Origin of the sequence: Rufibacter ruber (genome assembly GCF_014138425.1) — a bacterium.
Taxonomy (GTDB): domain Bacteria; phylum Bacteroidota; class Bacteroidia; order Cytophagales; family Hymenobacteraceae; genus Nibribacter; species Nibribacter ruber_C.
Map to the genome: position 1 here is coordinate 1 of NZ_JACJIQ010000024.1, position 57,671 is coordinate 57,671.

Genomic DNA, 57,671 nt, shown 5'->3' on the forward strand with positions numbered 1-57,671 from the left:
TCATTCGTACTGAATTGCCTAAGGAAAAAAGGAAGGACTCAAGACTCAGGACTCAGGACCCAGAACTCACTCCAATACTCCCCCTTTGAAGGGGGCGAAGGGGGATGTTGACACAGGAGGGAACGCATTGCTGATCAATTCCCTTCTTGTTGCAGGTTGTTGGTCTCTGCACCATTGCGCTCTTCCGGATTTGCAATCCGGAAGCTAGTACACGGGGATGTGCAACCCCCGTGGCGACACGTTTGATCTGCAGGCGCCGCGGATGGCAAATCCGCAGGCAGCAGGTCCGGGTGTTGACACGTTCTGATCCCCGCATGCGCCATATCTACGGTCAAACGCCTCTTGCTCCCACGCATTCCAGATCACTCCCCTCCCTGGAGGGGAAAGGGTAGGTCGCACGCATGGCTTACTCTTTACAGCTCCCGGCGAAACGTTAGCTAGCCTCAGTTCCTTTAACAATCCGCCACTGCCAATCAGCAATGGATGAAAGCGACTGGAGGACCTGCGGGTGTTTGCGGTTGTACCTGTTTCTGGGCTGTTTTCCCAAAAACAGCCCGGAAACAGGAATCACCTTGTTACGTCCCTCCCAACCAGAACGACTCCATGATGGTGTACACCGGGTGCGGCGAGGCGAGCTGTGATTGCCACAGCGCCAGAGTGTTCACCGGGAAAACCATTTTCTGGTCCGGGGTCACCAAAGGCAGATGGGCAGGAACTGGCAAGTCTTTCCGGAACCGGCACAGGGTGATGTGCGGGATGAACTTTTCCTGTTTGGGCGGCGTGGCCGAAAGCAATTGTGTGAGTTCCCTGCTTAACTGAGTAAAACCCGGGTGAGGTTCAAAGCGGGCCCAGATGAGGCGCGGTGCTGTTCGCTTCGGGACTGGCTCTACCTGCTCTAAGGTCAGGACAAACGGTTCATAGCGTTGCGCCACTTGCGTCAAGGTCTGGCGGATGTGTGCCAAGGCACTCCCTGCTACATTTCCCAGGAAGAAAAGCGTGAGGTGCAGGTTCTCTGTGGGCACCGCCCGTATGCCCGGCTCGTCATACGCCTGCCGCGCCTGCACCAGGTATTCTTTTAAATCTTGGGGCAAAGCCGCCGCTACAAAGAGCCGAAGGGTTTCTTGCATCATGGCCAAAAGGTTAATCGTCCCTTTCCATACGAAAGTTACCCGGTTAGGCAGTACTAGCTCTTATCTCTTTGGGGAAGTCAGCTCCTGTTTTCGGGCTAGTTTTGGAAAAACAGGCCAAAAACGCCCACCGGTATCTAAGGTAAACTCCCCAATGCGCGCCAAGCCTCCTGCCTATTGAAATGTAAACTTCAGCGGCCGGCATCCCCTCTCGTAAAAAGGCAGATTAATACATGCATCTTACTTTACAACAGCATTTTAGTATGGGTAGCTAATTAGAGTTTTTAGGTTCAGGTGATGGCGTAAACGTTTGCTTATGCTTTCAGCTATTTGCACTTCTGTTTCCGGGCTGTTTTTGGAAAAGTAGCCCCAAAACGCAAACACACGCCCTTGGTTGCGTCCTGCCCAAGTCAGACAGGGGCCGTCACCATAGAAACCGGGAAAACGTTCAACAGCCTCATTCGCTAACGATCATTTACCTAGCAAAAGCATCCTTCCACTTTCTGCCTACAGCAGCCTACATGGTTTTCCTGCACCCTGCCCTGAAGCCGGAAGAATTGTAGAGGCCCGGCGGCTGGGCATTTTTTGCAGGGGAAGTGGCAAGGGCAGCGACGCACCTGCAGTAGCATCAGGTGGCGTGGCCCAGCGAGATCTGGTTTACGTTCTTGAGTTCGTTCAGGTCTTTGTAGAAGTCTTTCAGGTTGAGGTTGTCTGGCACGAAGACGTAGAGCTGGAGCTTGGCGTTCTGCTTGTTCTGCGACTGCACCAGGCTGATGTTCTTGGTGGTAATCTTGTACTTCTCCAGAATTGAGAACATTTTGCCCGTCTCAATCTTAACCGACTGGAAACTGATCTTAAGGGTTTTAAGGGAGCCGCTGAGAAAAAACCGCTTCCCAACCTTGTCCAGGATAGCCAGCACAAAGAGCAGCAGCAGCGTTACCAGGGCAGCGGCCCCATACATGCCCACCCCTACACTCAGCCCCACCGCCGCCACCGCCCAGATGGTGGCCGCCGTGGTGAGGCCGTGGGTGTTGGTGCCCAACCGGAAGATGGCCCCCGCCCCCAGAAAACCAATGCCGGAGACTACCTGCGCGGCAATTCGGCCGGGGTCAACGTTGGTGTAGTTGGAGAAGGTCTGCGGAATATAGACCGAGATGAGCATGAGCAAACAGGCCCCCACTGAAATGATGATGTGCGTGCGCAGGCCGGCGTGTTGCCGCCGCGACTCCCGCTCCCAGCCCAACAACCCGCCCAGCACGGTGCTGATCAACAGGCGGGACAGAATAGTCTGAAGGTTGATTTCAGTGGTGGTGAGTAACAGAAAATCCATAGGCGCGTCTTGTGGTTGGGGTGAGTACCTTCCCCTTACTGAAACTTGTGCGAAAAGTTGGCCTTGCGGTAACCAACAGATCAAGCAATTTCCGAACTTTGGGTTTCGGTTTTCACGTCCATGTTTGATATCATTCTTTATACCTTTCTGCTGAGTATTTCCCCCATTGGGGAGGCGAGGGCGGGCATTCCGTATGCCGTTCTGAACGACCTGCACGTGGGCTGGGCGTTTCTGGTGGGGCTGACAGGCAACCTGCTGGTGTTCCCGCTGCTCATGTGGCTCATTGACACCTTCAGCGCCAAGCTGTGGCCTAACCGCCGCTACCGCAAAGGCGTAGTGCATTTCTCGCGCCGGGCCAAGAAAGGCGTGGGGGCCGAAGTGGAGAAATACGGCTTCTGGGGGCTGATGGTCTTTGTGATGATCCCCTTGCCCGGCACCGGCGCGTACATGGGCACCATTGCCGCCTACGTGCTTAAGATTGAGCGCAGAAAAGCATTTCTGGCCACCAGCCTGGGCGTGATTGTTTCCTGCATCATCATGGCGGTGGGCTCCTATTACGGCAACCTGGGCTGGAAGAGTCTCTAGTTTGGCTGCGTCTCTGAAGCTGGTGCCTTTGGCCGCCTAAGCGGTTCACTCTGAATGAGGCCAGAGGAAAGTCATTAGCTGTTGAACCCATCCTACCCCTCTCAGGAGGAGAATTTTCTGTATGGAGGGGGAATGGGATGATAAGGGTGGTTCCACACAATTTATCTCAAGGCTCTCTTTTAGATTTGTATTCCAGGGGCAGTTGTAGGGTCAATTCACTCCCCTCCTTACCACATACCAATTGGGGCAGGTATTTAGAGGTGCAGCGTAGCGATGGCCCATACGTGCCGTGGTGCCCGCGTTTTGGGGCTACTTTTCAAAAAACAGCCCGAAAACAGGAGTACCGCAAAGGCACAAGCAGACGCTTTCACCATAGGTTTTGGCGCGCTTCAGGAATTGTGATCCAGCAGCGGGTACTGAGGTAGTTGCCGTTTCCTATGCACTGCGCCGCCTCCCTTTGCAGCCATGTACCAATCCGGGTTTTCGGCCAGCGGCCGAAAGGAATTTTTCACCACAACTCTCCAGGGTCTACCGCTTCACTTCAAAAAGCGCTTGGAGGCTGCTTTTTTTAGGGTAAGTTTGCCTAGATTCAGACACGTACGCAGGAAACACATCTTCTGTCCCTCCTGAAACCACCCTAATGGTGTAGCCATGATTAACATTCTTTTGCTGCTGGCTGGCTTTCTAGCCCTCATCTTTGGTGCCGACAAACTGGTGGACTCCGCGTCTAGCCTGGCGGCGAAACTGGGTATCCCGAACATTGTCATTGGCCTGACCATTGTAGCGTTTGGCACCTCAGCCCCTGAACTGGTGGTGAACCTCTTTGCCGCCCTCAACAACAATACCGAGATGGTGCTGGGCAACGTGCTGGGGAGTAACATCTTTAACGTGCTGGCCATTCTGGGAGTGAGCTCGGTGATTTATCCGCTGACTGTGAAAACCAATACCACGTGGCTGGAGATCCCGTTGAGTTTGCTGGCGGCGGTGGCGGTGCTCATTATTGCCAATGATGTGTACTTGGACGGCAGCGCCGCCAACGTGATCACCCGCGGCGAGGGATTACTACTGCTGCTGTTCTTCGGGATTTTTCTGGTGTACAACCTCAAGCTCGCCCAGAACAACCCCGGTGATGAACAGACCGAGACGCTGAATTACTCTTACCTCAAGGCTATCCTGTTCATGGCGCTGGGTTTGGCCGGGCTCATCATTGGCGGCCGGTTGATTGTGACCAGCGCCACCAGCATGGCTCAGGCCTTCGGGTTGTCTGAACGGATAATTGGCCTGACGGTGGTATCTGTGGGCACCTCCCTGCCAGAGCTGGCCACGTCAATTGTGGCGGTCCGGAAACGGAACGTAGACATTGCCATTGGGAACGTGGTAGGCTCCAACATCTTCAACATCTTCCTGATTTTGGGCATTTCTACCGTGGTCACTCCCCTTCCGGTCAACGCCAACTCGTTTACAGATATAGCCGTGAACATAGCCGCGGGGCTCCTGCTGTTCCTCTTCATCTTTATTGGCCGCGGGCGGCAGCTGGCCCGGTGGGAAGGCTTGGTTCTGCTGATTTTCTACCTGGCGTATCTGGGTGTATTGATCAACCAGGAGTAAGGCTGCTCCCACCCTGGCCAAGGCAATTGGAGGGAAAGTACCGTTGAGGCCATGTACTTCAGAGGTTTCTGCCTGTTGTTAAGACCGTTCCGCCTCTTAGAACTGGACATAGAAAGAGCGTCTGTTTTCGGGCTGTTTTATGAAAAACAAGCCGAAAACAGACGCTCTCTTTTTTACCCGATAAGTGGCGTGGTTACTTGATGGCCACCGGCACTTCCAGGTTTTCCCACTTTAATGAGAAGCCTTTGTTGGTGATGTCATAGGTTAGGCGCTCATTCATCTGGGCGGCTTTCTTAGGCTTCACGTTCACGGTGAGCATGTTGTTGGCGGGGTCAAAGTTGGCTACTCCGCCCGCTTTGATGCCCCCTTGGCCCGTCTCAGAGTTGAAGATGATTTGCCATTCTTTCTCACCCGGCACCATGAACACGCTGTACGTTCCGGCTTTCAAAGCTTTGCCTTCTACTTTAATGTCTTTGTCGGTGGTGAAGAGCGTGGCCTTATTGGCGCCCGCTCTCCAGGCCTTGCCATACGGCACCAGCTCGCCCCAGATGGTACGGCCTTTTACCCCCGGACTGCTGTACGCAATGGTGATGTTGGCGGCCCCTACTTTCCCGGTAGCCGTTTGCGCCGGACTGGCCTTCGGCTTGGGTGCGTCCTGGGCGAATACCGTTGCTGTCATGGTGAACAAAAACAGGACGGTGAGGAGGAAGATGTTTTTCTTTGGAGTGTTCATAAATTATTATAATTATTAACTATAACAGGTAATTGTAATTATTCAATTAAGTCAAAAAGAAAAAAAATCCAAAAAAAAATTTTATTAAAAATAAAAGAAAGGAAAATTGTCCCTAGACCATGCCATTGGATCAAATATATTCCATTTAGTTTTTGTTAAAATTTTAAAAAGCTCTTCTTTGTTCACTTTATCAAAAAAGTCAGAAGGTGTTAGCGGTTGATCCACAATCCCTGTTTCTTGTTTGAAGACTTCTTCTAAAAATTTCTCTAGGTTTGGTCTATTAGACTCCTTCAACTCTATAAGAAGTGCTATAGTATTCATAAAACGTTTTAAAGCAACCTCTTCATCATCAGAGTTTCCAAAATTAAAGTCTTTTAAAGTTTTTATTATATAATCGTGTAATTCATTTCCTTTAAAAAGAAATATATATTTCATTGATTTTACTGCAATTTCATCCGTAATATTCACTAGATCACAGTCGTCTAGTTGAATAAATATTTTAGAAGTAGAGCGACCAAAAATTCCAAACTGTCTACTATGCATTGGTTCAACAACAAATTCTAACCATTTCTTTTCAGAGTTTTCTTCAACATTGCTCCATCTTAAGTCTACACGTCTTTGGTTATGATCAATTCTAATTACATCAACCATTTTATTCATCAAAGCATAATCATGCATCTTATTATAAGAACTATAACCACACAAAATTTTATCTTTTACATCTATAAGCAAACCTTCATTTCCATAAAGGGACATTACTAAGTTTGAAACTGATTTTGCAGTGGGTATTTCCTTTATCAAACTTTCAGCAGACTTAAACACATGGGAATCAACAGTCCATATGGAATTTAAGTTACGTACATAATTAGGAGAAACAGATTCTCTATTTAATTCAGATTCAACTAATAAAACAGATGTATCTCCCAATGCTTTCATAAGCAATGGTTTTCTTTGAATTTCTCTTTCATCGTTATTAATTAGAGGGCCAAGAATAAAACTAGCTTCATGAGCTGCCCAAGTCAAAGAAAAACCTTGTTCTTTGTATAAATTTTCTATCTCATTTTTAACATGAGTAGCATATAAATAGTAAATTTTTTCAAGTAAGGAATCCTTACCTTCAGACATTTCAAAGTTTGATCTTGCTACATTTGTACTTGGAGCAGATTTTCCTGTGGCATTTGCCACAGAAATTATATTTCTATTATTAAATCCAGGGCTTGAGAATTCAACTCTAACCCCTTCAATACAAACCCCTATTGGATAAAGTGAAGAATTCTTGTTTTTTTCATTCACACCACCTGTCAAAAAAGTCCATTCTCTAAAAAAATCATTATATCTCAAGGCATATGCTAAAGTAATACCTTCATAATCTACTTCTACAACTTTAATTTTTTTACTATCTAACTCATACCCTGCATCTTTTAAATAAGTTTCAAGAGCAACTTTCGGTTGTGAATAGCCTATTGTCTTTTTTATTTCATTTTTCTCCAACGTAATTGTACAAGGCGGAAAAAGGATCCATTTCTTTATATTCTCTTCAATATCTTTCATATCTACATCATGCCTGACTTTTAAAGCAATTGATGTTCCATGATTCCTAAGTTCTTCCTTTAGTTCTTCTTTGCTAAGATGTTGTAACAAATATTTTCCATCAACGTTTCTAACACTCAATTTCTTAGCGTATTCTTCATCACTACTTGAAGTAATTATTTCTATATCATCTGCAATCAAAAAGCATGTTAAAATTCCTATACCAAATCTACTTATAGGAGAGAACTCAGGAAAAGTTTTTTGGAATTCTTCTGACTGGTATCTTGACGATCCAACTTTTAATAAATGCTCAACTATAATTTTTTGAGTCATTCCGGTTCCTGTATCTTCTATTGTAAGAGTTCTTTCACTATCATCCCATTTTACAAAAATATTACCTATATCTAAACCTGTATTATTCTTTAAATCAATTAAATATTGAAGTCTAACTGCATCAATTGAATTTTGAATCAATTCTCTTAAAACAACAGTAGAATCATTGTATAAGGTATGACCTACTAAAAGTTGTAAAATCCTGGATTGATCAAGTTTAAATTCAAAAAGCTTTTTCTCAAAACCTTCTGTCTCAATATTTGATTCATCAATATCTATCCATGGATATGAGTATTTTGAATTCTGTGTCTTTTGGGCTTGAATTACCCATTCACAGTTTCTTTGTAATTGTTTTTTAGCATATGAGAGATAAGAAATTAATCCAAAAAAACCATTAGCGCGATTTGCTTCTTTAAAATATGCTGTAACTTCAATTGTATCTTTAGGTAATAAAGGATCTGGCACTTTATTTTCATCCCTTTTAACCTGAGGCCTTACTGCTTTGACAGCCATTTGCTTATACCATTCCTCTTGACTAAGTGGATCAGAAGGATTAATTAATCTAAATTCAATACTAGGTGTTCTATCAGATGTGATATGTAATAGGTCTGCAGTTCTTAAAATAATTGCACAATAATGTATGTTTACAGACTCTTTATCATCATTACCATATCTATATTCATTTTTATATTTTGTAAAATCATTTAAATCATCCAAATGATGGCTCTCACAAATTAAAGCTAAATCCTTTCTAAACTTATCATCTAAAGGAGAAAGGAGATTATCTATTTCTCCGATTATTTTATCACAGGCGCCTAGTGTATCTGTTTTTCTTCCTAAAATCCAATATTTAATTCTTTCAGCATGTTTGCTCCTTACAAACTCTTGATAAAGAAACTTTGGTTTTATTTCAGAATCCAAGGCTTCTACTTTTTTCATGTAGTCTAACCCGTATAAACCGGAATAAACATTTTTCTCATATTGCAGAAATTCACTTGAAGTACTCCTCTTTTCAAATTCTTCATTTGTAACTAACATTCCTAAATCATGGAAGTAGATTGAGAGAACTAACATTAACCAATCAGCAGGAGTCATAATAGCCTTAGTTTCTTCTGGAATTATCCAGTCTAAACTTTTTAGCATCTTATCTATATGACTTATATCATGTTTTGTATACTCTGAAAAAATACCATTCCTTCCTATCATATTAAGAATCCTAGCTACTTGACTCTTAATATGATTCAACTTTATACCACTAAAGGCTTCTAGATATTCAGATGGCTCTGCATATAATTCAGCAGCTGAAGTTAAAGAGATATCAATTGAATGATTATCTAAAGTTGGAAATACAGTTGATTTTGTGGTTTTCATATTTTAATATGTTTTGTATATTTTTTTAATTATAAACATAATTTTAGTCATATACAAAAAGGCCATGAAAGCTTCGCTCCCACGGCCTTTACTCCTCTCTCCTCTTCCTCCTAATCTCTATTATACAACCAAGTCCACTCCTTCAACTGGTTCTCGGTTTCTTTGGTAATCTGCCCCGGCACTAACCGCCAGCCCCAGTTGCCTTGGCCTTGGCCGGGGGTGTTCATGCGGCCTTGTTCGTCAATGCCCAACACGTCTTGCATGGGCAGAATTGCGGTTTTGGCCACAGAGGCGTAGGCCAGGCGCGCCATCACCCACCAGATGTCGTGCTCGCTCAGTTCACGGCCCACGTAGTGCTCAATCTGCTGGTGGTGCGGTTTGCCTTCCTGGCGGTACCAGCCCAGCGTGGTGTTGTTGTCATGGGTGCCCGTGTAGGCAATGAAGTTGCGGGCATAGTTGTGCGGCATGTAGTCGTTCTGCGGCATTTCGTCGCCCCACGCGAACTGCAGAATTTTCATGCCCGGCAGGTTGAAATCATCGCGCAACTTGAGCACCAGGTCGTTGATTTCGCCCAGGTCTTCGGCTATGAACGGAAGGCTTCCCAGCTCCTTCTCCACGAAGGTGAAGAAATCGGCCCCGGGGCCTAGTTTCCATTCGCCGTTCTTGGCGGTTTCCTCGCCCGCGGGCACTTCCCAGTAATCGGCGAAGGCCCTAAAGTGGTCCAGACGCACCAGGTCATAGAGCTCCATGTTCTTGCGCAGGCGGCCCATCCACCAGTCATAGCCCTGCTCTTTGAGCACGTCCCACTTGAACACGGGCATGCCCCAGAGCTGTCCATCCTCCGAGAAAGAATCGGGTGGTACGCCCGCCACGCCGGTCATGTTGCCTTCCTCGTCCACGGCAAAAATATCGCGGTTCCCCCACACGTCTACGCTGTCATAGCTTATGTAGAACGGCATATCCCCGAACATCTGGATGCCACGGTTGTTGCAGTAAGTGCGCAGGCGCTTCCACTGTTTGTTGAAGATGAACTGCACCCACTTGGTTTTCTCAATGGCCTCGGCATGGTCCTGCACCAGCTGTTCCAGCGCCTCGGGGTCACGTTGCTTGTATTTTTCTTCCCATTGGAACCACGCGCTGCCGCCGTTCTGGTCTTTGAGCAGCACGTACAGCGCGAAGTCATGAAGCCAGCCCGCCTCAGTGCCGCAGTAGTCCACAAACTGCTGTTGCAGCGCCGGGAAATCACCGTTCTTGAACGTTTGCCAGGCCTTCTCCAGCAGCTCGTCTTTCACGCGCTTGGCCTGCTCATAGTCCACGCTGCCCGTCTGCGGAAGGTGGTATTGACTCAGTTCCTCTGCGTTCAGCAGTCCTTCCTTGGCCAGCAGTTCCGGCGAAATGAGCAACGGATTCCCCGCGCGGCTGGAGATGGAGCTGTACGGCGAATAGCCCTGCCCCGCCTCAATGGGGTTGAGCGGCAGCAGCTGCCAATATTTCTGGTTGCTGGCCTGCAGGAAGTTGGCGAAGTTCCGCGCCTCCGGCCCCATATCCCCAATCCCGAACGGTGAGGTTAATGAACTGATGTGCAGCAGAATACCCGCCCCGCGCTCATTCTTGGCTCTAAGCTTGAGCAAGGCCAGCGGGAATATCCCAAACAGGTCGCCCACGCTCAACTCATGCGCGTAGCTGCCGTTGCTGCGCACCAGCGTGTCTTGCCAATCTTTAGGCGCCTCTTTAGGCAGAATGACTTTGGTGTCTTTCCAGTCTATTTGCTCCAGTGTTTCCACGCCCAGCTCTTTCGCTAAAGCGGCTAAATGCAAGGGCACCGCAACAATATACCAGGTGTGCAGGTGTTTACGCGCGAAGGCCAGCACGTGGTCTTTGCTTTCGCCTTCTACTTCCAGCGGCAGATACTCGCCTTTGGCGAAGAGGTCAGCGTTGTTCTTGCGCTCAGTGAACAGGGTGCGGGTGAGCCAGAGTTTAATGCGGGCGTCATAGCGGTTCACCCAGAGGTGTTCCCACAGGTTTTCCAGCTTGCTCAAATCGATGCTGTCCAGTTCCTCCAGCCAGGCCTGCCGCTTCTCATAGTCCACCGCTCTGCGGTTGTCTGGGTCCACCAGGCTGAAGTCCCAGAGTTCGGTGCCCTGGTACACATCGGGCACGCCCGGCGCGGTAAACTTCAATAGCACTTGGCTCAACGAGTTCACAATCCCAAAGTCAGTTGTTTTTGACCTGAATTTCTCAAAACTGCTCCAAAACGGACGGCTCTTGTCCAGCAACTTCACCGCGAAGGCTTTGGCCGCGGACTCGTATTCTTCGTTGGGTGTGGTCCAGTTGGAGTTGACTTTCGCTTCGCGGAGCGCCTTCTGAATGTATTCCTGCACGCGGTTCTCAAAGTCGTCCTCGTCCTGCCCCGGCATGGGGTAAGCGCCCAGCAAGGTCTGGTAGATGAGGTACTCGTCGTTGGCGTCAGGCATATTGTTCTGCTTCAGGTCGGCGTTCAGTTCGCGCCATTCCTGCACGGCGGTGGTCCAGTAGTCGGCTATTTCGGTGAGTACGTTCAGGCGCGCCCGCACGTCTTCGCCGCGTTTGGTGTCATGGGTAGAAGTTCCGTTAATTGACAGCGGCCAATTCTGCTGGCGGTCCTGCATAATCTGGTGGAACTCCTCTGGGCTTACGCCAAACGCCTCCGGCGCATCGCCTACCTCGTTATGCCCGATGAAGCGGTTGTAGGTGTACATGATGGTATCTTCCACCCCTTTGGCCATGAGCGGGCCGCTAAACTGCATGAGCCGCTGGTAAAACCGCTGGGACCGCTGCAGGTACGTGTCATCTTCCCCTTCGGGTGCAGCTCCCAGAATGGCTCTTTCCAAAAGCTCCACCGCACCCGTTAACTCGGGTTTACTCTCTCTTATGCTGTTGAAGATGTTTTGCACCGCCTCGGCTTCCTCGCCGTCCAACGGCATCTGGTTACCATAATACCTGTACACCGGACACTGCACCAGAAACTCACCAATGGCAGCTTTCAGTTGCTCGCCCGTCACGCTGCTCAACACTTCCTCGTCCACCAGGCGCTGCTCCAGGAACAGCTGGTACAAGTTCTCCAGCTCCCCGCCCATGTGGTTATTGAGGATATAGGCTTTCTTCTCATGAATCTGGTCGTGCACGGCCGCGCCCTCGCCTACCAGCTGGTGGTAGAGTTTATCAAAGGCCTCCTGCCCCGGTTTATAGGTAAACAGGTTATTCACGTACGACAAGAAATCATAGCCGGTGTTGCCTTGGATGGGCCACTGCTTGGGCATGGGTTCGCCCGGCTCCAGAATCTTCTCCACGCCAATGTAGGTGCCCTCGCCTACCAGTTCCCGCAGCTGTTGCAAATATCCGGTTGGGTCATAGAGGCCGTCTACGTGGTCAATTCGCAGGCCCTGGAAAACTCCTTCATCTAAGAGCTGCTTGATGTATTGGTGGTAAATATGGAACACCTCTGGGTCCTGTATGTTCAGGCAGATGAGCCCGTTCACAGTGAAGAACCGCCTGAAGTTGATTTGGTAATCGGTTTCCTGCCAGTGGCACAGCTGGTAAATCTGCTGCTCGGCTAGTTGTTGCAGCTTCTCCGGATTTTCATTGAACGCCCGCAAGCTCGCCTCAACAGAGGAGGCCACCGTGTCATTCTTCATCAAAGACACCAGCTGCTGCCGGAATTCTTCCCACTTCAGGAAGAAGCCCTTCGGGTCATCGTCTTTGTGGGCTTCGTCCAGTTTTTCCAGCAACTGTTCAATTGCTTGGTTGGGTTCTCCTTCGCCCCGCAGAAGGACTTCATAAGACTTAGGGTTCAACGGATAGGCGCTGTCATAGTATTTCAATACCAGCCGTTGCTGGACCGCATCAAAGGCCACTTGCAGTTCCTTGTTCTGAATAACCTCCTCCAGCTTGGAGCCTAAAAACGGCACCATTACCCGCCCCTGGTAAAGCGAACTGGTCCAGTTAATGTCAAAGAACTGATGATATAGACTTAGCGGTCCCTTCTCCAGAACATCCATCAAAAACGGGTTGTTGGGGTGGAACGCCATGTGGTTGGGCACAATGTCCTGCAGCCAGCTGATGCCCTGCTCTTTCAAAGAACCAGCCAGCGTTTTCAGCTGTTCCTCGGTGCCAATCTCCGGGTTGATGCGGTGCGGATTGGTGCCGTCATAGCCGTGCGTGCTGCCCGGGGTGGCCGCAAAAATGGGCGAGGCATAAATGGTACTCACCCCCAGTTTCTGTAAATATGGTATGATGCGCTCAAAGGCTTCAAAGGTAAATTCCTTGTGAAACTGCAAGCGGTACGTGGCAACAGGATTGTGCATAGTTCTATTTTGTATTGTCTTTTGATGGAGTGGATCTCAGGATGGAGTCACCCGCTGTACCCCTCACGTAAAGAGGGGCTTATGTGTTTCTGTTTTCGGCCTGTTTTTCAGAAAAGAGGTGGAAAACAGGATTTTAGGTTTATGTGGTGTTGGTACTGAGATGGAAACTCTTCTTTAATTCCTTACACGAGCTACTCTTTTCTTACTCGTGCAGAAACTCCCCTCTTGGGAGGGGAAGGGGTGGGTTCAATCAGGTTGCTACCGCTTCGGCCTGTGCAATTACCCGTAAGCTGAGAGTTTCCTTCTGGCAACCTGCTGTTGGCACAGACACTCGCAGGTCTGGAAGACGCTGCGAGGTCTTTTGAGTAAGAGGCGATGCGGCGGCAGGCGCATTGAACCCACCCCTACCCCTCCGAGGAGGGGAATTATCTGCAATGCGTGCTCTCCTGTGTAAACATCCCCCTGCCCCCTTCAAAGGGGGAGTATCAGCACGATTATTTCAATGTATGTTTTATTTTAACAGTGTGTTTTTAAGCTGTCAGTGTGTTTTTAAGCTGTTTTTCTAAAAACAGGCCGAAAACGCGTCAGTGGGACTCCCCCTCTCAGTTGGAGAGGGGGCTGGGGGGTGAGGTGCTGTACACCGCCAAACTCTCTGGCTGTAGGGTTACTTCTACCCCACCGGCCACAGTGGCTTCGGCGGCTTTGGGGCCTTTCCATTCGGGCGCAGCCGAATCTAGCACCAACTGTAGCTGCTTGGCACCTAACTGCACCGTCACTTGCTGCGGCTCCTGGGAGAAGTTCATGAGGACTACCACCTGCTGGTCTTCATGGGTGCGGCGCAGAACCAATGTCTTTGTAGCCTCATCTGCTTCGGCCTCTACAGCTTTGCGGTCAAGGTTCTTCAGGGCTGGCAGTTCCCGGCGAAGGCGCAGCAGGGTCTGGTAGTACTTAAACAGCGTTTGGTGCGGCTCTTTGCCTATCAAGTCCCATTGCAATTTGGAGTTGTTGAACGTCTCCTCAGCCATGGGGTCTGGAGCCTCGCCTTCGGCGTGGAAGTCGGCGAACTCGGCTTTGCGGCCTTTGCGCACGGCCTCTGCTAAATCCGGGTCGGTGTGGCTCACGAAGTACTGGAACGGATGCGGCTCGGCGTACTCCTCGCCCATCCAGAGCATGGGCAGGTACGGACTTAGAATGACGGCCCCGGCGGCTAGTTTCTGCATTTCAAAGCTTACCAGTTCGCCCAGGCGCTCGCCCAGCATGCGGTTGCCCACGTGGTCATGGTTCTGGGTAAACACCACAAACTGCTTTCCGGGGTTGTTTTCGGCTTTAATACCGAAGGTCTTTTTGCGGTGCTCTGAGAATTGCCCATCGAACACGTAGGCGTCCCGGTAGGCTTTGGCCAGGTGACTGATGCCACTGAAGTCTGAGTAGTAGCCGGTTTGCTCGCCGGTCATGGTCACGCGCAGGGCGTGGTGGAACTCGTCTATCCATTGGCCGTCCATGCCATAGCCCTGTTCTTCCAAGGGGTTGATGAAGCGGGTGTCGTTCAGGTCCAGCTCTACGATCATGTAGTGCGGGCGGCCGGTCTCCTGTAGGAGCTGGTTCACGTGCTGCTTCATCTCCCGCAGAATGTGGTTGGGGCTGAAGTCTTTGATGGCGTGCACGGCGTCCATGCGCACCGCGTCAATGTGGAAGTCACGGAACCACATCAGGAGGTTCTCAGTGAAATAGCGGCGCACGCCGTCGCACCAGGCGTCATCAAAGTTGAGCGCCGGGCCCCAGGGGGTGTTGTATTTGTCAGTGAAGTAGTGGCCGTACACACCCAGGTAATTGCCTTCGGGGCCCAGGTGGTTGTACACCACGTCCAGCACCACCGCCAGCCCTTTGGCGTGGCAGGCGTCTACCAGCTTCTGCAGACCTTTGGGCCCGCCATAGCTGTTCTGCGTAGCGAAGGGAAATACCCCGTCATACCCCCAGTTGCGGTCACCGGGGAACTGCGCCACGGGCATAATCTCAATGGCATTGACGCCCAGCTCCTTCAGGTAATCCAGTTTCTCCTCCAAGCCGGCAAACGTACCGTCTTCTGTGAACGTACCCACGTGCAGTTCATACAGCACATAGTCTTCCAGCGGCAGGTTTTGCCAATTGTCATCCGTCCACTTGAACCTGGCCACGTCTACGGCCTGTGAGGGACCGTGCACACTCTCGGGCTGGGACAACGAAGCCGGGTCTGGGTATTCCTGTTCTTCGTTTATTCTATACTTATAGGTGTCGCCGGGTTTAATTTCACCCGTCACCAAATGCCAGTACCCCAAGTCCTGTTTCTTGAGTGGGATAATGGTGTTGCCCTCATTTAGGGTCAGTTCCACCAGCTCGGCTTTGGGTGCCCAGACCAAGACTTCGGCCTGGCCGCCGGAAGGAAAGCTTACCCCCAGCGTGCGTCTGCCTGTGTTGATGCTATTCATGGGCTGGTGCCTCCTCTGTTTCAGTTTCATGCACATGGTTTTTCAAGACCAGCACTGACCGGCCCTCTACTAAAAACGTATCTCCGGCGTTGTAGACAGTAGGGTTTTCCGGCTCCACTAAATCCCGGAAGGTGTCAATGGTTACCTCCCACTGGCTCCCGTACTTCTCATTGGGCAGGGTAAACTCCAGTGAATCATGGTACGCATTGAAGATGACGTAGAAAGAGTCATCTATTAAAATTTCGCCTTTTGGGCCGCGGGTGTGCACGCCCCGCCCGTTCAGGTAAATGGCCAGCGACTTGGCGTGGTCCTGATCCCAGTGCTCCATAGACATGGTGTCACCGGTGGGTAAAAACCAGGCAATGTCCTCTACCCCCAGCCCTTCAATCTCATGGCCCTTGAACCAGCGCCTGCGGCGGAAAACCGGGTGGTTCTTCCGGAAATGGATCATTTTTCTGGTGAACTCCATCAAAGAAGAGTCTGCCTGCTGCCAGTTAATCCAGGAGATCTCATTGTCCTGGCAGTAGGCGTTGTTGTTGCCCCCCTGGGTACGGCTCATCTCATCACCGGCCACCAGCATGGGCACGCCCTGTGATAAAAACAGAGTGGCTAAAAAATTGCGTTTCTGGCGGTTCCGGAGGTCAATGATCCATTGGTCATCTGTAGGGCCTTCCACGCCGCAGTTCCAGGAGCGGTTGTGGTCATCACCGTCTTTGCTGTCTTCGCCGTTCGCCTCGTTGTGCTTCTCGTTGTAAGACACCAGGTCATGCAGGGTGAACCCGTCATGGGCGGTAATGAAGTTGATGCTGGCGGTTGGCCTCCTGAAGTCATCATAATACAGATCAGATGATCCGGTGAAGCGGTTTGCAAACTCGGCCAGCATGCTTTCCTCGCCGCGCCAGAAGTCGCGCATGCAGTCGCGGTACATGCCGTTCCACTCGGTCCAGCCGGGTGGGAAGTTGCCTACCTGGTAGCCGCCCTCACCCACGTCCCACGGCTCGGCAATGAGCTTCACCTGAGAGATCACCGGGTCCTGGTGAATAATGTCAAAGAAGGAGCTCAGCTTGTCTACCCCGTGCAGCTCACGGGCCAGCGCTGAGGCCAGGTCAAACCGGAAACCGTCTACGTGCATCTCCAGAATCCAGTAGCGCAGGCTGTCCATGATGAGGCGCAGCACGCTGGGGAGGTTGGCGTTGAGCGTGTTGCCGGTGCCGGTGTAGTCCATGTAGTACCGTTTGTCCTCTTCTACCAGGCGGTAGTAAGAGGCGTTGTCTACGCCTTTAAAGGAGAGGGTTGGCCCTTTCTCGTTGCCTTCTCCGGTATGGTTGTAGACCACGTCCAGAATCACCTCAATGCCGGCTTTGTGCAGGGCCTTCACCATGTTCTTGAACTCGGTGACCTGCTGGCCCAGCACACCGCTGCTGGAGTACCGCACATCTGGGGCAAAAAAACCTATGGAGTTATAGCCCCAATAATTGGTGAGCCCTTTGTCCTGCAGGTACCAGTCAGTGATAAAATGGTGCACCGGGAGCAACTCCAGCGACGTGACGCCCAGTTCCTTCAGGTAGTTGATGGTAGCCGGATGGGCAATACCCGCATAGGTCCCCCTGATTTCCTCCGGAATCTCCGGGTGCATCTGGGTGAACCCCTTTACATGCGCCTCATAAATCACCGACTGGTAGTAGCCATACTTGGGGGGGGTGTCTCCCTCCCAGTCAAAGCTGGGGTCAATAACAACCGACTTTGGCACATAAGGCGCGCTGTCCATCTCTGAGAAGCTGAGGTCTTCGTCTTCATGGCCAAACTGATAGCCAAACAAGGACTCATGCCAGTTCACAGTGCCCGCCACCGCCTTGGCGTAAGGGTCAATCAGGAGTTTGTTCGCGTTAAAGCGGTGTCCGTTTTCCGGCTCATACGGCCCGTGCACCCGGTAGCCGTACAGCTGCCCCGGCTCAAGTTCAGGGATATACAGGTGGTACACCTGGTAGGTGCGTTCCAGCATTTCAATTCTGGCCGTTTCAGTGCCATCTTCAATATTGGAGAAGAGGCATAACTCCACACCAGTGGCATTAGGGGCGTACAGTGCAAAGTTCACTCCCTGGCCATCCCAGGTGGCACCTAAAGGGAAAGGATTGCCTGGATAGGTAATAAGACTCATATAGTTACTTGGTTCAGGTAGACGTTTTTCAAGGGAGAGGTAGATTTTCAATTCCCGGGTTTCGTGTACGGATAAATAGTCTCTGCGTCTATATCTGAATGTCTATATGTTGAATTTTTATTCCTGTTTTGGGGCTGTTTTTGGAAAAACAGCCCCAAAACAGGAACCGGGAAAACAAAAAAGCCGCTGAGGGCTCCCCCGGCGGCTTTTTCCTGCAGTCATTTGTAGGCTTTAGAAGATGAATTTCGTGCTCAGGAAGTTGGAGTTCCCGTCACTTACAATCTGGTTCAGCAGCTGCTTATTGTTCTCATTGAGTTTGGTAGCCACCAGTGACCGGATAGAGAAAGACCTTAGCGCATCTACCACTGACAGCGTTCCTTCGGCACTGTCTTTGCGGCCGGTGAACGGGAACACGTCTGGTCCGCGCTGGCACTGGCAATTGATGTTCACCCGGCTCACCTGGTTCACCAAAGGATCTACCAAAAGTGACAGCTCCTCATGGTTCTGGCTGAAGATACTCACCTGCTGGCCGTGGGTAGATTCTATCAGGTACTGGATAGGCTCCTCAATATCATCAAACGGCACCACGGGCACCAACGGACCAAACTGTTCCTCGCGGTACAGCTTCATCTTCTCATTCACCGGGTACAGAATGGCCGGGTACACAAATGACTCAAAGGAAGTACCGCCGCCCTCATTGACCACGCGGGCCCCGTGGGCCAGCGCATCTTCTATGCACTCCTGTAAATAAGCCGGCTTATGCGGCTCAGGCAGCGGTGTCAAGGCCACCCCTTTTTCCCACGGCATGCCATATTTCAGCTTGCCAACCGCGGCGGTGAGCTGCTCCAGAAAAGCGTCTACCTTGCTGCGGTGCACAAATATGATTTTGAGGGCGGTACAGCGCTGGCCGTTAAAGGAGAGCGCACCTAGCACTGTCTCATCTACAGAGAGTTTGAGGTCAGCGTTCTGCGTGATGATGGCGGCATTCTTGGCATCAAGCCCCAGGATGGCACGCAGGCGGTTTACTTTAGGGTGCAGCTTCTTCAACTCATCGGCCACTTTGCTGGAGCCAATCAAAGTCAGTACGTTCACCTTGCCAGACTGCATGAGGGCCGGCACAATGGCATGCCCCCGGCCATAGATGGTATTCACCACTCCCTCAGGGAAGCTTTCCTGAAACGCCTTCAGCAGTGGGTAAAACAGAAGCGTGCCGTGCTTGGGTGGCTTGAAGAGAATAGTGTTGCCCATGATGAGGGCCGGGATCAGCGTGGTAAAGGTCTCATTTAACGGATAGTTGAACGGCCCCATACAAAGCACCACCCCCAGCGGTGAACGCCTGACCTGTGCCACAATGCCCTGCTCAATTTCAAAGCGGGAAGACTGGCGGTCAATATTCTTTAGAGCGTCAATGGTGGCATAGATATATTCAACGGTACGGTCAAACTCTTTGACAGAGTCAGCATATGATTTGCCAATCTCCCACATGATGAGCTTCACCACGCTGTCTTTCTGCCCAATCATTTTCTGGGTGAAATTCTCAACGCACGTGATGCGGTCATCTACGCTGAGGGTAGGCCACTGGCCCCGCCCATTGTCATAGGCTGCCACCGCCGCGTCTAAGGCTTCTAACGCCTCTGTCTCTGTGCAGATAGGGTACGTACCTATGAGTTTGCGCTGATAAGACCCGTTTGGCTGGGCAACCGCCACCGGTGAATAAACCAAATGGCTGGGGCCGTTCCAGATTTTCATGAACCCGTTGGAAAGATATTCTTTCTGGTGTAATTCTGCGCTCAGGGAATATTCCTCAGGAATTTGTTCTTCTGTCACAAAGATCGCCTTCAGGTCTTCTTTGGTGACTGGTAAAGTTTTGTTTGTTATTTCCATGCGTAAGGCAAATCAGTGACACTAAGTATCTAATTGATAGCACAATGGTAAACACTATTATGAAAATATCAAAACATTTTGTAAAACTTTAAAAATATAATATCACACATCCTTTTTTCCAAAAATATGGTTTTTAAAAAAGGCTGTTAATGAAAATTTACAAATTAACTAACAATTGTTTCCCAGAGAGTTCAGCAGAGAGGACAAAACTTATGTATCCCTATTTCTGTTTTCACCCGTAGTTTGCCTCCTGGTTCAAATAGGCGGGATTATAAGTTACTGGCAGCCCTTTTCTCAGAGGCTGCAACCATTTCTCAGCGCGGTAAAATGAATTATTCTAATTTAACCGGTGGTCCCGCATGTGTTCCTACTCTTTTACCCCATTACCGTAAATGAAATAGAAGATGCCATGGGGTGAATTGGTTTGACAGTTTTTAAAAAAAGTATGTTCCGCATAACATTTTTCTTTTTAAACCTCATTGTCTAACTTCGCTCCCAAGGCACACAAACCTATCCTAACACTTATAAATAAGTACTATGTCTGATTTTGCTGAACTGATTCTGGAAGGCAAATCGTATAAGTATCCGGTAGTAACGGGTACCGAAAACGAGAAAGCTATTGATATTGGGGCTTTACGCGCGCAAACTGGTTATATTACCCTGGACTCCGGCTACAAGAACACGGGCGCCACAGAAAGTGCCATCACGTTTCTTGACGGCGAAGAAGGAATTCTGCGGTACCGCGGGTATCCCATTGAGCAGCTGGCCGAGAAGTCTAACTTTATTGAAGTTGCCTACCTGCTGATTTACGGCAAACTGCCTTCGCAGCAGGAGCTGGACCAGTTCTCCAATCAGATCAAGGTACACACCCTGGTAAATGAAGACATGCGCAAGATTTTAGATGGCTTCCCGTCTAATGCGCACCCAATGGGGATATTGTCTGCGCTGGTAAGCTCCTTGACGGCCTTCTACCCGGAGTCTTTGAACCCGAACCAGACCAAAGAGGAAGTAGACCTCTCCATCATCCGGTTAATGGCCAAGCTGTCTACCATTGCCGCCTGGTCTTACAAGAACTCAGTGGGTCACCCGGTGAACTACCCCAAGAACAAGCTGGACTACTGCTCCAACTTCCTGCACATGATGTTTGCGTACCCTACAGAGGACTACGAAATCAATCCTGTGGTGGTAGATGCGTTGAACAAGCTGCTGATTCTGCACGCAGACCATGAGCAGAACTGCTCAACCTCTACCGTTCGCCTGGTAGGTTCTGCCAATGCCTCTCTTTACTCCTCTGTTTCTGCCGGTATCAGCGCCCTTTGGGGTCCGTTGCACGGCGGTGCGAACCAGGCGGTGATTGAGATGCTGGAAGCCATCAAAGCAGATGGTGGGGACTCAAAAAAATACATCGCCAAGGCGAAAGACAAAGATGATCCGTTCCGTTTGATGGGCTTTGGGCACCGGGTGTACAAAAACTTTGACCCACGCGCCACTATCATCAAGAAAACCGCAGATGAGGTGTTGACGGCTCTGGGGGTGAATGACCCCATCCTGAACATTGCGAAGGAACTGGAGCAAGCCGCCTTGTCTGATCCTTATTTTGTTGAGCGCAAGCTGTACCCTAACGTAGATTTTTATTCAGGTATCATTTACCGCGCCATTGGCATCCCAACTGAGATGTTCACGGTAATGTTTGCCCTGGGCCGTCTGCCCGGCTGGATTGCCCAGTGGAAAGAAATGCGTGAAGCAAAAGAGCCAATCGGGCGTCCGCGCCAGGTGTACACCGGCGCTACTGAACGTGACTACGTGACAGTGAGCGAGCGCTAATCTGAGCGTGTATACAAAAACAGGAGAGCCCCAGCACAATGCTGGGGCTCTCCTGTTTTTGGTATTTACGTTATTGATAGATTCCCGTTTTCAGCCTAGTTTCTGAAAAGTAGGCTGAAAACGGAACGTCAGTTCTCTTTTCCTGCCTGCACTTCCGGATTTGTCATCCGGAGAGAAGTACTCAGGGGGGTTGTAATCCCCGTGATAGGAAACCAAGATAAAGCCGTTGCCCCTACATAAAGAACTTTTGAATACACTGATTCTCCCCTTGAGGATTGCCCGAATGAGAGTTTGAGGCAGCGAGCGAAGCTCTAATGGGGTGTTTACATCTGCCGGTCATGGCGTTCCCAACAATGGCACGGAAGTTATGCCCGTGACTAAAGAGGTAAGTCATGGAAGTAACTTCCGCACCATAGAAAAAGAATTCTTAGCAATGCGTGCTCTCCTGTGTAAACACCCCTCTTTATCTTTCCGAAAGGGGAGAATCTGCTTTGGGCAAGCGTTTTATGCAAAGAATTTCTGCTTAGATAATTCCGGCAATTCTGGGCTTGCAATGAACCTACAAGAACAGCCAGTCACTACAAAAGAACATTCCGTTTCCAGCCTACTTTTCAGAAAACAGGCCGAAAACGGAAAACCAAACCTAAAAAACCTCTACAATATCCGCAATTCAATTCTCCGGTTCAACTGCCTGTTTTCATCAGAGGTATTGGGGGCGGCGGGTTGCACCTCGCCATAGCCTTTGGCCTGGAAATTTGCCGCAGGGGCACCTTTTGAGACTAAATAACTGACCACCGCTTTGGCCCTGGCTTCAGAGAGTTTTAAGTTGGCAGCGGGCTGGCCTACGTTATCAGTGTGTCCGGCAATTTCTACCCGCATCTTTGGGTTAGACTTCAGGAACTGGAACAGCTTGTCTAATTCAGTTCTGGACTCTGGGCGCAAGGAGGCTTTGCCGGTATCAAAGAATAAATTGCTCAGAACGGCCGTAGCGCCTTTGCCCAGGGGTTGAAGGTAAAAGTCCAGCGCCAGAGGTTTAGCCGTGGAGGACGGAGAAATATGCCTGCTCTCCAGCACATGTTGGGTAGCAGTCACATACAGCGCATACCGCTGCCCCTGGTTCACTACAATGGTGTATTCACCGGTGGTCTCATCTGAAGACACCTGCTGCGCCACCACCCCCGCCGAGTCTAAATCATAGACCTGGATCTGCGCCTGAAGGGGTTGTTTGGTTTTGGCATCAAAGACCCGGCCCTGGGCAAAGTTGCTTACAGTCTTGCCTTTCCAGGCGCTGGGGACCTCAAACTGCAGCAAGGCCACCTCTACTTTTCCGCCACCCGTGGTCTGCCCAGAGTAATACCCGGTAGTGTTATCCGGGGAAATAAAGATAGAGGATTCATCACGGTGGGTGTTCAGCGGATAGCCCAGGTTAGAAGGGGTCCCCCAGCCACTGCCTTCGCGGTTCACCATAAAGAGGTCCAGTCCGCCCATTCCCTGCAGGCCGTCGGTGGCAAAATAGAGGGTGTTGCCGCTGGCATGCAAAAAAGGGGAAGCCTCGCGTCCCGGGGTGTTGATAGATTTGCCCACATTCACCGGAATGGACCAGGAGCCATCTTCCTGCTGCTGGGTCACCCAGATGTCTTCGGCGCCAAAGCCCCCCTTTCTGTTAGACGCGAAATACAGGGTGCGGCCGTCGGCCGAGAGGCTGGGTTGCGAATCCCAGGCGCTGGTGTTCACATTGCGGCCCATGTTCTGGGGCTTGCTCCATTTATTTCCCTGCCGGTAACTAATGTAGAGGTCACAGCTCCCGTAAGAATCTTTCCGGTTGCAGGTGGTAAAAACCAACACCCTGCCGTCTCCTGACATAGACGCCGCCCCTTCATTCAGCTCTGAGTTGATAGCCTCAGACACTGACACCGGCTCCTGCCACTGCCCGTCTTTCCGGTACGCCAGGTACAGGTCCTCATCGTCTAAGGGGCCATTCCCTTCCCGGGCGGTGAAAAGCAGCGCCCGCTGGTCGGCGGTGAGTACCGGAGAGTATTGGAGCCCAAACTTGTTTACCACCGCCCCCAGGGCCTGCGGTTTGAAGTCAACGGGATTGGCCATGGCCTTCTGCGCAAACTGCACATTGCTGAGCTGCTGCTGGGCATGCTTGAGGTGTCTGGGGTTCTTGCCGGCGCTAATGAGTTTCTCATAATAAGTGGCCGCCTCCTGGTACTGCCCCCGCTCAAAGGCCAGGTCAGCATACGTGAGGTAATCATTGGCTAACGCCGGGCTGGGAGTCACCAAGGTCAGCCCTTTGGCATAATATTGATACGCCTCTTCGGGTTGTTGCATAACACGGTAGAGCGCAGCCGCCTGCAGATAGGCCTGCCCAAAAGACGGGTCCCGTTTAATGGCCTCAGAGTAGGCTTCAATGGCCTTGGGGAAGTTCCGGCTCTGGGTATGCCTGATTCCCTCCTGAAACGCCTTCTGGGCTTTGGCATTGGCAGAAACGCCGGAAGCCGGTTGGGCAGCACTTCTGGCCGCCCCTCCTACTATAAAGATACTTATGAGAAAAAGACGCCAGAAACGCTGCATGTGCTTAGGGGATGTTCAGGTATTTATGGGTTTGTAACGAAATGCGCCATTTGGGGTTTTCCTTCACGTACTCCACCAGCAGCGGCATGATCTGGGCCGCTTTGCTCCACTCAGGTTGCAGGTACAGGCGCGTCTCGGGGTTCACGTTGGCGGCGTGCTCCTCTGCCCAGGCAAAATCACTCTTATTGAAGACAATCACCTTCAACTCCCCGGCGTGGGCCAGTACGCCCGGTGAGGGGGCCTTGAACTTCTTGGGGGAAAGGCACACCCAGTCCCAGATGCCGCTTAACGGGTACGCCCCTGAGGTTTCAATAAAGGTTTGAATGCCCCGCTTCTGAAGTTCTGAGGTGAGGTAATCCAGATTATAAAGCAACGGCTCGCCGCCGGTGACCACCACCGCCTTTCCCGGGTATTGGATCGCCTGCTGAACAATCCAGTCTGTGTCTGTCAAGGGGTGCAGGCTGGCATCCCAGGACTCTTTCACATCACACCAGTGGCACCCCACATCACAGCCCCCCAACCTTATAAAATAGGCGGCTTTGCCCGTGTGGTAGCCTTCTCCCTGTATGGTATAAAAATGCTCCATCAAAGGCAGCTTGGTGCCATCTGCCGGAACCGTATGCACTGAGGCAATTTTAACGTCTGCTATTTCTTCCAAAACCAACTCACTTTTTTCATTTCTGTTTTAGACCTATTTTTAGAAAAATAGCCTGAAAACGAATTTATTGTACTCATTTAAACAGTGCTTTCCCTGCTTTAGTTGCGGCAGATGGTATTAAGTAGTGTCTACCGCAAAATTGTATTCTTTCTATTGCGGGAAAGCCGCTGCTGCAAAGGTAAAGAGAACCTGTTGATATACCGCTTCAGCTGCAGAAATAACAATAACAACCGTTAGTCTATAAAATTTTCACATATTTTATTCTTTTTCATTCAAAACTTTTCAGATATTGCTCCCGCAGATGAAAAACAGCCGCCAAATAGCACTTCCTTTTTCTTCCGTTCAGACGGGCTCATCTGCCGTGCCTTCTACTTTTATCTCTACCACCACCGGCACCATTATTATTACCACCCCTGGAGGGGGTTTACTGTACATATCGTCCATTCACTTTTGCCATTCCGGCTACCTGAGCCTTTTGTAGAGGTTCACTCGTATCTGATTTACCATCAAAAGCCAAACAACATGCTGGTTTTAAAATTTGGAGGAACGTCTGTTGCCAACGCAGATGCCATCCGTCAGTTAATTTCTATTATCCAGGCCAAAGACCGTTCTGAGAAAAAAGTGGTGGTGGTTTCTGCCATGTCTAAGGTAACAGACCTGCTGATCAGCCTTTACCAGAGAGCCGCCGCCCATGACGCCTCTTACCAGGAAATCCTTGAGCAGCTGGAAGCCAAACACATGGCGGCCATTGAGGAGCTGATCCCCATGAGCCACCAGATTGACATCAAAGGCAAAATCAAAATGATCTTTAGGGAGATGGAAGACGTGTGCAAGGGCATCTTTCTCCTGGATGAGCTGAGTGACAGCACCAAGGCGCGTATGATGGCCTACGGGGAACGTCTCTCCTCTGCCATTGTCTCAGTGGCGTTCCAGCACCATGGCCTGTCTAACACGCTGTTAGACAGCCGCGACTACCTTCAAACAGACAGCAACTACCTCAACGCCAAGGTAAACCTGAAAGTCACCTACACCAATATTCAGCAGAGCCTGCCAGAAGACCTCCTCTACGTTGCCCCTGGGTTTATTGCCCGCTCCGCGGAAGGCAAAACCACCGTCTTAGGCCGCGGCGGCTCTGACTACACCGCCTCCCTGTACGCTGCCGCCCTCCAGGCAGACCTGCTGGAAATATGGTCAGACGTTGACGGCATGTACACCACTGACCCACGTAAGGCAAGCGCCGCTTTCTCAATTGAGGAGCTCAGTTATGAGGAGGCTATGGAGCTGGCCTATTTTGGCGCCAAGGTTCTGTACCCGCCCACCATTGCCCCGCTCATTGCCGCCAAGATCCCGCTGGTTCTGAAAAACACCTTCAACCCAGGCCACAAAGGCACGTTGATCACCGCGTCTCCGGCACCCAGCAGGCAGAATGTGAAAGGGATTTCCTGCATTGACCACATGGCCGTTCTCACCCTCAGCGGAAGCGGCATGGTAGGGGTGCCCGGCGTGGCCATGCGGTTGTTCAAGGCGGTGGCCCAAGAAAGCATCAATGTGTACTTCATCACGCAGTCTTCTTCTGAGCAAAGCATCACCATTGGCCTGGCAGAGACAGAGGGCGCAAAAGCCGTACACGCTTTGACCGCAGAATTTGCCGAGGATATTGCCCAGGAACTCATTCACCCGGTAAGCCTGGAAACCCCCATGAGCATTGTGGCCATGGTAGGCAACGGCATGATTCAGCAGCCGGGTATTGCCGGCAAGGCCTTCTCACTGCTGGGGGACCACGGGATCAACATACGGGCCATCGCCCAAGGGGCGACAGAGCGCATCATCTCAGTTGTTGTACGCTCTGAAGATGCGCACCAGGCGGTGAACCTGCTCCATGACCGCTTCTTTTTGACCAAGCCAGCGCAAGCCGAGGCGGTGCTGGCGTAACAAAACAGACATGAACCAGAATGAATTTATAAAGGCGTATGCCCCGGCCACCGTGGCCAATGTGTGCTGTGGTTTTGATGTATTGGGCTTCGCCTTAGACCAACCCGGTGATGAAGTATGGGCGCGTTTAGCAGATAAACCCGGCATCACCATTACCGCCGTCACCGGCGTAGCCGGGCTTACCGCTGACCCCAAAGAAAACGTAATTGGTGTTGTAGCCCAGAAAATGCTGGATGACCTGCAGCTGGAGCAAGGGCTTGAGCTGCAGCTGCACAAGGGCATGCCCGTTGGGAGTGGCCTGGGCAGCAGCGCCGCCAGCTCTGCCGCCGCCGCTTTTGCCGTCAATGAGCTATTAGGGAAACCTTTCACCACCCAGGAGCTGGTTTTATACGCCATGGAAGGGGAGCGCAAAGCCTCCGGTTCTGCCCACGCAGACAATGTAGCCCCTGCCCTCTTAGGCGGGTTTGTGCTGGTACGCGACTACGCCCCCTTAGATGTCGTGCCGCTGGGGGTACCGGTAGACATGTTCTGCTCGGTCCTGTATCCGCAGATAGAATTGAAAACCTCCCTTTCCCGCAGCATTCTCAAGCAGGAGATTCCTTTAAAGAAGGGAATACGGCAGTGGGGAAACCTGGCCGGGCTGATGGTGGGGCTCCTGAAAAAAGACTATGGCCTCATTGGCCGAAGCCTGCATGATGAAATCTTTGAGCCGGAGCGCTCCATCCTGATCCCGCTGTTTAAGCAGGTGAAGGAGGCAGCGCTGGCCGCTGGTGCCATGGGCTGCGGCATCTCCGGGTCCGGCCCGTCCATTTTTGCCCTTTCGGCCACCCGTGAAACGGCGCAGGCCGTAAGCGCGGCCATGGAAAAAGTGTATGCCCACAGTGGCATTGAAACCAAATCTTACCTTTCACCAGTACCTAAAGAAGGGGTGCGGCTTATTGCCCAAACTACCTTAGCCTCTGCCTGACTATGAACTACTACAGCACCAACGGCCATGTACAGGAACTGAGCTTCAAAGAAGCCGTTCTGAAAGGATTACCCCAGGACAAAGGCCTTTTTTTTCCGAAGGAAATCCCCCAGCTGCCCGACTCCTTTTTTGAGGCGCTGCCAGACCTGCTCCTGCCCCAGGTGGCGTTTCAGGTTCTCAAGCCCTTTGTGCAACCAGACCTCACAGAAGCACAGCTCCAGCAGATTTGTGAAGACGTCTTTACTTTTCCTATTCCGCTGGTAGAAGTAGAGCAAGGTCTGTACGCCCTTGAATTGTTTCACGGCCCCACCTGCGCGTTCAAAGACGTGGGGGCCCGCTTCATGTCGCGCTGCCTGCAGGCGTTTGCTGACCCGGACAAACCGGTAACGGTGCTGGTGGCCACCTCTGGTGATACCGGCAGTGCCGTGGCCAACGGGTTTCTGGGGCTGGAGAACATTGACGTGGTGGTGCTGTACCCGCAGGGCGGGGTGAGCGAAATCCAGGAGGTGCAGTTCACCACATTGGGGCAGAACATTAGCGCCGTGGCCGTAGAAGGCACTTTTGATGATTGCCAGGCGTTGGTGAAACAGGCGTTTTCTGACGGGGAGCTGAACCAGGTGAAAAATCTTTCCTCGGCCAACTCCATCAACGTGGCGCGGTGGCTGCCCCAGATGGTGTACTACTTCTACGCCTGGGGCCAATGGAAACTGCGTCACCCTGACCAGACCGGCCTCACGGTTTCAGTGCCCAGCGGCAACTTCGGGAATCTGGCGGCCGGGCTGGTGGCCCGGCAAATGGGACTGCCTATCTCCTATTTCATTGCCGCCACCAACCGTAACAAGATTGTGCCTGACTACCTGGAAACCGGCGACTACCAACCGGCTCCCTCTGTGGCCACCATTGCCAACGCCATGGACGTGGGCGCGCCCAACAACTTCCCCCGCATTCAGCATTTGTTCGGGAACAAACTGGACGCCCTGCAGCAGGTGGTGAAAGGTTTCTGGGCCGACGATGACCAAATCAAAGAAATTATTCAGCGGGTGTATGAAGAGCGTGACTACCTGTTAGACCCCCATGGGGCCATTGGCTTCCTCAGCCTGAAAAAGCTTATGTCTGGTTTAGGAACGCAAGGCATCTTTCTGGAGACCGCCCATCCGGCCAAATTCAAGAACAGCATTGAAGCCGTGCTGGGGCACGAGATTGCGGTACCGGAGCAGCTGCAGGCGTTTCTGGGTAGGCAGAAGCAAGTGACCATTCTACCTAATGATTACAAAGAACTGGCGCTGCTTCTGAAGCAGACACACAAAGAAGGAACGTTATAAGTTTCTGTTTTCGGCCTGTTTTTGGGAAAACAGGCCGAAAACAGAAATGTAGCAGGAGCCCTCACAGGTTTTGAAAACTGGTCAGGGCTTTCTGTTTGCCGTTGGCGCAGACGCTCGCAGGTCCTCCGGACGCTACGAGGTCTTGGGAACAGGCGTAGTTGCGATGGCTGATGATTAAGCCCTGGAATGCGTGGCCCACCCCTACCCCTTTGGGGAGGGGAATTCACTGCTGGAGATGAAGGCCGTTTTTGGCTTACTTTCCAGAAAATAGGCCAGAAACACAAACAACTGAGTTCCTTCGCCCCCTGGGTAAAGGATAGGATGAGGGTTTATTCGTTTTAAAAAAAGTAAAGACTAAGCAGGAGAAAGGTGCGGAAGTAAAGTATGCGCCATAGAAAATCTCGTATTGGGTGATACCTAATCTTTTCTGGCGCGAGCCTCCAGACTCGTGCCGATGAGTGGCGGGAGCCTCCAGACTCCATTTTCACAAATCCCAGATTGTGGGTCCCGGCGAGTCTGGAGACTCGCCGCACTGTTAGTCACGGGTTGAAACTCCTGCCACCGCTTTCTAAGCAATCAAGCAAAGAGCAATCAGCAATGCTCCAAAGACCTCGTAGCGTCCGGAGGACCTGCGAGCGTCTGCGCCAACGGCTATCCCAATCCTGTAATTACCCTAATCCTGACAATCGTGCTTCTGACAGCCGCCGCTGCCCCCTCACCCTTTCCCTCCAGGGAGAGGGGACGCCGCTCATCTGTTTACGGTCTGTTTTGGGGAAAACAGCTCATAAACAGAAACGCCACCCCGTCATTGATACAGGGTGGCGCTTTCAGGCTATTGCAAAATCTTAATCGTGCACTTCTTTTTTGGCGGCCCGCAGCGTGTTCTTCAGGAGCATGGCAATGGTTAAGGGGCCTACTCCGCCGGGCACGGGGGTGATGTAGCTGCATTTGGGCGCTACGTGGTCAAAGTCCACATCGCCGCGCAGGCGCCAGCCGCGGGCACGGGTGGCATCTTCAACGCGGGTGGTGCCCACGTCAATCACCACGGCCCCCTCTTTCACCATGTCTGCGGTAATCAGGCCGGGCTTGCCCACGGCTACAATCAGGATATCGGCCTGGCGGGTGTGGTGCGCCAAATCAACGGTGTTGCGGTGGCAAATGGTCACGGTGCTTTCACCGGGATAGGTGCACTTGCTCATGAGAATGCTGATGGGTGTGCCTACAATGTTGCTTCGGCCTACCACCACGCAGTGCTTGCCTTTGGTTTCAATGTTGTAGCGCTCCAGCAGTTGCAGGATTCCATAGGGCGTGGCGGGAAGATAGGCGGGCAGGCCGGCTACCATGTGCCCCACGTTGAGCGGGTGGAAACCGTCTACGTCTTTCTTATAGTCCAGCACCTCCAGCACCCGGGTTGAGCTGATGTGCCTGGGCAACGGCAGCTGCACAATGAGACCGTCAATGGTATCGTCCTGGTTGATTTCCCTGATCTTGTTCAGCAGTTCCTCTTCGGTGATGTCGTCTTCATAGTGCAGCAGGGTAGATTCAAAGCCTACATTTTCGCAGGCCAGCACCTTGTTGTTCACGTAGGTCATGGAGCCGCCGTCATGGCCCACCAGAATAGCCGCCAGGTGCGGTACTTTCCCTCCTTTGGCTTTGATGTCGGCTACCTCGGCCGCAATCTCACGTTGAATGGCTTCAGAGGTTTTCTTACCGTCTAAGAGAATCATGGGTAGTAAAGAAATGAAGAGATGAACGAAAGCCAAAAGTACAAGCCTCCGGCCAAACGTCCGTCATTTATTTGCAGATATTTCACCTTCGGCTACGCCGAAACTGGTTTCCGGCTGTTAAAACGAAAGGAACTTAAACCCAACTTTTCTTTTTTTTCAGCCCTGGCTCATCATTCTGTTAGCCTATCCCGTATTTTTACCGCAGTACCTCCAACTAACTCCCGCTATGACCAGCTACGAAGACATCTTTGAGAATAACCGCCAATGGATTGCCCAGAAAACCAGCTCCAACGCAGATTTTTTCAAGCACCTGGCCCAGGACCAGAACCCCGATTACCTGTACATTGGCTGCTCAGACAGCCGCGTGACCGCTGAGGAATTGATGGGCCTGGGGCCCGGCGAGGTGTTTGTACACCGCAACGTGGCTAACCTGGTAAACAACGTGGACCTGAACGTGATGGCTGTGCTGAACTACGCCATCCGGCACCTCAAGGTGAAGCACATCATTGTCTGCGGCCATTACAACTGCGGCGGCGTGAAAGCGGCCATGCAACCCAAGGATCTGGGAATTCTCAACCCCTGGCTGCGCAACATACGCGACGTGTACCGCCACCACAAAGCCGAGCTGGACGCCATTGCCGGGGACACCGAGCGGTTCAACCGGTTGGTGGAGCTGAACGTGCTGGAACAGTGCACCAACATCATCAAAACCGCCGCCCTGCAGCTGAGTTACCAGGAAACCGGATTCCCCCAGGTACATGGCTGGGTCTTTGACATCCATACCGGCAACATTATTGACCTCAACATCAACTTTGAGCAGATCCTGCAGGAGATTAGAGCCATTTATGATCTGACCAGCTGATAGGATTGTTGATTGCTAGTTGTTGATTGATACTTGTTGTTCATTTATCTGCTAGTCTTCCTTCTTTGTCCTTCTGAAAGAAACTTTTGGGCGAACGGTAACCACGCTTATGCAATGTACTCTCCTGCCAGTTTGAGCGCCGCGGAAACTTGTGGGTAGCCTTCAAGCAAGTTTACCAACCTGCGATGCTCCTTTACCCGGCCACGTACGTTGGTAAACTTTCGCCACGTTTCGTGTCAAGCCGAAGAATTGAAGCAGGAGGTTGCGTTTTTGAGCTGTTTTCTGGAAAGCAGGCCAAAAACGGGTGACTGTGTTTAATAAGTCACGGAAGTAACTTCCGCGCCATAGTTGAGCCATAGGGGGTTAATTGTGGTTTAGCAATTAAGAATTGACAATTAGTAATTACTCCTGAGCCTCACAACCCTACCTCATTCTTGTCATCTTAGAAAGACCTTGTGGGCGAACGGCAAAAGCAGTTATGTATATTCTTTTCTAGTTCGCCCACAAGATCCTTTCAGGATGACAAACTATTATGAAAGTGTATTTAGACAAACTCCGTTTTCGGCCTGTTTTCTGGCAATACTTCGGACAATTTTAAAAGGCAAAAAGAGGCTTTAGAGGCTATAAATGGGGTTTAAGTAATTAAATGGCAGTTAGGTATTTCCCAAAATGGAGAAAAAACATTGGATGCTAAACCTGTACATGCCCTCAAACGCTACAAACGCACTTTTTCTACTCATCTAAACTGTCCGAAGTATTGCTGGAAAACAGGCCGAAAACGGAGTTTCAAGTATAGCAATTAATTATCCTTAATCCGTTTCAACTGCAGGCACGTCCCTCGGCTGGGAATTGATATAATCAAACAAGGAATCTAATTCAGCCCTGGAAAAGGCGAAGGCTGGCATTTGCGTTTTGGCATACTCCTCGAAAATAGCTACTGCTGCAGAGTCTTTTTCTTCTATCATTTTAGAAGAATTCAGAACGAAGGAATACACCCATTCTTTAGAATGCCGTTTCATAACGCCAGCTAATGCCGGGCCTACTACAACTTCAGTAAAACCGTGGCATTGAATACAGTTATTTAGAAATAATGCCTTCCCGGTTTCGTTCTGCAAATCTTCTCCTGTTAATAAAGCAAAGTCTTCATCTATAGTTCCACAATAGAAGACCTCTTCCTCCTGCCCTAGCAACGCATCTTTGTTTGTCACCAACTGATACGCCAACGCCCCCACCACCACCGTAAGCAGAAACACTGCGGTATTCAGCAGCCAGGCAGCAGCTTTTAGCTTTTTCTGGAACATAGGCAGAGCAGGTTGAAACAGTATTAAATATAACGAGAACGGATTAATAGTGATCAAACCTCATTACTATTGAAGCTGTTTAGAGTTTTGATAGAAAGGCATTTGGTTAAGATTCTAGTTTCTGTTTTCGGCCTGTTTTTTGAAAAATAAGCCGAAAACAGAAACTACAGGCTGGTGAAAAACCTTACCCGGCAGCCTTTGCCTGCCGGTTTCTAAAACTCTAAACAGCTTCATTATTGTCATCTTGGAAAGATCTTGTGGGTGCACGGTAGTAGCTTTAATTAAAAGCCGTTCTAGCTTGCCCACGAGATCCTTTCAGGATGACAAAATGGGAAGGAAAATCGAGGGCACGCACTCGTTCCGTTTTTGGCCTGATGTCTGGAAAATAGGTCGAAAACGAAATAAATCATTTTCGTTCTGATATTCATTGTAGGGGCAATCCCTGATGGTCACCCTTATACATTCATAATTGCATTTGGGCAACCACCAGGGATTGCCCCTACTAAAGAAAAAACCCGATGCTTTCACATCGGGTTTTGTAAATCAATCTAGTTTCAAAACGGCTAAGAAGGCTTCCTGCGGAATTTCCACGTTGCCTACCTGGCGCATGCGTTTCTTTCCTTTCTTCTGCTTCTCCAGGAGCTTCCGTTTACGGGAAATGTCACCGCCGTAGCATTTGGCCAATACGTTCTTGCGGAGGGCTTTCACGGTCTCGCGGGCAATGATTTTCTGCCCGATGGCGGCCTGAATGGCAATCTCAAACATCTGGCGCGGCAGCAGCTCCCGCAATTTCTCACAGAGGCGCTTCCCCCAGTCATAGGCTTTGTCACGGTGCACAATGGCAGAGAGCGCATCTACTTTCTCTCCGTTGAGCATGATGTCCAGCTTCACCATGTGCGACTCCCGGAACCCAATCAATTCATAATCCAGGGAGGCGTAGCCGCGGCTGATGGTTTTGAGTTTATCAAAGAAGTCAAACACGATTTCGGCCAGCGGCATCTCAAAAATCAGCTCCACGCGGTCTGACGTAAGGAAGTTCTGGGCCTTCAGAATACCGCGCTTGTCCATACAGAGCGAGATGATGGGGCCAATGAATTCGGCCTTGGAGATGATCTGCGCTTTGATAAACGGCTCTTCAATGTGGTCAATGAAGTTAGGTTCCGGCATTTCTGACGGGGCGCTTACCGCTACCTCGCCGTCTTTGGTGGTGAACGCCTTAAACTGCACGCTGGGTACGGTGGTGATCACGGTCATGTCAAACTCGCGCTCCAGGCGCTCCTGCACAATCTCCATGTGCAGCATGCCCAGGAACCCGCAACGGAACCCGAACCCAAGGGCCGCCGAAGTTTCCGGTTCCCATACCAATGATGCGTCATTGAGCTGCAGCTTCTCCATGGAAGAGCGCAGTTCCTCGTACTCAGTGGTTTCAACGGGGTAAATACCGGCGAATACCATGGGCTTCACTTCCTCGAAGCCTTGAATCTGGATGGTATCTGGGTTAGCGGCGTGGGTGATGGTATCCCCTACTTTTACTTCTTTGGCGTTTTTGATGCCCGAAATCAGGTAGCCCACGTTGCCCGCGGCCATGACCTGCTTGGGTTCCTGGTTCAGTTTGAGCACGCCAATCTCATCGGCCTCGTACTGTTTGCCGGTGGCGATGAATTTTACTTTGTCGCCTTTGCGCAAAGTGCCGTTCATGATCCGGAAGTACACCTCAATGCCGCGGTACGAGTTGAACACCGAGTCAAAAATCAACGCCTGCAACGGGGCCTCCGGGTCGCCTTTGGGGGCCGGAATACGCTCGCAGATGGCGGCTAGAATCTCTTCAATGCCAATACCGGCTTTGCCCGAGGCATGGATAATGTCTTCCTTGTCGCAGCCAATAAGGTCAATAATCTGGTCGCTCACCTCTTCGGGCATGGCGTGCGGCAGGTCAATCTTGTTCAGCACCGGCACAATCTCCAGGTCGTTGCCAATGGCCAGGTACAGGTTAGAGATGGTCTGCGCCTCAATGCCCTGGCTGGAGTCTACAATGAGCAACGCGCCCTCGCAGGCGGCAATAGACCGCGACACCTCATAGCTGAAGTCTACGTGGCCGGGCGTGTCAATGAGGTTGAGAATATAGTCTTCGCCCTTATAATGGTAGTTCATCTGGATGGCGTGGCTCTTGATGGTGATGCCCCGCTCCCGCTCCAGGTCCATGTTATCTAACAGCTGGTTCTGCATTTCCCGCTCGGTCACCGAGGAAGTAAACTCCAACAGACGGTCTGCTAGGGTACTTTTGCCGTGGTCAATATGCGCAATGATGCAAAAATTGCGGATGTTCTTCATAGGAATCGGTTACAATCTCCAAAGATACAAAGAAAAGTGCGGCGGTGGAACGGGTTGGTCGTGGGTGAAGAGACTTTTTCTGGCGTTTTGTCATAAACTAACACTAAAAGTTCACTTACACATCAATATGCATCTCTTTTATTTGAGAAAAAATAAAATAAAAACTATATTTACAGACATTTTTTTAATAAACAAAACAATAAAAAAAGTTTATAGTAATTACATTTATATGAATCATAAGGAAAAATGGAAACTAATCCTAGAAGAAAAAAGGTTTAGGACAAAATCAAACACAATCAATTCAGATGGTAGAAACCCTTTCGAAAATGATTATGGTCGGTTAATTTCTAGTGCTCCAATTAGAAGATTACAAGATAAAACGCAAGTATTCCCACTTGAACAAAGTGATTTTATACGTACACGTTTAACACATTCACTTGAAGTATCATATATTGGAAGTTCAATCGGGCAAAGTATTGAGAAAATACTTTTGGATAAAGGCGATTTAGATCAAAACCTAAAAGGGTATTTAAGCTCTCTCCTTAGGGTTGCTGGACTTGTACATGATTTAGGTAATCCTCCATTTGGTCATTTTGGCGAAGAAGCAGTTAAAAAATTTTTCAAGGATTATTTTAAAGAAAATAAAGCAACAAGTCTTGATAATTTAGAAAAAGCTGATTTCGAAAATTTCGATGGAAATGTTCAAACACTAAGAATACTCTCTAAATTATATTATTTTGGTGATGAATACGGCTACAACTTAACTTATTCAAGTCTTGCTTCAATTGTCAAATACCCAACAAATTCTTTAGACGGGAACAAAAAACCTACAACTGAAATAGCAAAAAAGAAATTTGGTTATTTCGTTACTGAAACAGAAACTTACAAATCCATAAATGACTATTTAAAATTAAGAAATAATAGACATCCAGTTGTATATCTATTAGAAGCAGCAGATGATATAGCATATAGTGCTGCCGATATAGAAGACGGAATAAAATTAGGTATAATAAACTTTGAAGATATATTAAGTATCTTTAAAAATAACCTTGAAAACAACAAAGAAATAACAGTTAATCATTTACTCGATTTAAGAGAAAGGTTTCCAAAAGCTCATGATTCTGAAACATTAATAATACAAAAATTCAGAATATTTACTCAACAATTAATGATTGATGGAATTGTTGAGGCTTTTAGGGAAAATTATGAAGAAATAATGAGTGGCTCATTACAGAATGAGTTAATTGACATTTCTTCAGCTAAAGACATTAGAAAAGCTTACAAAAAGCTTCAATACATAGTTTTTGATGATAAAAAAATTCTAAAAAAAGAGATTGCAGGATGGGAAGCTATTTATGGATTATTAAAGATATTCACAAATGCGGCTAAAAGTAGCAATTTTGGAAACACAGGAAACAATCCAGAGGCTAGATTATACAAGATAATTTCTTCGAGCTACAGAAAAGTCTATGAGAATATTGAAAAATACCCTAGTTCAGAATACAAAAAGTTACAACTAATAGTTGATTTTATTAGCGGCATGACTGACACATACGCAATAGGGCTTTATCAAGAATTGAAAGGAATAAAAATTTAGCCATAATATCTTGTTAACCAACGATGATAATTTAAAGGATTTATTCAGAAAACGTTTTTATCAAACGCTTTCTGAATATCCTTTATTTAAATTATTAATGTATGATATTTTTACAGATGGAACCGCATACATTGTTGGTGGGTATTTTAGAGACACTATCAAAGGTTTACATTCTAGAGATATAGACATAATTGTCGATATCAATCATAAATTACTTTTAGAAAAAATAAGTACTTTACAAATCCCCCATTCAATCAATCGGCACAACGGCATAAAACTTGATTTAGCAACAATCAAAATAGACATATGGAGCATTGAAAACAATTGGGCATTTAAAGAGAACTTAGTTAAACTGAATTCAGATGACAAAATAAAGTGCATTGCTGAAGGTTGCTTTTACAACTATGATGCTCTTGTTATCAACTTGAATTCATTTAATTATAACATAAGATACTATAAAGAATTTGAAAAAAAACAAGAATTAAGGATTTTGAGAAAATCCTCACTGTATAGAAATCTCAACCCCACTATTGAAGCAAATATACTTCGAGCATTTTATCTTAGAAAAAAATTCAATATCTCATACACTAATAACACAAAAGAGTACTTAATTAAGAGAGTTGGATATTTAAATGACAACCACAACAATAGCATACAAAGACTGGTAGAAATCAAGACAAAGTACCAGAAATACAACGAATTTCTATCAAGAAGAGACATATTGCTTTACATAAATGAATTATATTACTCATCAAATGATAATGAACAGCTATTCTTTAAATTTTAAAAAGATATTTATTTTTTATATATCCTCTTACATTTTATATAAACTATAAAATCATACAAAATACCAACACTCTATCACTTTAATTACATGCATTCAATTAATTACATATACTCTCAATAATATAGGAGATTAATAAGATAAACACACCCCCATGAGAAAATTAATCGCCGCCATCAACATGACCTTAGACGGGGTGTTTGACCATACTGCCGTGGACCCAGATGCAGAGATTCACCAGCATTACGCAAACCTGTTGAAAGACGCAGACACCATTCTGTACGGCCGCATCACTTACCACCTCATGGAATATTGGCGAACCGTGGCTGCAAACCCCACCGGCAACCCCGCCACTGATGAGTTTGCGGTGACCATGGAGGTCATTCCCAAAATTGTCTTTTCCCGCACCCTGCCCCAGCTAGATTGGGCAAGCGCCACCCTGGCCCGCCGGGACCTGAAAGAGGAAGTGCTGGCGCTGAAACAGCAACCCGGCGGCAACATTCTGGTGGGCAGCCGAAGCTTAATGATGCAGCTGCTGCCACTGGGGTTACTAGATGAATTCCAGCTGTGCATTCACCCGGTCATTGCCGGAGGCGGGAGGCCCTTGTTTGAAAACATCCAGGACAGAATACTTTTTACCCACACCCATACTAAAGAATTTGCAGGGGGCGCCGTTCTGCACACATATAGAGTTGGAACAGAATAGAGCACAACCGCAGCACCTGATTAAATTGCTACTTCATAAGTAAAATCAGGCCATGTGAGCGGCTTTAATTTTCAATTACCTGCACAGGTTCATACAGGAGAACTAGATAATTTAGAAATTTTAGAAATATAACCGTCATGGCTCAAATCAATCCGCACATCAACTTCAACGGAAACGCCGAAGAAGCTTTCACTTTTTACAGATCCGTTTTTGGAGGAGAATTTACAAAGATAATTCGCCTCAAAGATCTATCTGGCCCCGAGTTCTCAGTAGCCGAAAATGATGCCCAAAAGATCATGCATATTGCGTTGCCAGTTGGTGAGAACGTATTTATAGGCAATGATATTCCAGAAGGCATGGGACCCGTAAATGAAACGGAAAACAGGTCTAAGATTTCTATTAGCGCAGAAAGCCGTGCCGAAGCTGACCAGTTATTCAACGGCCTTTCTGAAGGCGGAACCATTGAAGTGCCCATGTGTGACAGTCCGTGGGGTTCTTATTTTGGAATGTTCCGGGACAAATTCGGAATTGAATGGATAGTAGATTTTGCCCCATCAGATAACAGGCAAGAATAACATCAAAAGTTAAAGGCTGTACTCCAGTGGTACGGTAGCAGGGTTTAGGTCTATGAACACCCAGCCCTTGTGTTCTTCAAAAAGGCTCCTTCTTCCCTGCCCCGTTACATGCTCCCAGTGGTTCCAGAACATGAAGTATTTACGTAACCAACACTCATTAGAAGCACACCATGCCAGATAACACAGTCATTTTAGAAAAGGCAAACGCAGCGATCACGGCAGGCGATTATGAGGGGTTTCTGTCTTTCTGCACCGAAGACACCCTCTGGACATTTGTAGGCGACAAGACGCTGCAAGGAAAAGAAGCCGTTCGGCAATGGATGGCCACCGCTTATCTGGAGCCGCCCACGTTCATGGTAGAGAATTTAATTGCCGGTGGTGAGTTTGTGACGGCCCTTGGCAAGATCTGGCTGGAAGGAGAAGACGGACAACTGACCGACTACTCCTACTGTGACGTTTGGCGGTTCAGGGAGGGCAAGATGGCTGAGTTGAAAGCTTTCGTCATTAAAACAGCCTAAAAACGTACCCGCCACGGGCCACCCCAACGTGGGAATCATCTTCTCCCTATTATTCCACCCGTAGTCACTTTGCCTTTCCCTATGAGAGGACTCTTTTATATTTTAGTCTGCGCCACCCTCTTCACCTGCAGGAGCCCAGACTCACATGCGTTTAAAGAGGTTCCCTGTTCAGAGAGGGTTATGCCAGAATTTGACGGTGAAATTGTCTCTATTGTTGATCCTCAAACCGGGAAAGCAGTCAGAGACACATTGGTGGAGAAAATACCCAAAGCCCGCACTATTTTCAAGCCCTGCAGACAGTACATTTACCAGGCCATCTATAAAGATAAAGCCGGACAGCTTATCTCTGAGGGGAAGGTATGGATGATGGCCACCGGGCAACGGTGGGAGTGGCAGCCGAGCAAGCAGGATGAGGTGGCCCTACAGTTTGAAATTCCTGACGAGGAAGCCTCTCTCACCAAGCACTACCCCAACAAAGGGTTGGCGGCGCAGAGCCAGTTCATAACAGAAGCCACTACCGGCATCATAGAAAATGCGGAGGAGGTCTGGATGCATCCGTTCAGGTCCAACCAATACCATTTCACAGAAGTAGCCGCTTTCCCGGCCGTCAGGCTCCCATTAGAACCTGGCCAAACCTGGACAGATTACCTGAACATTGGCCAAGGGTGGGGAGATTGGGAGAATACAACCGTACACAGCCTCTACAAAGTGGCAGAAAGGGGAAACCTGAAAACCAGGTACAAAGAATTATCAGACTGCTGGAAAATTGAGACCACCTCTACCGCCCCGTTTGGCAACTCAGTACACAATTTCTGGTTTCATGGCACGTATGGCTTCGTGAAAATGGAGTACGTGAACTACCAAGGCCAGACGCTCTCCTTTGAGCTAGCAGAGGTTTTGGAGAAATAGTAGCCGCAAGCAGGTATCCTGCGTCTCTGCCACGGCCAAAGGCTGATCCGGTAATTGGCAAACCTCAGCCTTCAAGCAGGAAACGAACGAAAGAGACAGAATCATATGACAGAGTTTTGGGAGTCAAGCTTTCAGGATAAACAAACCATGTGGGGCTTTGAGCCGGCAGAAGCTGCCGTTTCTACCGCTACCTTTTTTCAGTCTCAGGGGTTGAAGAATATCTTGATTCCGGGGTATGGGTACGGTAGGAATGCAAAAGTTTTCACAGACCGGGGCTTTGCCGTTACCGGTATAGAAATATCAGAAACAGCCATTGGTATTGCCAAAAGACACTACGGAGACAGTATACACGTGTATCACGGCAGCGTCACCGACATGCCTTTTGACCACCAGACCTATGACGGTATTTTTTGCCACGCCCTGATCCATTTACTGGATGTAACCCAACGCCGTAAGCTACTACAAGACTGCTACCGCCAGCTAAGGCCAGACGGGTACATGGTGTTTGTGGCCATCTCCAAAAACACCCCCACCTTTGGGGAAGGCGTGGAGATAAGCAAAGACAGGTTTGAAACCAGGCATGGCGTGCAGCTATTCTACTATGATGCGGCTTCGGTAGAGAAAGAATTTGGCAGCTATGGGCTGATAGAGGCAGTAGAGATAGATGAACCGGCCACACCTACCGGTGGAAAACCTTCCCAGAAGTTCTGGCAGATTACCTGTAGAAAAAAGTAGGGAGCACGGCCAGCCTTTACAAATGATTGCGCGGTGAGAATCTGCCAGAACTGAGAACTAAGCACCTTTCAACGTTCAGTAGCCGGCACTTTTATCTGTATGACGCTGCCCCCACTCCTTTAGTAGACTATCCTGTTTCATAGCAGCTTTTTTAGGGTCTTTTCCCTTTCTTTGGGTATAAATCATGACAGACCCTGGCATGGCGCACGCGTACGTTTGTGCCTGCGTTTTAGGGCTACTTTCCCAAAAACAGCCCGGAAACAGAAACTTGCCACCCCTAAGAGAACAAGCAGACGCCTGTGCCTTTCCCTGACCATAAATACGCTTACCAGCTTCATATTGAATTGCCCTGGCCCGAACCCATTATTCTATTTGGGGCCTGCTCCTCTTCAAAACCTCTACTTTGAAATGAAGGAGGCCAGAGGTGGTGTACTCCCTCCAGATATAGTTTCTGTTTTTGGCCTGTTTTCCTGAAAACAGCTCCAAAACACAAGTTCTGTTGGTAATTCCCTACCTTTGGCGCATGAACATTCGTGCCATTTGTACAGACATTGACGGTACACTGCTGAACCGTGACCGGGAACTGTCTTCCAGAACAATTTCGGCCGTAAAGGCCTTAGACAACAAGATTCCGTTTATCCTGGCCTCCAGCCGCATGCCCAGCGCCATGCGGCACCTCCAGGAAGAGTTGGGCATTCTGAACCAGCCCATGATCTGTTTCAACGGCGGGTACGTCCTGCTGTTTGAAGACGGGAGCACTGCCCAACCCATCGTACTGGACACGGTGCAGATCCCAGCCGGCATCTGCCAGACTATCTTTGAGCTTTCTAAAGGAACAGACATTCACGTGAGCCTGTACGTGAACGATGAGTGGCACGCGCCGCAGCAAGACCAGTGGACGGAGCGCGAGATCAGGAACACCAAGGTCACCCCCACCATCTCTAAACTGGAAGAGATCCTGGCCAGCTGGAAATCTGCCGAGAGCGGGGCGCACAAAGTCATGTGCATGGGCTCAGAGGAACCCATTGCGCAAATGGCCGGTGCGCTGGAGAAACAGTTCTCTGACCAGATTCACGTGTACCGCTCAAAAAGCACCTACCTGGAGATTGCCCCGCGCTCCATCTCCAAAGCCACCGCACTGGAGTTGCTCTTGAAAGACCGCTTTGACATTGAAATGACAGAGGTCATGGCGTTTGGGGATAATTACAATGACATTGATATGCTGCAGGCGGTAGGCCTGGGGGTAGCCGTTGGCAACGCCCGCCAGGAAGTGAAGGCTGCCGCCAGCGAGGTGACCCTGCCCAGCATAGAAGACGGCGTAGCCCTGGCCATTGAGAAGTACCTGCTTTCTAAGCAGAAGGCTTAACCGGGCTTTCTGTTTTGGGGCTGTTTTTCTGAAAACAGCCCCAAAACAGAAAACTTCTTTTTACTTTCCGTTACGGCAGCATCACCCGCTGGGTAAGCTGCTCCTCCCCTATCTTCACCACCAGCAGATACAGCCCCGCCTTAATCCTTTTCCGCTTTATCTGCACTAGCTGTCTGCCCGCCGCAACTTTCTTCCTGAAGGGCTTTGACACCAGTTTGCCGTCTAAAGACAGCAGTTCGGCCTTCACCACTTCTTTCCTGTTCAATGTAACCTCCATCACCAAGGGGCCGCCCGCCAGGGTGGGAAAAACTTTCAGGCGTTCCTCTTTGGGGGCCGTCACGGTTTGTTGGGGAGCCTGGCTCACAGAGACTTTGTAAGATGGAGACCAGTTGCCCCAAGCGTTGCCCTGCTTTGACCGTACCCTGAAATAGTAGGAGGCACCGGCAGAAAGGTTGGCAAACGACCTGGCCGTGACAGAGTCTGGCACCTCTGTCTGCTCCTCCAGTAGCACCAGAAACTCTGGATCACGGCTCCATTGAAAATGAAAGGCTTCGGCGGGCTGGGTAGCTTCCCACTTAAATTGAAACGCCGGGCTTGCCGTAAACACCTCCCGCTGGAGCGGCTCCACCAGCACTGGCACGGGGTCAGGCAGCGGCTGAGGCGCCACCGCCACTACGGGCGCCTCAGCCGTCTCCAGGCGGGAGATCAGGTTACTCCAGGAGCTTTCCAGATTAGACGGGCCCACCTCTGTGACCAACCAATAGGGGCCGCCCTGCTCAAACTGGGGGGCGGGCACCTCCAACGCCTCACCCGTGGTCACCGCCAGCAGGCTCCCGTCTGGCAGCGCCGCCATGGGCTCCGGATACTCCCCTAACTGATACACGGCGTACCGTTTAAAAGCCTCCCTGTTCTCTTCACTGCGCTGCCAGCTGAGGGTATAGCTGTGGGTGCTGTCATTCTTAGAGAAAGAGAGAAAAGCGGGGGCCGCCGGACTTTGTCCTTTCTTCCAGGGCAATGCCGGGGGCAGGGCCGGCAACCGGAAGGCGCTGTCTTTCAGCGTGGGGAAGAGCGTCCCGTCTGCTTGAATCACGTCAGAAACCCTGAACAACACACTGCCCATGGAGTTGCGGTTCCGGTTCTCCCTGTTAATCTTGATCTGGTTAGGCAGCTCCTGCCGGGTAAACCCCAGGCGGCCGGGATAGTGCCCGGCATATAAATGCCGGCCATGGGCCGAAGTCTGGTCTGCCCACCACTCCAAAAGCTTCTGGTAATCCTGCTTTCCGCCAATTGGCCAGTACAGTTGAGGGGTCAGGTAGTCTACGTAGCCTTTCTCCAGCCAGGCAAGGGCATCTGCGCCTATCACATTGTAGGCATCCATGCCGGTGGTGCCCACGGGGGTGCCGTTTTTCCATAACCCGAAGGGGCTGATCCCAAACCGCGCAGCGGGCCGGGTTGCCTGCAGCCGCTCCTGCACCAGCCGGATGGTTTCTGTCACATTGAACCGCCGCCAGTCTTTCACGGTGGGAAACCCCTTCCCAAACTGGGCAAAAGTCTGGGCGTCCTCCCGGCTGATCCCCAGAAAAGGCCCTTCAGCGTAGGGATAAAAATAGTCGTCAAAATGAACCCCGTCTACAGCATAATTGGCGGCTACTTCCTGTATGACCCCGGCCACGTATTCCCGCACGGCCGGTATTCCGGGGTTCAGGATGCGCTTACCGTTGGCGAACGAGAGCACCCACTCCGGCTTCAGCACTGTAATATGGGTGGGGGCGTATTTCTTGTCAGGGAAAGAGGCGGCATTCACCCTGAACGGGTTAAACCAGGCATGCAGTTCCAGCCCCCGTGCGTGCGCCTCTTCAATGGCAAACGCCAGAGGGTCATAGCCGGGGTCTTTGCCCATATACCCCGTGAGGTACCGCGACCAGGGTTCTTGCCGGGACCTGTAAAAAGCATCGCCTTCTGTGCGCACCTGGAAAAAGACCGCGTTCAGGTTGGCTTCTTTGACCTTGTCAAAAATCTGCCGCAGGTGGTTCTTCTGGCTTTCAGCCGAGGCGCCTTGCACGGGCCAGTCCAGATTGCTCACCGTAGCCACCCAGACACCCCTGAACTCGCGGGTAGGCAATGCCTGCGAGAAACCGGTGAAGGCAAGAACCAGATGGGCAAAAATTAGTAAGGTAAGACGAACAAAATACTTCACAAGAACAGATCAACCGGTGACAGAAAAGTAATTCAGGTACGGGGGAGGCCATGAATTACTTGAAAATGAGGCGTAAAGATACGCACCCCTCCCTGCTTTCCAATTGCGGCGGGCAGAATATCCTGTTAAAGTTTCTCGTGTTCTGTACCTTGGGCAAGGAAAACAGGCGCCACAAAGCCAACAGGTACCAGCGGTAACCTAAGCCCGACATGGTACACCACTCTTGTTGGCCCCGCTCCGTAAAAACATAGATTTAACACAGGCTGCTGCCAATGACCACACCAACTCCCTTCAGAGAACGCCTATACATCATCATTCACGGCACTGACACCCCCGCCGGCAGAAGGTTTGATGTGATCCTGCTCTGGCTGATTTTAGCCTCTATCATCACGGTGTGCCTGGAGAGTGTTCCGGCGTACCGGCAGGCGTACGGCGCTTTTTTTCTGGCGGCGGAGTGGTTTTTCACGCTCTGTTTTTCTGTTGAATACCTGCTCCGGATTTACAGTTACCCGCGGCCACTGCGCTACATCTTCAGCTACTACGGGTTTATTGACCTTATTGCCATCCTGCCCACGTATTTGACGTTCTTCATGGCGGGGCTGCACTACCTCATGACCATCAGGATTCTGCGGCTGCTGCGGGTGTTCCGGATCATGAAACTAACCAGTTTCATTGCCAATGCCATGGTACTGCGGCAGGCGCTGGTGGCCAGCCTGCACAAGATCACCGTGTTCATGCTGGCGGTCTTAAGCCTGGTCCTGATCATTGGCACCTTGATCTATGTGATTGAGGGCGAAGCAAACGGGTTCACCAGTATTCCGCAGAGTATTTACTGGGCCATTGTCACCATCACCACCGTAGGGTACGGAGACATCACGCCACGTACCCCGCTGGGTCAGATTCTCTCCTCTTTGGTCATGATTATTGGCTACGCCATCATTGCCGTGCCCACCGGTATTGTCACGGTTGAACTGTCTAAAAGCAACAAAGCAGAGCAGGGCGCAGCGTCTCCCCCCCATTGCCCGGCCTGCGGCTATCCTATAGCCGGGGCGGGTAACTTCTGTAGCAGCTGCGGGCAAAAGGTCACCAAAATACCGTCATAAATTCTCTATTTACCTATGCTGAACATTACCAGAGTGCACCATATAGCGGTGATCTGCTCAGACTACAACGTTTCTAAAGAGTTCTATACCCAGACGCTGGGGCTGAAGGTCATACGGGAGGTGTACCGGGCCGAGCGGCAGTCATACAAGCTGGACCTCGCCCTGGGCGGAACCTATGTGCTGGAGCTTTTCTCTTTCCCCAACCCTCCTGCCCGCGCCTCTTTCCCGGAGGCCGCCGGTCTGCGCCACCTGGCCTTTGAAACCGACCATGTGGAAGCCGCCAAAGCCGCCCTGAACCAGAAAAATGTGGCCACGCAGGAAATAAGAGTAGACGCCACCACCGGTAAACGTTTCTTCTTCTTTTCTGACCCAGACGGACTGCCGCTGGAAATCTATGAGCAGTAAAGCCTGATTAAACTTGGGTTTGTTGCCTAAAAATGGGAGATAAGTCTCAGGAACAGACATTTTAAAGGGTTGGGCAGCGCTACGGTATGAAATGGTAACTGCGGGTACTTTTAAGAACATTAGGAGCACTAAAGACAAATTTTGCTAAAGGCGAAAAGGTACGGCGTGAGGTATTCTCCAGGCAGGCTTCTGCCCTGCAAGCCGCGTTTTCATGAGAAGATAAACAGGAACGCTGATCTTTGCCAAAGTCTTTTTCAATAAGGTGTAAAAAGAGGCAGCCTACTCCCATGCTGACTTTCTGTTTTTGGCCTGTTTTTCAGAAAACAGGCCAAAAACGTACGTACCTTTGCGCCCCATCTGCCAAACCCTTTGCCATGCACCTGGAAGCGCTGAGAGCCTACTGCCTTTCTTTCCCCAAAGCCACTGAAGATATCAAGTGGGACCATGACCTATGTTTTTCAGTGGGCGGAAAGATGTTCTGCGTAGCCAGCTTAGAGCCGCCCCTGTCTTTTTCCTTCAAAACCACACCTGACCAATTCCATGAACTGACGGCGATGCGCGGCATTACCCCTGCTCCTTATCTGGCCCGTTACCAGTGGGTGCTGGTACAGGAAGGGCACACCTTAACCCCGCAACAGCAAGAGGAGCTGATTCTCACGTCTTACGCTCTGGTGAAAGGCAAACTGTCAAAAAAGGACCGGGTGGCAGCGGGCGTTTAGCCTCTTGAAGTCTCCTCCAGTTTCGGGTGTTTTAGGGCTGTTTTTACAAAAACAGCCCTAAAACACCCGAATATCGTTTCTTGGAACCTGAGCTATTTCTTCAAATAAGGAATCCATTCAGCAGGTAAAGAGTGCCTTTCTTCAAGACCTGGAGCAAACCTTGGTGGCTCTCCCCCCTGCCAAGGACGGGTGAAAATTTTTTATCTGTTTAATTTGGAATGTGTCTAAATAGAAGTTTAGTTTGTAATCGTTTAGAAATGATCTAAATAAATTTCCCCTTAGGCGAAGTATTTGCCACCAGGCTCTTTCTTTTAGCCCATGGGCAACCGTCTGGGCGCTGTGATTCATTAACCAGTTCACCGCTTCTGTTGCTTTAACTAAGATAAATTTTCACACGGCTGCAGCCCCCCTGTTGGCACCCGTTAGTTTCATACCAGCACACATTTTATTCCCGCATATAGTCTATGAAGGTTTTCTTCCGCAACATTCACCTGTACCTGAGTCTGGCAGCTGGTCTGGTCATTGCCATTGTCTGTTTCACCGGCGCGGTGCTGGTGTTTGAGAAGGAGCTGAAAATGGCATTCAACTCCCACCAGTACACGGTAGAGGCAGGCACGCAACGGGTACCGCTGGAGCAGCTGGTGGCTAATCTGCAAAAGGAAATCCCCAAGGCGCAGGTAACCTCTGTGAAGGTTTACACAGACCCTACCCGCTCTGTAGAACTTAACTACAAAGACCCCAATGCCCCTCAACCGCAAGGGGGTGAGAAAGGCGGCAAAGGCGGAGGCCGGGGCGAGAAAGCCCGGGGAGAGCACCCAGAAAAGGCAAAAGAAGCCCAGGCGGGCGCCGCTGGTAAAGGCGGCAAAGAAGGTGGAAAGGGAGGCAAAGGGGGAAAAGGCGGGGGAGGCCGTGAAGCCACCATCCAGGCGTTCATGAACCCGTACACCGGCCAGTTCCTGGGCACCTACAACCACCGCGAGTCTTTTTATTTCACCATGTTCCAGCTGCACCGCTGGCTGCTGGCAGAAGACACCGGAAAATTGATTGTGGGGGTGAGCACTGTTTTCTTCCTGTTCATTCTCATCACGGGTATTGTGCTTTGGTGGCCTAAAAACAAGAAAATCCTGAAGCAGCGCTTAAAACTGAAATGGAACGGCGGCTGGAAACGCATCAACCATGACCTGCATATTGTGGTTGGTTTCTACACGGCCCTGTTCCTGTTCCTGTTCGCCTTTACCGGTCTGGCGTGGTCGTTTGAGTGGTTTAATGATGCCATTTACACGGTGACCGGTACAGAGAATAACCGGCCTGAGCCCCCTACCGCCCCGGCCCAGGAAGCCGCAGCCACCATCACCTTAGACCAGGCAATTGCCGCCGCCCAAACCTGGGAACCGAACGCAGAGTTCTACAACATCAGCAAAGGCCGCGAGGCCGGTGATGCCGTAAGCGTCACCGCCATGCCGGCAGATGCCGTGCATGAGCGCGCCTCCAACCAGCTGTTTCTGAACCCCTATAACGGGGAGCAGTTGGGCCAGCAGCTGTATGCTGATAAAAACCTGGGCCAGAAAGTACGGGCTACCTTCTACCCCTTGCACGTAGGTTCTATTGGCGGACTGGTAGGCCGGATCATCGCCTTTATCAGCTGTGTTGCCGGTACCACCTTCCCTATCACGGGTATAATTCTCTGGGTGAACCGGCTGGCAAAGAATCGCCGTAAATCTGACAAGAAGAAACGGAAAGTTGCCGCCCAACCGGCTGCTTAAGGCTTTATTAAAGTACCATGGGAAAGCGTTTTGGGGCTATTTTTTGAAAATCAGCCCAAAAACGCTTTCTTCGTGAGAAAGGAGTTCATTACCTAAAAGTAATTTGTGACATGGCAGACTGGAAGAAGTTTCTGAAACGTATAGGGGTGGCCGGCTTCCTGTTTTTCCTGATCAAGGGCCTCATCTGGATCTTCATCTTTGTGGGCGGGGCCAAGCTGCTGTTTGACTAAGGCAGCAATTCTTTCCTGCTGTCTCCAGAAAAATTTTTCACCTTCTCTGTATTTCCTGTTTTCGGGCTGTTTTTCTAAAAAGAGGCCGAAAACACGTGCTGTACTACCCTTTTGGGCACTCTTTTTCATAAGTCACGCCATTCTTTTCGCATTTCGCCAGATTTTCTTTATCTTTTTTAAGAAATCTATTATTCAATAAAGGTTTAATTTCTGAAATCATAGTTGCCTGCCTCCCTCACGGGTTTTGATCTCTTCCCATTTTTAATAATATTGATGCATGCATACTAAATTTGTATCCTCGGTGATTACCGGTTCCGGCCGCTTTGTTCCCAGCCACTCCATCAAGAACGAAGAGTTCCTGCAGCATTCATTCTATGACGCATCTGGGAAGCCGTTGCCTAGTGACAATGAGACCATCATCCGGAAGTTTCACCAGATCACGGGCATTAGGGAGCGCCGGTATGCAGATGAGCAGATGGTTACCTCAGACCTTGGTTATCTGGCTGCCCGTGACGCCATCCAGAACGCGAACATTGAACCGGAAACCCTGGACTACATCATTGTCGCCCATAATTTTGGCGATGTGAAAGCTGGCAGCCACCGCGTAGACATGATGCCGCCGCTGGCCTCCCGTATCAAACATAAACTGCAGATTGCCAACCCTTACACCGTGGCCTACGACCTTCCGTTTGGGTGCCCGGGCTGGCTGCAGGGCCTCATTCAAGCGCATTACTACTTGCAGTCAGGTGATGCCCGGCGGGTGTTGGTGATTGGTGCAGAAACTTTGTCCAGGGTGACAGACCCCCATGACCGCGACAGCATGATCTACTCAGACGGAGCTGGCGCTGTGGTGTTGGAAGCGGTTGAGACAGAGTCTAAAGTAGGCATCCTGGGCCACCTCACCGTCTCAGACACCGTTACCCAGGCCTTCTGGCTTCACTCCTCCCCCTCTTACAACCCGGCGCTTCTGCAGGAGGATCTGTATATTAAGATGGACGGCCGCAAAATCTATGAATACGCCCTCACCCGGGTGCCCCAGCTCATGAAAGACTGTCTCACCAAGGCGGGCGTAGACCTGGAAGACCTTCAGAAGCTCCTGATTCACCAGGCCAATGAGAAAATGGATGAGGCTATGCTGGAGCGCCTCTTCAAGCTGTACGGTAAGAGTGCCGCTGAAATACCAGCCGGCATCATGCCCATGACCATCAACACCCTGGGGAACAACTCGGTGGCCACCCTGCCCATCTTGTATGATCTGCTCCTCAAAGGAGAACTGGAGGCACAGTCATTGGTCTCTGGGGCACCCTTGGCCTTTGCATCTGTGGGGGCAGGTATGAACGCCAACTCTGTGATTTATCTGGTGCCCTAACCGAAACAGCCCTCCTTCCAACTACGTGGAGGGCTGTTCTTATTGTGTTCCTTCTTTGCAATTTGTATAGCATTTTTTACGTTTTCTGTGGAGGTTAGCACTCTACTCAGAAAGCCCCGTAGTGTATGAAGATTGGTATAGTTGGCGGCGGAATTTCCGGTCTCACCACGGCCATTGCCCTGCAGCAGATTGGCCTTGAAGCCACCGTTTTTGATGCCGCCCCTAAATTTGAACCCGTTGGCGCCGGTCTGGCTCTGGCCGCCAATGCCATGAAGGGGTTTCAGAAATTAGGCCTGTCTGACCAAGTGGTTTCTAAAGGAAACTGCCTGGACGGGTTCCATATTTTTGACCACAGCGGTCAACTGATCAACCGCACAGACAGCCGCGCCATGAGCGCCAAATATGGCTTAGACAACTTTGTCATTCATAGGGCCAGTCTGCACCAGGTGCTTCTGCAGCACCTCTCCCCTGAGCGGCTTCAACCAAACAAGCGGGCTGTGCGCACCTCTTCCGCTGGCCCTGGGGTGACCCTCCATTTTCAGGACCAGTCAGAAGCCACCTTTGATCATGTGTTGGTAGCAGACGGCATCAACTCTGCCCTCAGGCAGCAGCTGCTCCCTGGCACCTCCCCGCACTATGCCGGTTATACCTGCTGGCGGGGGGTGATTGAAAACCCGGGGTATGAAGCCAACTATGCCTCTGAAACCTGGGGCAAGGCCGGGCGGGTGGGTTGGTCGCCGCTGGCCGAAAACAAAATTTACTGGTTTGCCTGTATCAACGCGCCACAGAACAGTCCGCACATGAAGGCGGTGCAGGTAGACGGTCTCCAACGTATTTTCAAAGAGTACCACTCCCCCATTCCCGGCTTGTTTGCGCATACTGAACCAGAGCAGTTGCTGTGGCATGACATTTATGATTTGGCCCCGCTCCCCCGGTTTGCCTTCCCCAATCTTTTACTCCTGGGAGATGCAGCCCACGCCACCACTCCCAATATGGGCCAAGGCGCCTGCCAGGCCGTGGAAGATGCCGTGGTGTTTGCCGATGAACTCCAGAAAGACTATGATTTCAACGCCGCCGCCCAGCGGTTTGAGCGCCGCCGTCTGTCCCGCACCCACTGGATTGCCCGTCAGTCCCGCTTTTTAGGGTCTGTTGCCCAATCTACCCATCCGCTTTTTATCCCTCTCCGCAACTTTGCCCTGCGGCATTTGCCGAAGGCGGTGAATGAATGGCAGTTGGAGAAGGTGTATGCTGTTGACTTTTAAAGTTTGATTACTGCTTCTATGGGTTGGGCTGCAAAGGCGGCTGGTATGCGTAGTTTGCTGTTCTCTTGGCTGCTGCAGTGGCAATTGAGTAGTTGCTGTTCCCATGACAGCGGCTTTCAATGGTATGTGCAGTTGCGGCGGCTTTCCATCCCATGCCTCGTCCGTTGTTGTCTTGGCTGCGGCGGGTATGCGTAGTCTGCTGTTCCCTTGGCTGGACCGCTGTTGGCAATGCCTCACTCACTGTACTGTTTCATCTTTTCCGCTATGCGCTCACGGCCGCGGGGCCCCGTCCTGGCGGTGAGCACTGCTGTTAAAACTAGGCCCTCCGGCCTTGCCGCCGGAGCGGCACCGTATTAACAGAGGCGCTCACCCCCAGGACTGGTGTGGGTTCCTCTCCTGTAAATGCTTGTGCTATTAGATCTGCCTCTGCAGGTAACTATTGCTAATCCGCTAGCCTGAGTTGAGCCCGTGCTGCGCACATCAGTCAGAGCAGAAGTGCTAATTAACAGAGGTGGCACTAACAGAAGTGTTGATTGTTCATTGCTGCTTGTTTACTTATTGCTGCTTGTTTGCCGCTTTCTCTGGTTCAAGTTTCCAACTTGGACCTGTAATGGTGGAAGCTTTCAGCTTCCATGGGGCGGCAGCCTCACATTACTTCTGCCCTCTATAGCCACCTATGGCGCGAAAGTTACTTCCGTGCCTTCTAACGCTGCCTGATACTCCCCCTTTGAAGGGGGCGAAGGGGGATGTTTACACAGGAGGACGCGCATTGCTATAGGGGCGTATGCTATACGCCCCCACGCATTCCCGAACACTCCCCCCTTTGGAGGCAGAGGGCTTTTACTTTCTCAGCTGTTCGCGATTTGCAATCCCGAATCAAAACTCCCCGCGGATTTGCAATCCGCAGTAATAGTTGTTCAAAGGAGGCGTAACGGGGATTACAAATCCCGTCAGTACCTGCTTCCGGATTGCAAATCCGGAAGAGCGGCGTGATGGGCGGTCTCTGGCTGCCCTCGCGGCACGGCTACGAGATCAGGCAAGGCATTGCTGCCTCATTCGTGCTGAACTGCCTAAGATGAAAAGAAAGGACTCAGGACTCACTCCGATACTCCCCCTTTGAAGGGGGTGAAGGGGGATGTTGACACCTGCTGGTTCACGCATTGCTGAGGTACGTGTATACCGCCACTTGCCCCATGCATACCAGATCACTCCCCACTTGGGAGGGGTTGGGGTGGGTCTCCTGCATGGCTAGTTCTTCTCCCAAACTACTCTATTCACATTCCTGGCGCAAGACCCAGAACTACCACCAGAGGCCCCATAGTGTCCTGTGGGGCTACGAACATCTGCACAGATGAGCTGGCCAACTGTTTCTGTTTTTGGCCTCTTTTTCAGCAATACTTCGGACAGTTTAGATGAGTAGAAAAAGTGCGTTTGTAGCGTTTGAGGGCATGTACAGGTTTAGCATCCAATGTTTTTTCTCCATTTTGGGAAATACCTAACTGCCATTTAATTACTTAAACCCCATTTATAGCCTCTAAAGCCTCTTTTTGCCTTTTAAAATTGTCCGAAGTATTGTCAGAAAACAGACCAAAAACAGAAAGCCCTATCCATTTTGATAAATAGATAGGGCTCCTGGCTTAGTTGCTAATGCCAGACGCATTTCTAATAGGCGCTGGCTTGGTTGAGCTGTTCTACGTCATCGGGAGACAGGGTGAGGTGGGCGGCTTTTGCCAGATCATCCAGCTGCGCCAGGCTGGTGGCGCTGGCAATGGGGGCGGTAATGCTGGGTCTGGCCATGAGCCAGGCCAGGGAAATCTGGGCCGGGGTGGACTGGTGCTTTTCAGCCAGGGCATCCAGGGCCGAAAGGATGCGGGTGCCGCGCTCATTCAGAAACTTTTTGATTCCGCCGCCGCGGGGGCTTTTGCCCAGGTCTGCCTCTGAGCGGTACTTGCCGGTCAGGAAGCCGCTGGCCAGGGAATAGTAGCTGATGACGCCCACGCCTTGCTCCAGACAGAGTGCTTCCAGCTCCTGTTCATACCCTTCCCGGTTGTAGAGGTTGTATTCAGGCTGCAGGCTTTGGTACCGCGGGAGTCCGTTCTGCCTGCTGACCTCCAGCGCCTCACGCAGCCGCTCAGCTGAGATGTTGGATGCGCCAATGGCCCGCACCTTTCCTTCTTTGATGAGCTGGTCATACGCCTGCAGGGTTTCCTCTAACGGGGTAGACGCATCATCTACATGCGATTGGTAGAGGTCAAGGTAGTCGGTTTGCAGGCGGCGCAGGGAATCTTCAACCGCTTTGAAAATGTAGTCTTTCCGGAGCCCCTTCCTGTCTGGGCTGATTTCCCAGCCTACCTTGGTGGCCACCACCACCTGATCACGGTTGCCGCGTTCCTTCATCCATTTCCCTATGATGGATTCTGACTCGCCGCCTTTGTTGCCCGGCACCCAGACCGAATAAGCGTCTGCGGTGTCTACCAGGTTGAAACCGGCTTCCAGAAATCCGTCCAGCAGTTGGAAAGACGTTTTCTCATCGGCGGTCCAGCCAAATACGTTTCCCCCAAAGGCCAAGGGGGCCACTTCTAACCCTGAGTTTCCTAATTTTCTTTTTTCCATAGTTCAGTTACTTATTCCTTCCGAAGAAATACGCAGTGAAGGCCAACAAGATGACCCGTAAGTTATTTTGCTTTACCGGCAGGGGCAGGAAATAAGAGGTGTGGTTGTTCTGTGTCTGCCAACCCCTCACCCAAAGTAGCCGGTGCCTTTGCTGAAGCGCCAAAGTCCCACCTGCGGCTCCCCTGCCCCGTACCTGCTTACGGCAATGAGATGAAAAAATCTTCTTTGGCGCGGCGCACCTTTTTGGCATTGGCCAGGAAATCTGCTTCGGCGTTACGGTAGCCCAGCGTTAACAGCGTTACACTGCGCAAGCCGCGCTCCCTCAGCCCCAGCAGTTCATCCAGGGCGGCGGGGTTAAACCCCTCCATGGGGGTGGCATCTACGGCTTCAGTTGCCGCTGCCACCAGGCCGGTTCCCAGGGCAATATAAGATTGGCGGGCCGCCCACTGGAAATTCTCCTCTGCCGAACGGGAATTGAGCAGGCCTTTCAGGCTGTTGGAAAAGCCCTCTAAGGTCTCCAGGCCCACTCCCCTTTCCCGGGCAATGGCCTGCATATAATCATCTACCTGGCCGGTGGTCAAAGGGTGCCACGCCGCGAAGATGAGCAGATGCGAGGCTTCTACAATCTGAGGCTGGTTATTGGCCACTGCCTGGATTTTCTTTCTCAGGTCTGGGTCCTGCACTACAATCACCTGATACGGCTGAAACCCCATTGAGGACGCTGAAAGCCGGATGGCTTCCAGTATTCTGTTTAATTTTTCCTGCGGGACAGTCTCTCCCGTCATGCGTTTGGTGGCGTAGCGCCAGTTGAGTGCAGCAATTAAATCCATTACAATTTTTGTCTATACTTTAGTTGTATAAACAAATTTACGTACCTTTGGTTTCAAATAGATACTGGTTTACGGTTGTATACTGGTATCACACATGAAATCAGAAGAACCATGGAAGCAATTGCCAAACCTCAGACCGGCCTGTGTATTACCCACATCCTGCCCATTAGAGATGCCCTGGACATCTTGAGCGGCAAATGGAAGATTCCTATTATTGTTGCCCTGTGCGTGCATAAACGCAGATTTAAGGAGCTGCACCGTGATGTGACCGGCATTACGGCCAAAATGCTCTCTAAGGAACTGAAGGAGCTGGAGATGAACAAACTGGTGAAACGCACCGTGCATGACACCTCACCCGTGACGGTAGAATACTCCATCACGGAATATGGCCACAGCCTTGGCCCGGTCATCAATGAGTTGCGCGACTGGGGCCTGAAGCACCGCGACAAGATCATTTACCACCCTGAAGAGGCATAAACCTTTCCTTCTTTGAGCCATATCCTGTTTCCGGGCTGTTTTTCAGAAAACAGCCCGGAAACAGGATTATCCAATCTCCTCCTTGGCGCGGGCCATATCCAGTTCTTTTTCCCATTTAGAGACAAAGATGGTGGCTACCGCATTCCCGATGAGGTTGGTGAGGGCGCGGGCTTCACTCATAAAACGGTCAATGCCCAGGATAAGTGCGAGGCCGGCCACCGGAATGCCGCCAACGGCGGGCAAGGTGGCCGCCAGGGTGATGAAACCGCTCCCGGTCACACCCGCCGCCCCTTTAGACGTGAGCATGAGCACCAGCAGCAGGGTAATCTGCTGCCCCAGATCCAGGGGGGTGTCAGTGGCCTGGGCCACAAAGACCGCGGCCATGGTGAGGTAGATAGAGGTTCCGTCCAGGTTGAAAGAGTAGCCGGTAGGCACCACAAGACCTACCACGGGTTTGGCACAGCCCACATTCTCCAGCTTCTCTATCAAACTGGGCAGTGCCGCCTCTGAGGAGGACGTTCCCAACACAATAAGCAGTTCTTCTTTGATGTAGCGCAGCAGTTTGAAAATGTTGAACCCAATGGCTTTCAACACGCCCCCCAGCACCAGTACAATGAACAGCAGGCACGTGAGGTAAAAAGAAACCATCAGCAGCCCCAGCGATTGCAGGGACCCCAGCCCGTACTTGCCAATGGTGTAGGCCATAGCCCCCAAAGCGCCCAGCGGGGCCACTTTCATAATAATATGGATGACCGCAAACAGAATGTTGGAAAGGGATTGAATGAAGGTGAACACCGGCTGCGCCCGCGGCCCTATCTTTGACATGCCAAACCCGAACAGCACTGAGAAAAACAGAATCTGCAGCAGATCACCCTTGGCCAGGGCGTCTATAATGTTATCTGGTATGAGGTGCATGAAGAACCCGATGGTTCCGCCGTCTTCTGCTTTTTTAGCGCTGGTCAACGCAGACAAGGCACCGGTGTCAAGGCTGGCGGCATCTACGTGCATGCCCGCCCCGGGCTTCAGCAGGTTTACCACCAACAGCCCCAGCAACAGGGCCAAAGTGGTCAGGACTTCAAAATACAGCAGCGCCTTTGCCCCTACCCGCCCAATTTGTTTCATGTCCTGCATTCCGGCAATACCAGTGACAATGGTGCAGAAGACTACCGGCCCAATCATCATCTTCACCAGCTTGATAAAGGCATCACCCAGTGGCTTTAGCTGCACCCCCAGGTCGGGGGCAAAGTGGCCTAGCAGCACCCCAAGGGCAATGGCTGTAATTACTTGGAAATAGAGACTCTGGTAAAGCGGCTTTTTCTTTTTTGTCTGCACTGGTACGCGTTTGGGAATAAGGTAATGAAAACCACGAAGGGAAAGTTGGCCCTCGGCTGCAATATGAACGCCCAATATAGGGATTCAATTTGTTTTCCTCGTCTAGTTTTAAAGGCACGTAAACTATTTTATGACACTTGTCGTTCTTTCAATGACAACTTTCTTATATTTGACGCATTACTCCCACAGCCATGGCCAACACGTTTAACCTTGAGAAAAACCTTTCAAACAGCTCAGTAGATGACCGTGACATTCTGCTGCTGGTGCAGACGGTGCGGCAGGGTATTAAATACCCGCTGTTTGTGAAGATTGCAAGCCAAAGTCCCTTTAACCTGAGCGAATGGTCTGTGTTTCTGCATTTGTCTGAACGCACCATTCAACGGTACAAGAAAGAGAAGAAAACCTTTGACCCCATACATTCTGAGAAGATCCTGGAGGTGACCCTGCTGTACAAGCGCGGCATTGAGGTGTTTGGTGACGCAGACAATTTTAACGCCTGGCTGGAGGCCAAGAACGTAGCGCTGGGCGGCATCACCCCGAAGAGCCTGCTGGACACCACCTTCGGGATCAGCCTGCTGAAGGATGAATTGACGCGCATAGAGCACGGGGTGCTGGCATGAGGGTTTACCGGCTCAGCAAGGGGCTTTATAAAAATGACCTCTCGGGCCGCGGCGCCGAACTGGCGGGCGGGCGCTGGAACAGCAAAGGCACCGCCCTTTTGTACACCTGCGAGTCCCGCGCCCTTTGCACCACAGAAATTGCCGTGCATACGCCCCTGGGTATTGTGCCGTCTGACTACTGGCTCATTACCCTGGAAATTCCTGACGCACTCCCGTTCCTTGAATTTGAGCGTACGCTCCTCCCCCCCGACTGGAAAACCTTTCCCCACCCCAATGCCACCCAACTCCTGGGCGACACCTTTGCCCGCGAAGGCAAATTTGTGGCCGCCAAAGTCCCCTCAGCGGTGGTTCAGGGAGATCACAACTACCTCCTGAACCCCAGGCACCCAGAGTTCCGACAGGTGCAACTGGTCGCTTCAGAACCCTTCCCGTTTGATGAGCGGCTGTTTGTGAAATAATGGCTGGTAGAAATAAATTTATAACTTAGAGGAAGATACCTGTACTGCTTCCGCCGGAAAGAAGCAAAAGACAGTGCAGTTATAGTGCTGATAAATGTAATTGTGACGGTTATACAGTAGTTAATCCGTCATTGG

Annotated in this window: 41 protein-coding genes; 24 read left to right on the forward strand and 17 right to left on the reverse strand. The window is 50.5% G+C overall.

Annotated features, from left to right (window positions below; all coding sequences use genetic code 11):
- Positions 1-575 precede the first annotated feature (575 nt).
- Together thpR and FHS90_RS20460 are read right to left on the reverse strand one after the other, a co-directional pair.
- The gene (thpR, locus tag FHS90_RS20455) at positions 576-1,130 is read right to left on the reverse strand and encodes an RNA 2',3'-cyclic phosphodiesterase (protein ID WP_246387260.1); all 555 of its coding nucleotides are present in this window, start codon (positions 1,128-1,130) and stop codon (positions 576-578) included.
- Between the two features lie 625 nt (positions 1,131-1,755).
- Positions 1,756-2,457 (reverse strand): MgtC/SapB family protein, encoded by a 702-nt coding sequence (locus FHS90_RS20460; protein WP_182514389.1) that lies wholly within the window; start codon positions 2,455-2,457, stop codon positions 1,756-1,758.
- A 120-nt stretch (positions 2,458-2,577) separates the two neighbouring features.
- Between FHS90_RS20460 and FHS90_RS20465 the strand changes: the two genes are divergently transcribed.
- Together FHS90_RS20465 and FHS90_RS20470 are read left to right on the forward strand one after the other, a co-directional pair.
- Complete coding sequence (locus FHS90_RS20465) at positions 2,578-3,042, forward strand: COG2426 family protein (protein ID WP_066829467.1); 465 nt, start codon at positions 2,578-2,580, stop codon at positions 3,040-3,042.
- A gap of 651 nt (positions 3,043-3,693) precedes the next feature.
- Positions 3,694-4,650: a calcium/sodium antiporter gene (locus FHS90_RS20470; RefSeq protein WP_182514390.1), complete on the forward strand. Its 957-nt coding sequence runs from the start codon at positions 3,694-3,696 to the stop codon at positions 4,648-4,650.
- A gap of 193 nt (positions 4,651-4,843) precedes the next feature.
- Here FHS90_RS20470 and FHS90_RS20475 read toward each other — a convergent pair whose 3' ends face one another.
- The 6 genes from FHS90_RS20475 to FHS90_RS20500 all read right to left on the reverse strand — a co-directional run bounded on the left by FHS90_RS20475 (position 4,844) and on the right by FHS90_RS20500 (position 19,467).
- Positions 4,844-5,329, reverse strand: a complete 486-nt coding sequence (locus FHS90_RS20475) for a DUF2911 domain-containing protein (RefSeq protein ID WP_246387261.1) — start codon at positions 5,327-5,329, stop codon at positions 4,844-4,846.
- Between the two features lie 138 nt (positions 5,330-5,467).
- On the reverse strand, positions 5,468-8,617 hold the full coding sequence (locus FHS90_RS20480; RefSeq protein ID WP_182514392.1) for an HD domain-containing protein: 3,150 nt from the start codon (positions 8,615-8,617) through the stop codon (positions 5,468-5,470).
- Between the two features lie 110 nt (positions 8,618-8,727).
- Positions 8,728-12,960: a malto-oligosyltrehalose synthase gene (gene treY / locus FHS90_RS20485; protein ID WP_182514393.1), complete on the reverse strand. Its 4,233-nt coding sequence runs from the start codon at positions 12,958-12,960 to the stop codon at positions 8,728-8,730.
- 602 nt (positions 12,961-13,562) lie between these two features.
- Positions 13,563-15,455: a malto-oligosyltrehalose trehalohydrolase gene (gene treZ / locus FHS90_RS20490; protein ID WP_246387263.1), complete on the reverse strand. Its 1,893-nt coding sequence runs from the start codon at positions 15,453-15,455 to the stop codon at positions 13,563-13,565.
- Positions 15,418-17,583, reverse strand: a complete 2,166-nt coding sequence (glgX, locus tag FHS90_RS20495) for a glycogen debranching protein GlgX (RefSeq protein WP_182514394.1) — start codon at positions 17,581-17,583, stop codon at positions 15,418-15,420. Before glgX ends, treZ begins: the two co-directional genes overlap by 38 nt.
- 231 nt (positions 17,584-17,814) lie before the next feature.
- Positions 17,815-19,467, reverse strand: coding sequence for an NADP-dependent glyceraldehyde-3-phosphate dehydrogenase (locus FHS90_RS20500; RefSeq protein WP_182514395.1), 1,653 nt, complete (start codon positions 19,465-19,467; stop codon positions 17,815-17,817).
- Between the two features lie 537 nt (positions 19,468-20,004).
- Here FHS90_RS20500 and FHS90_RS20505 point away from each other — a divergent pair.
- Positions 20,005-21,291 carry a citrate synthase gene (locus FHS90_RS20505; protein WP_066829453.1) on the forward strand — a complete coding sequence of 429 codons (1,287 nt, stop codon included), beginning with the start codon at positions 20,005-20,007 and terminating at the stop codon, positions 21,289-21,291.
- 654 nt (positions 21,292-21,945) lie between these two features.
- Here FHS90_RS20505 and FHS90_RS20510 read toward each other — a convergent pair.
- Together FHS90_RS20510 and FHS90_RS20515 are read right to left on the reverse strand one after the other, a co-directional pair.
- Positions 21,946-23,868, reverse strand: a complete 1,923-nt coding sequence (locus FHS90_RS20510; protein ID WP_246387265.1) for an OmpA family protein — start codon at positions 23,866-23,868, stop codon at positions 21,946-21,948.
- Between the two features lie 4 nt (positions 23,869-23,872).
- Positions 23,873-24,454 carry a 7-carboxy-7-deazaguanine synthase QueE gene (locus tag FHS90_RS20515; RefSeq protein WP_082893373.1) on the reverse strand — a complete coding sequence of 194 codons (582 nt, stop codon included), beginning with the start codon at positions 24,452-24,454 and terminating at the stop codon, positions 23,873-23,875.
- Between the two features lie 594 nt (positions 24,455-25,048).
- Between FHS90_RS20515 and FHS90_RS20520 the strand changes: the two genes are divergently transcribed.
- Genes FHS90_RS20520 through thrC form a run of 3 tightly spaced genes read left to right on the forward strand, consistent with a single transcriptional unit; the run spans position 25,049 to position 28,747 of the window.
- On the forward strand, positions 25,049-26,458 hold the full coding sequence (locus tag FHS90_RS20520) for an aspartate kinase (RefSeq protein WP_182514396.1): 1,410 nt from the start codon (positions 25,049-25,051) through the stop codon (positions 26,456-26,458).
- A gap of 10 nt (positions 26,459-26,468) precedes the next feature.
- Positions 26,469-27,425 carry a homoserine kinase gene (locus tag FHS90_RS20525; protein WP_182514397.1) on the forward strand — a complete coding sequence of 319 codons (957 nt, stop codon included), beginning with the start codon at positions 26,469-26,471 and terminating at the stop codon, positions 27,423-27,425.
- Between the two features lie 2 nt (positions 27,426-27,427).
- Positions 27,428-28,747 (forward strand): threonine synthase, encoded by a 1,320-nt coding sequence (gene thrC / locus FHS90_RS20530; RefSeq protein WP_182514398.1) that lies wholly within the window; start codon positions 27,428-27,430, stop codon positions 28,745-28,747.
- Positions 28,748-29,592: 845 nt separating this feature from the next.
- Here thrC and FHS90_RS20535 read toward each other — a convergent pair.
- A complete protein-coding gene (locus FHS90_RS20535) occupies positions 29,593-30,474 on the reverse strand; it encodes a bifunctional 5,10-methylenetetrahydrofolate dehydrogenase/5,10-methenyltetrahydrofolate cyclohydrolase (RefSeq protein ID WP_066829439.1) in 882 nt (293 codons plus the stop codon).
- A gap of 226 nt (positions 30,475-30,700) precedes the next feature.
- Here FHS90_RS20535 and FHS90_RS20540 point away from each other — a divergent pair, with 226 nt between their 5' ends.
- Positions 30,701-31,336, forward strand: coding sequence for a carbonic anhydrase (locus FHS90_RS20540; protein WP_182514399.1), 636 nt, complete (start codon positions 30,701-30,703; stop codon positions 31,334-31,336).
- Between the two features lie 809 nt (positions 31,337-32,145).
- Here the strand turns inward: FHS90_RS20540 and FHS90_RS20545 are convergent.
- Both FHS90_RS20545 and lepA read right to left on the reverse strand, forming a co-directional pair.
- Complete coding sequence (locus FHS90_RS20545; protein ID WP_182514400.1) at positions 32,146-32,637, reverse strand: c-type cytochrome; 492 nt, start codon at positions 32,635-32,637, stop codon at positions 32,146-32,148.
- Between the two features lie 543 nt (positions 32,638-33,180).
- Entirely contained in the window at positions 33,181-34,968 is a 1,788-nt protein-coding gene (gene lepA / locus FHS90_RS20550) for a translation elongation factor 4 (RefSeq protein ID WP_182514401.1), read from the reverse strand.
- Between the two features lie 229 nt (positions 34,969-35,197).
- Here lepA and dgt point away from each other — a divergent pair, with 229 nt between their 5' ends.
- The 8 genes from dgt to FHS90_RS20590 all read left to right on the forward strand — a co-directional run bounded on the left by dgt (position 35,198) and on the right by FHS90_RS20590 (position 42,158).
- On the forward strand, positions 35,198-36,565 hold the full coding sequence (dgt, locus tag FHS90_RS20555) for a dGTP triphosphohydrolase (protein ID WP_182514402.1): 1,368 nt from the start codon (positions 35,198-35,200) through the stop codon (positions 36,563-36,565).
- Between the two features lie 10 nt (positions 36,566-36,575).
- Positions 36,576-37,352 carry a nucleotidyltransferase family protein gene (locus tag FHS90_RS20560; protein ID WP_182514403.1) on the forward strand — a complete coding sequence of 259 codons (777 nt, stop codon included), beginning with the start codon at positions 36,576-36,578 and terminating at the stop codon, positions 37,350-37,352.
- A 151-nt stretch (positions 37,353-37,503) separates the two neighbouring features.
- Complete coding sequence (locus FHS90_RS20565) at positions 37,504-38,055, forward strand: dihydrofolate reductase family protein (protein WP_182514404.1); 552 nt, start codon at positions 37,504-37,506, stop codon at positions 38,053-38,055.
- Between the two features lie 137 nt (positions 38,056-38,192).
- Positions 38,193-38,630 carry a VOC family protein gene (locus FHS90_RS20570; protein ID WP_182514405.1) on the forward strand — a complete coding sequence of 146 codons (438 nt, stop codon included), beginning with the start codon at positions 38,193-38,195 and terminating at the stop codon, positions 38,628-38,630.
- A 170-nt stretch (positions 38,631-38,800) separates the two neighbouring features.
- Positions 38,801-39,148, forward strand: coding sequence for a nuclear transport factor 2 family protein (locus tag FHS90_RS20575; protein ID WP_182514406.1), 348 nt, complete (start codon positions 38,801-38,803; stop codon positions 39,146-39,148).
- A 180-nt stretch (positions 39,149-39,328) separates the two neighbouring features.
- Positions 39,329-40,057: a hypothetical protein gene (locus FHS90_RS20580; protein WP_182514407.1), complete on the forward strand. Its 729-nt coding sequence runs from the start codon at positions 39,329-39,331 to the stop codon at positions 40,055-40,057.
- A gap of 105 nt (positions 40,058-40,162) precedes the next feature.
- The gene (locus tag FHS90_RS20585) at positions 40,163-40,792 is read left to right on the forward strand and encodes a class I SAM-dependent methyltransferase (protein WP_182514408.1); all 630 of its coding nucleotides are present in this window, start codon (positions 40,163-40,165) and stop codon (positions 40,790-40,792) included.
- A gap of 523 nt (positions 40,793-41,315) precedes the next feature.
- Positions 41,316-42,158 carry a Cof-type HAD-IIB family hydrolase gene (locus tag FHS90_RS20590; RefSeq protein WP_066831969.1) on the forward strand — a complete coding sequence of 281 codons (843 nt, stop codon included), beginning with the start codon at positions 41,316-41,318 and terminating at the stop codon, positions 42,156-42,158.
- Positions 42,159-42,228: 70 nt separating this feature from the next.
- Here FHS90_RS20590 and FHS90_RS20595 read toward each other — a convergent pair whose 3' ends face one another.
- Entirely contained in the window at positions 42,229-44,355 is a 2,127-nt protein-coding gene (locus FHS90_RS20595) for a family 10 glycosylhydrolase (RefSeq protein WP_182514409.1), read from the reverse strand.
- A gap of 272 nt (positions 44,356-44,627) precedes the next feature.
- Between FHS90_RS20595 and FHS90_RS20600 the strand changes: the two genes are divergently transcribed.
- The 6 genes from FHS90_RS20600 (at position 44,628) to FHS90_RS20625 (ending at position 51,206) form a co-directional block, all read left to right on the forward strand.
- Entirely contained in the window at positions 44,628-45,458 is an 831-nt protein-coding gene (locus tag FHS90_RS20600) for an ion transporter (RefSeq protein ID WP_182514410.1), read from the forward strand.
- Positions 45,459-45,473: 15 nt separating this feature from the next.
- Positions 45,474-45,863, forward strand: coding sequence for an SMU1112c/YaeR family gloxylase I-like metalloprotein (gene gloA2, locus FHS90_RS20605; protein ID WP_220483118.1), 390 nt, complete (start codon positions 45,474-45,476; stop codon positions 45,861-45,863).
- A gap of 374 nt (positions 45,864-46,237) precedes the next feature.
- Positions 46,238-46,582: an MmcQ/YjbR family DNA-binding protein gene (locus tag FHS90_RS20610; protein ID WP_182514411.1), complete on the forward strand. Its 345-nt coding sequence runs from the start codon at positions 46,238-46,240 to the stop codon at positions 46,580-46,582.
- 464 nt (positions 46,583-47,046) lie between these two features.
- A complete protein-coding gene (locus FHS90_RS20615; protein ID WP_182514412.1) occupies positions 47,047-48,345 on the forward strand; it encodes a PepSY-associated TM helix domain-containing protein in 1,299 nt (432 codons plus the stop codon).
- 507 nt (positions 48,346-48,852) lie between these two features.
- Positions 48,853-49,944 carry a 3-oxoacyl-ACP synthase III family protein gene (locus FHS90_RS20620; RefSeq protein ID WP_066831956.1) on the forward strand — a complete coding sequence of 364 codons (1,092 nt, stop codon included), beginning with the start codon at positions 48,853-48,855 and terminating at the stop codon, positions 49,942-49,944.
- Positions 49,945-50,069: 125 nt separating this feature from the next.
- Entirely contained in the window at positions 50,070-51,206 is a 1,137-nt protein-coding gene (locus FHS90_RS20625; protein ID WP_182514413.1) for an FAD-dependent monooxygenase, read from the forward strand.
- 1,662 nt (positions 51,207-52,868) lie between these two features.
- Here the strand turns inward: FHS90_RS20625 and FHS90_RS20630 are convergent.
- The gene (locus FHS90_RS20630; protein ID WP_066831954.1) at positions 52,869-53,819 is read right to left on the reverse strand and encodes an aldo/keto reductase; all 951 of its coding nucleotides are present in this window, start codon (positions 53,817-53,819) and stop codon (positions 52,869-52,871) included.
- A gap of 197 nt (positions 53,820-54,016) precedes the next feature.
- On the reverse strand, positions 54,017-54,649 hold the full coding sequence (locus FHS90_RS20635) for an NAD(P)H-dependent oxidoreductase (protein ID WP_066831952.1): 633 nt from the start codon (positions 54,647-54,649) through the stop codon (positions 54,017-54,019).
- 111 nt (positions 54,650-54,760) lie between these two features.
- Between FHS90_RS20635 and FHS90_RS20640 the strand changes: the two genes are divergently transcribed.
- Positions 54,761-55,126, forward strand: a complete 366-nt coding sequence (locus FHS90_RS20640) for a winged helix-turn-helix transcriptional regulator (RefSeq protein WP_066831950.1) — start codon at positions 54,761-54,763, stop codon at positions 55,124-55,126.
- A gap of 66 nt (positions 55,127-55,192) precedes the next feature.
- On the opposite strand, the gene FHS90_RS20645 is transcribed toward FHS90_RS20640, so the two are convergent.
- Positions 55,193-56,458, reverse strand: coding sequence for a dicarboxylate/amino acid:cation symporter (locus FHS90_RS20645; protein WP_066831948.1), 1,266 nt, complete (start codon positions 56,456-56,458; stop codon positions 55,193-55,195).
- Positions 56,459-56,649: 191 nt separating this feature from the next.
- Here FHS90_RS20645 and parS point away from each other — a divergent pair, with 191 nt between their 5' ends.
- Positions 56,650-57,078 carry an Xre family toxin-antitoxin system antitoxin gene (parS, locus tag FHS90_RS20650; RefSeq protein WP_066831946.1) on the forward strand — a complete coding sequence of 143 codons (429 nt, stop codon included), beginning with the start codon at positions 56,650-56,652 and terminating at the stop codon, positions 57,076-57,078.
- The gene (locus FHS90_RS20655) at positions 57,075-57,536 is read left to right on the forward strand and encodes an RES family NAD+ phosphorylase (RefSeq protein WP_066831944.1); all 462 of its coding nucleotides are present in this window, start codon (positions 57,075-57,077) and stop codon (positions 57,534-57,536) included. Before parS ends, FHS90_RS20655 begins: the two co-directional genes overlap by 4 nt.
- Positions 57,537-57,671: the final 135 nt, after the last annotated feature.

Excerpts from the sequence above, each read along its gene's own strand:
- thpR (WP_246387260.1), bottom strand. The coding sequence starts at position 1,130 with ATGATGCAAGAAACCCTTCGGCTCTTTGTAGCGGCGGCTTTGCCCCAA.
- FHS90_RS20460 (WP_182514389.1), bottom strand. The coding sequence starts at position 2,457 with ATGGATTTTCTGTTACTCACCACCACTGAAATCAACCTTCAGACTATT.
- FHS90_RS20465 (WP_066829467.1), top strand. The coding sequence starts at position 2,578 with ATGTTTGATATCATTCTTTATACCTTTCTGCTGAGTATTTCCCCCATT.
- FHS90_RS20470 (WP_182514390.1), top strand. The coding sequence starts at position 3,694 with ATGATTAACATTCTTTTGCTGCTGGCTGGCTTTCTAGCCCTCATCTTT.
- FHS90_RS20475 (WP_246387261.1), bottom strand. The coding sequence starts at position 5,329 with ATGACAGCAACGGTATTCGCCCAGGACGCACCCAAGCCGAAGGCCAGT.
- FHS90_RS20480 (WP_182514392.1), bottom strand. The coding sequence starts at position 8,617 with ATGAAAACCACAAAATCAACTGTATTTCCAACTTTAGATAATCATTCA.
- treY (WP_182514393.1), bottom strand. The coding sequence starts at position 12,960 with ATGCACAATCCTGTTGCCACGTACCGCTTGCAGTTTCACAAGGAATTT.
- treZ (WP_246387263.1), bottom strand. The coding sequence starts at position 15,455 with ATGAAACTGAAACAGAGGAGGCACCAGCCCATGAATAGCATCAACACA.
- glgX (WP_182514394.1), bottom strand. The coding sequence starts at position 17,583 with ATGAGTCTTATTACCTATCCAGGCAATCCTTTCCCTTTAGGTGCCACC.
- FHS90_RS20500 (WP_182514395.1), bottom strand. The coding sequence starts at position 19,467 with ATGGAAATAACAAACAAAACTTTACCAGTCACCAAAGAAGACCTGAAG.
- FHS90_RS20505 (WP_066829453.1), top strand. The coding sequence starts at position 20,005 with ATGTCTGATTTTGCTGAACTGATTCTGGAAGGCAAATCGTATAAGTAT.
- FHS90_RS20510 (WP_246387265.1), bottom strand. The coding sequence starts at position 23,868 with ATGCAGCGTTTCTGGCGTCTTTTTCTCATAAGTATCTTTATAGTAGGA.
- FHS90_RS20515 (WP_082893373.1), bottom strand. The coding sequence starts at position 24,454 with ATGGAGCATTTTTATACCATACAGGGAGAAGGCTACCACACGGGCAAA.
- FHS90_RS20520 (WP_182514396.1), top strand. The coding sequence starts at position 25,049 with ATGCTGGTTTTAAAATTTGGAGGAACGTCTGTTGCCAACGCAGATGCC.
- FHS90_RS20525 (WP_182514397.1), top strand. The coding sequence starts at position 26,469 with ATGAACCAGAATGAATTTATAAAGGCGTATGCCCCGGCCACCGTGGCC.
- thrC (WP_182514398.1), top strand. The coding sequence starts at position 27,428 with ATGAACTACTACAGCACCAACGGCCATGTACAGGAACTGAGCTTCAAA.
- FHS90_RS20535 (WP_066829439.1), bottom strand. The coding sequence starts at position 30,474 with ATGATTCTCTTAGACGGTAAGAAAACCTCTGAAGCCATTCAACGTGAG.
- FHS90_RS20540 (WP_182514399.1), top strand. The coding sequence starts at position 30,701 with ATGACCAGCTACGAAGACATCTTTGAGAATAACCGCCAATGGATTGCC.
- FHS90_RS20545 (WP_182514400.1), bottom strand. The coding sequence starts at position 32,637 with ATGTTCCAGAAAAAGCTAAAAGCTGCTGCCTGGCTGCTGAATACCGCA.
- lepA (WP_182514401.1), bottom strand. The coding sequence starts at position 34,968 with ATGAAGAACATCCGCAATTTTTGCATCATTGCGCATATTGACCACGGC.
- dgt (WP_182514402.1), top strand. The coding sequence starts at position 35,198 with ATGAATCATAAGGAAAAATGGAAACTAATCCTAGAAGAAAAAAGGTTT.
- FHS90_RS20565 (WP_182514404.1), top strand. The coding sequence starts at position 37,504 with ATGAGAAAATTAATCGCCGCCATCAACATGACCTTAGACGGGGTGTTT.
- FHS90_RS20570 (WP_182514405.1), top strand. The coding sequence starts at position 38,193 with ATGGCTCAAATCAATCCGCACATCAACTTCAACGGAAACGCCGAAGAA.
- FHS90_RS20575 (WP_182514406.1), top strand. The coding sequence starts at position 38,801 with ATGCCAGATAACACAGTCATTTTAGAAAAGGCAAACGCAGCGATCACG.
- FHS90_RS20580 (WP_182514407.1), top strand. The coding sequence starts at position 39,329 with ATGCCAGAATTTGACGGTGAAATTGTCTCTATTGTTGATCCTCAAACC.
- FHS90_RS20585 (WP_182514408.1), top strand. The coding sequence starts at position 40,163 with ATGACAGAGTTTTGGGAGTCAAGCTTTCAGGATAAACAAACCATGTGG.
- FHS90_RS20590 (WP_066831969.1), top strand. The coding sequence starts at position 41,316 with ATGAACATTCGTGCCATTTGTACAGACATTGACGGTACACTGCTGAAC.
- FHS90_RS20600 (WP_182514410.1), top strand. The coding sequence starts at position 44,628 with ATGACCACACCAACTCCCTTCAGAGAACGCCTATACATCATCATTCAC.
- gloA2 (WP_220483118.1), top strand. The coding sequence starts at position 45,474 with ATGCTGAACATTACCAGAGTGCACCATATAGCGGTGATCTGCTCAGAC.
- FHS90_RS20610 (WP_182514411.1), top strand. The coding sequence starts at position 46,238 with ATGCACCTGGAAGCGCTGAGAGCCTACTGCCTTTCTTTCCCCAAAGCC.
- FHS90_RS20615 (WP_182514412.1), top strand. The coding sequence starts at position 47,047 with ATGAAGGTTTTCTTCCGCAACATTCACCTGTACCTGAGTCTGGCAGCT.
- FHS90_RS20620 (WP_066831956.1), top strand. The coding sequence starts at position 48,853 with ATGCATACTAAATTTGTATCCTCGGTGATTACCGGTTCCGGCCGCTTT.
- FHS90_RS20625 (WP_182514413.1), top strand. The coding sequence starts at position 50,070 with ATGAAGATTGGTATAGTTGGCGGCGGAATTTCCGGTCTCACCACGGCC.
- FHS90_RS20630 (WP_066831954.1), bottom strand. The coding sequence starts at position 53,819 with ATGGAAAAAAGAAAATTAGGAAACTCAGGGTTAGAAGTGGCCCCCTTG.
- FHS90_RS20635 (WP_066831952.1), bottom strand. The coding sequence starts at position 54,649 with ATGGATTTAATTGCTGCACTCAACTGGCGCTACGCCACCAAACGCATG.
- FHS90_RS20640 (WP_066831950.1), top strand. The coding sequence starts at position 54,761 with ATGGAAGCAATTGCCAAACCTCAGACCGGCCTGTGTATTACCCACATC.
- parS (WP_066831946.1), top strand. The coding sequence starts at position 56,650 with ATGGCCAACACGTTTAACCTTGAGAAAAACCTTTCAAACAGCTCAGTA.
- FHS90_RS20655 (WP_066831944.1), top strand. The coding sequence starts at position 57,075 with ATGAGGGTTTACCGGCTCAGCAAGGGGCTTTATAAAAATGACCTCTCG.